Source organism: Sinorhizobium sp. 7-81 (assembly GCF_030124405.1).
Taxonomy (GTDB): domain Bacteria; phylum Pseudomonadota; class Alphaproteobacteria; order Rhizobiales; family Rhizobiaceae; genus Sinorhizobium; species Sinorhizobium psoraleae.
Genome location: NZ_JASKLT010000020.1, coordinates 1 through 57,671 on the forward strand (window position 1 = coordinate 1; position 57,671 = coordinate 57,671).

The 57,671-nt window shown below is 57.7% G+C and carries 39 protein-coding genes and 20 pseudogenes (1 of these 59 running past the window's edge); 29 read left to right on the forward strand and 30 right to left on the reverse strand.

Features of this window, described 5'->3' with window-relative positions; genetic code table 11:
- Positions 1-101 precede the first annotated feature (101 nt).
- The 4 genes and pseudogenes from QN224_RS30180 to traR all read left to right on the forward strand — a co-directional run.
- Positions 102-236: pseudogene (locus tag QN224_RS30180) on the forward strand (S-formylglutathione hydrolase); the annotation flags it as partial.
- Between the two features lie 70 nt (positions 237-306).
- Positions 307-879 carry an S-(hydroxymethyl)glutathione synthase gene (gene gfa, locus QN224_RS30185; RefSeq protein ID WP_283979679.1) on the forward strand — a complete coding sequence of 191 codons (573 nt, stop codon included), beginning with the start codon at positions 307-309 and terminating at the stop codon, positions 877-879.
- Positions 880-1,188: 309 nt separating this feature from the next.
- A pseudogene (locus QN224_RS30190) lies at positions 1,189-1,463 on the forward strand (MFS transporter); the annotation flags it as partial.
- A gap of 477 nt (positions 1,464-1,940) precedes the next feature.
- Positions 1,941-2,645 carry a transcriptional regulator TraR gene (traR, locus tag QN224_RS30195; RefSeq protein ID WP_283979680.1) on the forward strand — a complete coding sequence of 235 codons (705 nt, stop codon included), beginning with the start codon at positions 1,941-1,943 and terminating at the stop codon, positions 2,643-2,645.
- Between the two features lie 3 nt (positions 2,646-2,648).
- On the opposite strand, the gene QN224_RS34150 is transcribed toward traR, so the two are convergent.
- Both QN224_RS34150 and QN224_RS30200 read right to left on the reverse strand, forming a co-directional pair.
- Positions 2,649-2,741 carry a transcriptional repressor TraM gene (locus tag QN224_RS34150; RefSeq protein ID WP_369292623.1) on the reverse strand — a complete coding sequence of 31 codons (93 nt, stop codon included), beginning with the start codon at positions 2,739-2,741 and terminating at the stop codon, positions 2,649-2,651.
- Positions 2,708-3,391, reverse strand: a complete 684-nt coding sequence (locus QN224_RS30200; protein ID WP_283979681.1) for a TraH family protein — start codon at positions 3,389-3,391, stop codon at positions 2,708-2,710. Before QN224_RS30200 ends, QN224_RS34150 begins: the two co-directional genes overlap by 34 nt.
- Before the next feature lie 32 nt (positions 3,392-3,423).
- Here QN224_RS30200 and QN224_RS30205 point away from each other — a divergent pair.
- Both QN224_RS30205 and QN224_RS30210 read left to right on the forward strand, forming a co-directional pair.
- Positions 3,424-3,934 (forward strand): annotated as a pseudogene (locus QN224_RS30205) (type IV secretory system conjugative DNA transfer family protein); the annotation flags it as partial.
- The gene (locus tag QN224_RS30210; protein ID WP_283979718.1) at positions 3,928-4,377 is read left to right on the forward strand and encodes a hypothetical protein; all 450 of its coding nucleotides are present in this window, start codon (positions 3,928-3,930) and stop codon (positions 4,375-4,377) included. The pseudogene QN224_RS30205 and the gene QN224_RS30210, both read left to right, overlap by 7 nt.
- A gap of 298 nt (positions 4,378-4,675) precedes the next feature.
- On the opposite strand, the gene QN224_RS30215 is transcribed toward QN224_RS30210, so the two are convergent.
- The 5 genes and pseudogenes from QN224_RS30215 to QN224_RS30240 form a co-directional block, all read right to left on the reverse strand.
- Positions 4,676-5,218, reverse strand: a complete 543-nt coding sequence (locus QN224_RS30215; protein ID WP_283979682.1) for a hypothetical protein — start codon at positions 5,216-5,218, stop codon at positions 4,676-4,678.
- 303 nt (positions 5,219-5,521) lie between these two features.
- Entirely contained in the window at positions 5,522-6,082 is a 561-nt protein-coding gene (locus tag QN224_RS30220; protein WP_283979683.1) for a hypothetical protein, read from the reverse strand.
- A gap of 108 nt (positions 6,083-6,190) precedes the next feature.
- Positions 6,191-9,153: pseudogene (locus tag QN224_RS30230) on the reverse strand (TrlF family AAA-like ATPase).
- A 55-nt stretch (positions 9,154-9,208) separates the two neighbouring features.
- Positions 9,209-9,562, reverse strand: a complete 354-nt coding sequence (locus QN224_RS30235) for a hypothetical protein (protein WP_283979685.1) — start codon at positions 9,560-9,562, stop codon at positions 9,209-9,211.
- Complete coding sequence (locus QN224_RS30240) at positions 9,552-10,085, reverse strand: Shedu anti-phage system protein SduA domain-containing protein (protein WP_283979686.1); 534 nt, start codon at positions 10,083-10,085, stop codon at positions 9,552-9,554. Before QN224_RS30240 ends, QN224_RS30235 begins: the two co-directional genes overlap by 11 nt.
- Before the next feature lie 331 nt (positions 10,086-10,416).
- Here QN224_RS30240 and QN224_RS30245 point away from each other — a divergent pair, with 331 nt between their 5' ends.
- The 9 genes and pseudogenes from QN224_RS30245 to trbI form a co-directional block, all read left to right on the forward strand.
- Positions 10,417-11,010, forward strand: coding sequence for a DUF6088 family protein (locus QN224_RS30245; protein WP_283979687.1), 594 nt, complete (start codon positions 10,417-10,419; stop codon positions 11,008-11,010).
- Positions 11,003-12,040: a nucleotidyl transferase AbiEii/AbiGii toxin family protein gene (locus QN224_RS30250; RefSeq protein ID WP_283979688.1), complete on the forward strand. Its 1,038-nt coding sequence runs from the start codon at positions 11,003-11,005 to the stop codon at positions 12,038-12,040. Before QN224_RS30245 ends, QN224_RS30250 begins: the two co-directional genes overlap by 8 nt.
- Positions 12,031-12,120 (forward strand): annotated as a pseudogene (locus tag QN224_RS30255) (DUF2749 domain-containing protein); the annotation flags it as partial. The gene QN224_RS30250 and the pseudogene QN224_RS30255, both read left to right, overlap by 10 nt.
- The gene (gene trbK / locus QN224_RS30260) at positions 12,117-12,338 is read left to right on the forward strand and encodes an entry exclusion protein TrbK (RefSeq protein ID WP_283979689.1); all 222 of its coding nucleotides are present in this window, start codon (positions 12,117-12,119) and stop codon (positions 12,336-12,338) included. The pseudogene QN224_RS30255 and the gene trbK, both read left to right, overlap by 4 nt.
- Positions 12,332-13,519 (forward strand): P-type conjugative transfer protein TrbL, encoded by a 1,188-nt coding sequence (trbL, locus tag QN224_RS30265; protein ID WP_283979690.1) that lies wholly within the window; start codon positions 12,332-12,334, stop codon positions 13,517-13,519. Before trbK ends, trbL begins: the two co-directional genes overlap by 7 nt.
- 21 nt (positions 13,520-13,540) lie before the next feature.
- Complete coding sequence (locus QN224_RS30270) at positions 13,541-14,203, forward strand: conjugal transfer protein TrbF (protein ID WP_283979691.1); 663 nt, start codon at positions 13,541-13,543, stop codon at positions 14,201-14,203.
- A gap of 54 nt (positions 14,204-14,257) precedes the next feature.
- Positions 14,258-15,067 (forward strand): annotated as a pseudogene (trbG, locus tag QN224_RS30275) (P-type conjugative transfer protein TrbG); the annotation flags it as partial.
- A gap of 1 nt (position 15,068) precedes the next feature.
- Complete coding sequence (gene trbH / locus QN224_RS30280; RefSeq protein WP_283979692.1) at positions 15,069-15,533, forward strand: conjugal transfer protein TrbH; 465 nt, start codon at positions 15,069-15,071, stop codon at positions 15,531-15,533.
- Positions 15,534-15,545: 12 nt separating this feature from the next.
- Positions 15,546-16,342: pseudogene (trbI, locus tag QN224_RS30285) on the forward strand (IncP-type conjugal transfer protein TrbI); the annotation flags it as partial.
- Positions 16,343-16,359: 17 nt separating this feature from the next.
- On the opposite strand, the pseudogene QN224_RS30290 reads toward trbI, so the two are convergent.
- Positions 16,360-17,356: pseudogene (locus tag QN224_RS30290) on the reverse strand (IS630 family transposase).
- Positions 17,357-17,474: 118 nt separating this feature from the next.
- On the opposite strand from QN224_RS30290, the pseudogene QN224_RS30295 reads away from it, so the two are divergent.
- From QN224_RS30295 to QN224_RS30315, 5 genes and pseudogenes are all read left to right on the forward strand, one after another.
- A pseudogene (locus QN224_RS30295) lies at positions 17,475-18,025 on the forward strand (TrbI/VirB10 family protein); the annotation flags it as partial.
- Between the two features lie 503 nt (positions 18,026-18,528).
- Positions 18,529-19,779: a sugar ABC transporter substrate-binding protein gene (locus QN224_RS30300; protein WP_283979693.1), complete on the forward strand. Its 1,251-nt coding sequence runs from the start codon at positions 18,529-18,531 to the stop codon at positions 19,777-19,779.
- A gap of 142 nt (positions 19,780-19,921) precedes the next feature.
- Positions 19,922-20,866 (forward strand): aminotransferase class IV, encoded by a 945-nt coding sequence (locus QN224_RS30305; protein WP_283979694.1) that lies wholly within the window; start codon positions 19,922-19,924, stop codon positions 20,864-20,866.
- A 368-nt stretch (positions 20,867-21,234) separates the two neighbouring features.
- On the forward strand, positions 21,235-22,572 hold the full coding sequence (locus tag QN224_RS30310) for a sugar ABC transporter substrate-binding protein (protein WP_283979695.1): 1,338 nt from the start codon (positions 21,235-21,237) through the stop codon (positions 22,570-22,572).
- A gap of 234 nt (positions 22,573-22,806) precedes the next feature.
- Entirely contained in the window at positions 22,807-23,841 is a 1,035-nt protein-coding gene (locus QN224_RS30315; RefSeq protein WP_283979696.1) for a histone deacetylase family protein, read from the forward strand.
- A gap of 778 nt (positions 23,842-24,619) precedes the next feature.
- On the opposite strand, the gene QN224_RS30320 is transcribed toward QN224_RS30315, so the two are convergent.
- The 3 genes from QN224_RS30320 to QN224_RS30330 form a co-directional block, all read right to left on the reverse strand.
- Positions 24,620-26,095, reverse strand: a complete 1,476-nt coding sequence (locus QN224_RS30320; protein ID WP_283979697.1) for an amidase — start codon at positions 26,093-26,095, stop codon at positions 24,620-24,622.
- Positions 26,096-26,262: 167 nt separating this feature from the next.
- Positions 26,263-27,516, reverse strand: coding sequence for a sugar ABC transporter substrate-binding protein (locus QN224_RS30325; RefSeq protein ID WP_283979698.1), 1,254 nt, complete (start codon positions 27,514-27,516; stop codon positions 26,263-26,265).
- Positions 27,517-27,708: 192 nt separating this feature from the next.
- On the reverse strand, positions 27,709-28,530 hold the full coding sequence (locus QN224_RS30330; RefSeq protein ID WP_283979699.1) for an SDR family oxidoreductase: 822 nt from the start codon (positions 28,528-28,530) through the stop codon (positions 27,709-27,711).
- A gap of 115 nt (positions 28,531-28,645) precedes the next feature.
- Here QN224_RS30330 and QN224_RS30335 point away from each other — a divergent pair.
- Positions 28,646-28,921: pseudogene (locus QN224_RS30335) on the forward strand (serine recombinase); the annotation flags it as partial.
- Here QN224_RS30335 and QN224_RS30340 read toward each other — a convergent pair.
- From QN224_RS30340 to dndB, 9 genes and pseudogenes are all read right to left on the reverse strand, one after another.
- Positions 28,916-29,401: pseudogene (locus QN224_RS30340) on the reverse strand (IS66 family transposase zinc-finger binding domain-containing protein); the annotation flags it as partial. The pseudogenes QN224_RS30335 and QN224_RS30340 overlap by 6 nt on opposite strands.
- 54 nt (positions 29,402-29,455) lie before the next feature.
- Positions 29,456-29,815 carry an IS66 family insertion sequence element accessory protein TnpB gene (gene tnpB, locus QN224_RS30345; RefSeq protein ID WP_283979716.1) on the reverse strand — a complete coding sequence of 120 codons (360 nt, stop codon included), beginning with the start codon at positions 29,813-29,815 and terminating at the stop codon, positions 29,456-29,458.
- Positions 29,792-30,247, reverse strand: a pseudogene (locus QN224_RS30350) (transposase); the annotation flags it as partial. The pseudogene QN224_RS30350 and the gene tnpB, both read right to left, overlap by 24 nt.
- 85 nt (positions 30,248-30,332) lie before the next feature.
- Positions 30,333-30,468 (reverse strand): annotated as a pseudogene (locus QN224_RS30355) (IS5/IS1182 family transposase); the annotation flags it as partial.
- A gap of 199 nt (positions 30,469-30,667) precedes the next feature.
- A complete protein-coding gene (gene dndA, locus QN224_RS30360) occupies positions 30,668-31,816 on the reverse strand; it encodes a cysteine desulfurase DndA (protein ID WP_283979700.1) in 1,149 nt (382 codons plus the stop codon).
- A gap of 6 nt (positions 31,817-31,822) precedes the next feature.
- Positions 31,823-32,200 (reverse strand): DNA sulfur modification protein DndE, encoded by a 378-nt coding sequence (gene dndE / locus QN224_RS30365; RefSeq protein WP_283979701.1) that lies wholly within the window; start codon positions 32,198-32,200, stop codon positions 31,823-31,825.
- On the reverse strand, positions 32,181-34,184 hold the full coding sequence (dndD, locus tag QN224_RS30370) for a DNA sulfur modification protein DndD (protein ID WP_283979702.1): 2,004 nt from the start codon (positions 34,182-34,184) through the stop codon (positions 32,181-32,183). Before dndD ends, dndE begins: the two co-directional genes overlap by 20 nt.
- On the reverse strand, positions 34,181-35,668 hold the full coding sequence (gene dndC / locus QN224_RS30375; RefSeq protein WP_283979717.1) for a DNA phosphorothioation system sulfurtransferase DndC: 1,488 nt from the start codon (positions 35,666-35,668) through the stop codon (positions 34,181-34,183). Before dndC ends, dndD begins: the two co-directional genes overlap by 4 nt.
- Positions 35,668-36,774 (reverse strand): DNA sulfur modification protein DndB, encoded by a 1,107-nt coding sequence (gene dndB / locus QN224_RS30380; RefSeq protein ID WP_283979703.1) that lies wholly within the window; start codon positions 36,772-36,774, stop codon positions 35,668-35,670. Before dndB ends, dndC begins: the two co-directional genes overlap by 1 nt.
- Before the next feature lie 509 nt (positions 36,775-37,283).
- On the opposite strand from dndB, the gene QN224_RS30385 reads away from it, so the two are divergent.
- Genes QN224_RS30385 through QN224_RS30395 form a run of 3 tightly spaced genes read left to right on the forward strand, consistent with a single transcriptional unit; the run spans position 37,284 to position 40,547 of the window.
- On the forward strand, positions 37,284-37,781 hold the full coding sequence (locus QN224_RS30385) for a hypothetical protein (RefSeq protein ID WP_283979704.1): 498 nt from the start codon (positions 37,284-37,286) through the stop codon (positions 37,779-37,781).
- 1 nt (position 37,782) lies between these two features.
- A complete protein-coding gene (locus QN224_RS30390) occupies positions 37,783-39,069 on the forward strand; it encodes a DNA phosphorothioation-associated DGQHR protein 1 (protein ID WP_283979705.1) in 1,287 nt (428 codons plus the stop codon).
- A complete protein-coding gene (locus QN224_RS30395; RefSeq protein WP_283979706.1) occupies positions 39,066-40,547 on the forward strand; it encodes a transposase in 1,482 nt (493 codons plus the stop codon). The genes QN224_RS30390 and QN224_RS30395 overlap by 4 nt, the downstream gene beginning before the upstream one ends.
- Before the next feature lie 8 nt (positions 40,548-40,555).
- Here QN224_RS30395 and QN224_RS30400 read toward each other — a convergent pair.
- Positions 40,556-41,567: pseudogene (locus QN224_RS30400) on the reverse strand (RHE_PE00001 family protein).
- 324 nt (positions 41,568-41,891) lie between these two features.
- Between QN224_RS30400 and QN224_RS30405 the strand changes: the two are divergent.
- A complete protein-coding gene (locus QN224_RS30405; protein ID WP_283979707.1) occupies positions 41,892-42,146 on the forward strand; it encodes a type II toxin-antitoxin system VapB family antitoxin in 255 nt (84 codons plus the stop codon).
- Positions 42,146-42,457 carry a type II toxin-antitoxin system VapC family toxin gene (locus tag QN224_RS30410; protein ID WP_283979708.1) on the forward strand — a complete coding sequence of 104 codons (312 nt, stop codon included), beginning with the start codon at positions 42,146-42,148 and terminating at the stop codon, positions 42,455-42,457. Before QN224_RS30405 ends, QN224_RS30410 begins: the two co-directional genes overlap by 1 nt.
- 360 nt (positions 42,458-42,817) lie before the next feature.
- Here QN224_RS30410 and QN224_RS30415 read toward each other — a convergent pair.
- The 8 genes and pseudogenes from QN224_RS30415 to repC (QN224_RS30450) all read right to left on the reverse strand — a co-directional run.
- Positions 42,818-43,459: pseudogene (locus QN224_RS30415) on the reverse strand (glutathione S-transferase family protein); the annotation flags it as partial.
- 8 nt (positions 43,460-43,467) lie between these two features.
- A complete protein-coding gene (locus QN224_RS34155) occupies positions 43,468-43,845 on the reverse strand; it encodes a DUF2934 domain-containing protein (RefSeq protein ID WP_283979709.1) in 378 nt (125 codons plus the stop codon).
- A gap of 47 nt (positions 43,846-43,892) precedes the next feature.
- A pseudogene (locus QN224_RS30425) lies at positions 43,893-44,612 on the reverse strand (NYN domain-containing protein).
- A 55-nt stretch (positions 44,613-44,667) separates the two neighbouring features.
- Positions 44,668-45,882 (reverse strand): plasmid replication protein RepC, encoded by a 1,215-nt coding sequence (gene repC / locus QN224_RS30430; RefSeq protein WP_283979710.1) that lies wholly within the window; start codon positions 45,880-45,882, stop codon positions 44,668-44,670.
- Between the two features lie 156 nt (positions 45,883-46,038).
- A complete protein-coding gene (repB, locus tag QN224_RS30435; RefSeq protein WP_283979711.1) occupies positions 46,039-47,058 on the reverse strand; it encodes a plasmid partitioning protein RepB in 1,020 nt (339 codons plus the stop codon).
- Positions 47,055-48,230, reverse strand: coding sequence for a plasmid partitioning protein RepA (repA, locus tag QN224_RS30440; RefSeq protein WP_283979712.1), 1,176 nt, complete (start codon positions 48,228-48,230; stop codon positions 47,055-47,057). Before repA ends, repB begins: the two co-directional genes overlap by 4 nt.
- A gap of 1,523 nt (positions 48,231-49,753) precedes the next feature.
- Complete coding sequence (locus tag QN224_RS30445; RefSeq protein WP_283979713.1) at positions 49,754-49,894, reverse strand: hypothetical protein; 141 nt, start codon at positions 49,892-49,894, stop codon at positions 49,754-49,756.
- 1,063 nt (positions 49,895-50,957) lie between these two features.
- A pseudogene (repC, locus tag QN224_RS30450) lies at positions 50,958-51,323 on the reverse strand (replication initiation protein RepC); the annotation flags it as partial.
- A 55-nt stretch (positions 51,324-51,378) separates the two neighbouring features.
- Here repC (QN224_RS30450) and QN224_RS30455 point away from each other — a divergent pair.
- Together QN224_RS30455 and QN224_RS30460 are read left to right on the forward strand one after the other, a co-directional pair.
- A pseudogene (locus QN224_RS30455) lies at positions 51,379-51,917 on the forward strand (VirB8/TrbF family protein); the annotation flags it as partial.
- Between the two features lie 49 nt (positions 51,918-51,966).
- Positions 51,967-52,548 (forward strand): annotated as a pseudogene (locus tag QN224_RS30460) (TrbG/VirB9 family P-type conjugative transfer protein); the annotation flags it as partial.
- Between the two features lie 3,184 nt (positions 52,549-55,732).
- Here QN224_RS30460 and QN224_RS30465 read toward each other — a convergent pair.
- Positions 55,733-55,903: pseudogene (locus QN224_RS30465) on the reverse strand (DUF736 domain-containing protein); the annotation flags it as partial.
- 203 nt (positions 55,904-56,106) lie between these two features.
- On the opposite strand from QN224_RS30465, the gene QN224_RS30470 reads away from it, so the two are divergent.
- On the forward strand, positions 56,107-57,671 hold the 5' portion of the coding sequence (locus QN224_RS30470) for a DEAD/DEAH box helicase (RefSeq protein WP_283979714.1). The gene runs 802 nt beyond the window's last position; 1,565 of the gene's 2,367 nt are visible here — the first part of the coding sequence; it begins with the start codon at positions 56,107-56,109; its stop codon lies beyond the right edge, outside the window.

Here is a 57,671-nt window from a genome sequence, read left to right on the forward strand (position 1 = left end):
CTTCAACTTCCTCAAGGCCGCCGCAGCCTGACCGACGCGTCCGTCTGAAAGCGATCAGTTGCAAGGGCCGTCAACGTGCGGGGAAATGAGCGCTTACGAACGAGCTGAAGGCGGCGTGCGACACCGCCGGGATTTCGCTTAGCCTCAGGATGCAGGAGGGCTACGGCCACTCCTACAGCTTCATCTCGACTTTCATGGACGATCATCTGCGCTGGCACGCCCAGAGGCTGGCGTAGAAGGCTGAAGAGAGAATAACAGCTCGGTCACGGCATTCGGCCGTGACCCAGGAGGAAGGGAGAAACCTCAATGACGAGCATATCAATACATCCCACCGTCGACTCCGGATACCGGGCGACCGATGCATCCTTTTCCGGAGGCACCCTAGTCTGCAATTGCGCAAGCAACCCGGTGAAGGTTGGTATCAAGGGCGACATCGCGCACAACCATGCCTGCGGCTGCACGAAATACTGGAAGCCGGAAGGTGCGGTATTCTCTGTGGTCGCTGTCGCTCCGACAGAGAATGTCGAAGTTCTGGAGAACAGCGACAAGCTTGCGGTCGTGGATCCGTCTGCGCTGATCCAGCGCCATGCCTGCAAGGAATGCGGCGTCCATATGTACGGACCTGTCGAGCGCGATCATCCCTTCAAGGGACTGTCGTTCGTTCATCCCGAGCGTTTCGAGGGGAAGGGGTGGGCCGCACCCGGCTTCGCAGCGTTCGTGTCGTCGATTATCGAAAGCGGATATGATCCAGCCAATATGGATGCCGTGCGCGCCCGTCTGAAGGAACAGGGCCTGGAGCCTTATGATTGCCTCAACCCGGCGCTGATGGACTACATCGCTACCTGGACAGCCAAGAACAAAGGCGTGCTGGCAGTGTGATGCCTCCAGCGAGATTTTTAGATCGATTGCTGGAGGCAAAGACTCAACGTGAGTGGCTCTTCTCTTTCAAGGCAAGTGGACCTTTCTTCGAACAGCGCTCTCCATCATTAATTGCCTTCCCAGATATTTTGGAAGTTGCACTTCCGGCCTCTTTTACTATCTGCGGAAAGCCTTAGTCGATTCACATACTTCGACCTCCCAAGGCTGGTTGCTGTCGCCGAACTTGTTCGGCGACAGCAACTCGCGTGCACATGTCGCGTCAATGGTGGCTTATGTTCGGTGCCTAACTGGGGCGAAGTTAGAAACAATATGCGGTTCGAAGATCCAGCTCAGTCCACGCGAACGACTTTTGCTCCACTGCAGAATGCGGTATTGCGTGCGATCTGGGGCTCCACTCAAATTGCTAACCTTGCATGGCTCGTGCAAACGGTCGCCATTAGTTGGCTCATGGCGACAATTTCGGCTGCCGATCTGATGGTCGCGCTGGTGCAGGCTTCCACGACCTTGCCGGCCTTCAAACTCTCCATCATCTCCGGAGCCGTCGCGGATGATTTTTTAGCCGCCGGTCCGTAATGATGGCTGGCCTTTCGACCGATCGCCGCAAAGACTGCCTACAGAATAAGCTTGCGATCGAGCGGACGACGGACGCGATCCGGTCCCGGAGCCAATCGTTAGCGCGTGTCTGGCGTCCTTAAGGGTGCTCGAGATGAGTGATTGCGAATTATCAGAATTCTTCCGGCTGGCCTTGACGCTCCCACTTGCGCGCGACCCTCGAAGCCGCGGTGACCGTCGTCGACTCGGTTCGAGGCAGCGACTCTGTGATCCGGCCATATGTGAGGTGAAACGATCAAGGTTTCAGCGTCCATGTCTTTGATGATGCAAAAACGTTGGCAAAGCGAGGAATGAATATCAATTATCTTAAATATGCCGAGCGAATTCGCGTACGAGTTTCCGATCGCGACGACGGGTCGCGGCCCGGTAACGGGGGCAAAATAGCCGCAGCTTAATCCAGCGACGCAGGATCGCGGTCAAGCAGTTCATAAATTGATGGAGTAATTCGAATGCAACATTGGCTGGATAGGCTGACTGATCTCGCTGCCATTCCCGGCGACGAATACATGCTGAAGCAGGCTCTGGAGACCGTTACCGAAACGACCGGTTTTGGCGGCTACGCCTATCTCAACGTCCAGCCGAGCCACTCGAGCGCGCTCTCCAATTACCATCCTGAATGGCAAGCCGAATATTTCAGGCGCAAGTTCAACAGGCTCGACCCGGTTATCAAGCGCGCGCTGACATTGAAGCGGGCCTTCGTCTGGAGCGGTGAGCGGGACAAACCGCGGCTTTCTGCGGACGAGCAGTCATTCTTCTCGCTCGCAGCAGATTTTGGCATCCGGTCGGGCATCACAATTCCCGTTAGAATCGCCCACGGCGCGCTGGCCATGTTCACGCTTACTTCGTCGAAACAGACAATGGACATCGATCGTGAGATTGACCCGGTCTCGGCGGCCGGCGCTATCGCGCAGCTTCATACGCGTATTCAACTTTCTGACGCGACCCCAAGCGCCGAGGAACGGCTGCGCCTCGATCCCAAAGGAGCGACCTATATCAGCTGGATCGCGGATGGCAAGACAATGGAGGAGGTCGCCGATCTCGAGGGCGTCAAGTACAACAGCGTGCGCGTCAAAATCGAGCATGCCCGAAAGCGCTTTAACGTCCACACGATCGCGCATCTGACTGCTCTTGCCATCCGAAAGAAGCTGATCTGACGATCAGTTCACAGTCACTTTCGGGATATAGCCAAGGATGGTGACCAGCGTGCTCAACGCGCTCATCTGCGCATGCATTTCGATGCTGGCTTCGATGTATTTAAGATGCTGGGCGCCGCCTGTCGCTCTGCCTTCCTGGATCGACACGGATGCTGGCCTTGTTCGGATCGGCGTCGGGCAGACGATCTTCCACTGGTTCGCTTTCGATCCAATGGGCTCGGCACGCTTACCTTCTCAGCAATGGTCTTGTCACCCCGAACACCAACAGGTGTGTCAGCCTCAGCCTTGTCAGGGTCCGGTGTCCCGAACACGGCTTTCCCCTCGAAAATCCCGGACTGCCAGGCAATGATCGCATCTTCCAACACCTGGCGCTCGGCCTCCTCGCCAGTCGGGTTGCCGTACCACTTGAGGACGACCCGGTAGACCTTGGCGAACAGTGCCGTGCCCATGCGCAGGTTTGCACATGCATCGACGAGCTCCGGCTTCAATTCTCCCGCCTCGAGCACGCCGAGACCAGCGGGATATTGAGTGATGCCGACGCGCACGACGTTTCGGCCGATATTCTGGCGGATCAGATCCATGGCCGCTTCCGGCGTGGCGGGCTTCGGCACAAGAACGACGCGTTTTCCCGAGCGGACCGTGACGGTCAACGGGTAATCGGATCCGGCCGCTGCGATGAACTTCTCGACGATAGCGGGTTTGAGCCCCGGATCGGCGCAGGCCTTGATCAGAGCAGCATCGACCATGCTCCTTCTCCATTTCTGTCACGTGTTGAATGCGGTAATTCCCCGACGCTGGCGGAATCGTCGTCGGCGAGCGTTCGACCGCGACAGCGTGGCGGCGATGCCATTCCGGGCCGACGATCCACACAGCTGGGGTGCAGGCGGCAGGGCGCCGCTCCTGTGCTTTGACGGCTCGTTCGGCTCGTCGCACGGCATCGTCTTCGCCGGTTCCGGCGGTTTCAAAACCACCTCAGTGACGATCCCGACCGCGCTCAAATGGGGCGGCGGCCTGGTCGTGCTCGACCCGTCGAGCGAGGTTGCGCCGATGGTCGCCGATCACCGGCGCAAGGCCGGCCGCAGGGTGATCGCGCTTGATCCCGCCGATCCGGCAAGCGGTTTCAACGCGCTTGACTGGATCGGGAAGTTCGGTGGCACAAAGGAGGAGGACATCGTCGCGGTCGCGACCTGGATCATGACCGACAATGCGCGCACCACCTCGGCCCGCGACGACTTCTTCCGCGCCTCGGCCATGCAGCTTCTGACGGCGCTGATGCCGATGTTTGCCTGAAGTCGACGACATCCGTTGGCACGTCTTTTCGCAACGATATCCGATCAGGGGCAAGGTTGGCGCCGGAGGTCAAGGTCAGATATTCGAGTTTCTCTGCCTGGTGCGCCGTCTCCGGGAACATGCTTTCGTCAAACGTTGGACCTGTTGGGGAGCTCATATTCCCTCGGACGCGTTCGAAGCCCTCGCAACTGGAGAGAGTTATCCGGCAAGCATGCTGCGGCATCATTCGGAAGATCCTTGGTGGGATGATTTCGCGGACACCTCTTATCGTATCGATAGCGAGTCTGCTGCATTTCGCGCGGACTTGAAGTCTGCCGTTTCGTCGGCTCGAGTTGTGGCCAACAGTTATCGAGATGCACGAAACATAGCTCAGGTCATCGCGCGCTGCTGGAATGGGCTTTTTTGCCTGTCGACCAATAAAGACGAATGCCGGATCAAATAACCCAGCCCCCTCCCGTCGGAGAGGCTATATTTGAACCTAACCCCGACCTAATCGCGAACTTGCATGACGATCTTCATTCCGGGCGTCATGGCGGTGCGAATGCCGAGGTCGTTATCGTCCATCGCCGCGCAATCTGACGCGCGAAGTCCAAGGCGCCTGGTGGCCCTTACAGAAATCGGGAGCCGGTTTCGTGCCGCAACGGCATCCAATCCGACGATACCGTGGAGTTGCTGTAGCCCAATCGTGTGAGCAAAATGCTTTTCGTAGCACGAGCTAGGGGCAGACCTCGCGGCGCGCGCTATGCCGACGCGACAGCCCAGTTTTCAAATGCCGCAGCAACAAGTGCAGGACCGGTGGCTCTCCGCTCGCGTTTCGATCTCTCTATAGCCCTGTCTATGAAGTCCGTAATGCTCGCGCCCGGCGCACGGGCAATATCGTCGACAACGCGCGGCTGGCCCCCAACGATGCTGAACTCCCGATCATCACGCGTTAACGTCTCGATCGGCACTTCGATCAAAGCAGTGTATTGAGCCCCCGCCAGCTCCAGCGTGAGAGGCGCAAGCAGGGTACTTTGCGAATCCACGACGGCATCTTCCTCCCAGCGCGGAATGAAGAGGTTCGCACCTGGAGTTGAGCCTAGTGCCAGGAAGTCCTGGCGTTTTTCGATCCAGTCGTAGAAATCGGACAGGAGAAGTCGGGGCTTTCTCGTTCGGTTGTGCCGATCGATAGCAGATGCCATCCGCCGAAGCATGGGAGCAACCGGAATCCAGTTTTGGAACGGCCCCTCTTCACCTCCTGCCGCCGGCAATTCCAAGCTTGCGGATCCAATCTCGATCTTCAACTTTTTCTTCGAGCGCGCGAGAATCGCACCGACCTCGATCGTCGTGACCGCCTCGTCTAATCCGACAGAGCGGGATCCGTCATAGTCAAAGACGATACAAGCCGCTCGTTCTCGAAATCGAGATTAACCTCAAAGAATCTCTGGAAGAAATCGGTATCGTTGTCGAGGGGTATGCCAAACCGCCGGCGCTCGACGGTCAGATGCTCGATATCGATCTCACGCCGTTTGCCCAGGAACAGGTTGTGAATCTTATCGCGCGCATCATCGCCGGGAACAAAGAACCCGCCGCTGACCGAGCCATCTTCAAAACCGCAGGTCTGTCGTTCGCGGATCTTTGTTTCGATGTAAGTCGAATAACGACCCTGCGATCATCACATTGAGGGCGTCAGATAGTCCCTCGCCGGCGTTCCCCAGTTCAATGGCACGATCAAGGGGTACGGGAACAGTTATCTTGTGAAGCTTGCGATTGCCGCGGGACTCTTCCCGTCTGACCCGGCGCAATGTCCTATGGATAATGACCTCATCCACCGGAACGATGAGGCTACGGGTCGGCAGTCTGCTCCCGCCGCCGAATTCAAGCACGACGATGGCAGCTGGAAGATCGGCATCCACGAGATGCTTTAAGGCCGAAAGCTTGATGCGGGGCGCCTCCCCTGCCCGATCCGTCGACTTGACCTGCACGAGAAACTTCGCAAGGTCGTTTTGTCCGTCGAGCGGCCTGTCCGACGCGCGCACGGGTTCCCGTTCGAGAAGAAAATCCCAACCTAACCTGTCGACAGCGGACTTCTGGGCGCGAAACCCTTCCGGCTGGCACCAGCTGAGAAATTGGTTTTCTCCCATTGTGCCGACATCACGCTCGTCCATACACTCTCCTCTCCCGAACATCATGCGCCGAGCGGCGTTCCTAACAGCCCTCTTCGCTCCCTATGTCTCGCCGCGCTGTTAAGCGTACCTCGACCTTCGCGGCGGAATTCACCGCTCCAGCCTCACCCTCAACCGCCGCGCCCGTTCCTTGAAGGCTTCCTCGCCGCCTTCGAGAATATCGCAGACCTGCTTGCGCATGTCGGCATCTTCGAGGCCACCGGAAACATAGGTGATTGGCGGCAATTGGCCTGGGGTGTGAGTGCCAGCACTTGCAACGATGATCTGGTCCGCGTCCGTGTTTATAACGAGATTGGCATTATGCGTGACCATGATGACCTGGCGCTTCGCCTTGGCGACAATGAACAGGCTGACGAGTTCATCGAAGATGGATTTTGGATCGAGATTTTCCTCCGGCTGATCGATGATCAAGGGCCGAAGATCGCTTCCATCGAGCGCGAGATAAAGCAGCAGCAGGACAATACCGCGCGTGCCAGGTGAGAGCTTGGTAATGTCCGTGCCCTCATAATCGATCCCATACTCGATTTGAATGTGATCGGTGCTGAACAGCCACTTGGCAAACGCATGAGCCAGGCTCGGTATGCCGCCTGGTCATTGGACGCCACGTTGGCGACAGCGAGCAACTCGTCCTGCCAGGCCTCGGTAAAGCGTTGGATCGCTTCGTCAACCGCAGCGACGTCGCCTTCCTCCCAAGCCTTCCGCAGATTCGTGTTTGCCCACTGTTCGAGCGTTCCCTTGCCCTTGAAATCCCCGGCGCGGCGAAGATCGAAGAGCTTTTCGCCGAGTGAAGCCCACTGCTTCACATCGGCATGCCGTTTTGCGGAAAAGGAGAGCTTCTGCAGCGTACCCTTCGCGGCCTGAAGGCGATCAACCAACGGCTTATATAGGTCGCGCAAGATCTGTTCTTCGGCGATGATCGAACCGAACACGCGAAGGTAGGTCTCCCGCCGCTGCTTGCTCAATTCAGCCATGCGTTCCGCGGCCCCTTCGCAATCCGACAGGCTTAGGCGCGTGTTCTCGATCTGCGTATTTTCTTCCGCGATGCGCTTTACGAGGTTGCCAAACTTGGTCGATGTCTCGGTGTCGATGTTGATGAGCGCCTGTAATCGCGCTGCCTCTGCCTCAAGGACTGCGAGTGGCGATTTCTCGAGATCGGCATCCGGCGCGAGATATGATTGGTTGGGGTCGGTCAAGGGCGTTGGCGCGACACCCCGCCAGCCAGCCGCGTTCTTGCGCGCGGTGTCGATCCGGGCCGCAAGTGCTGCGTCGACATCACCATGATATTCGAGAAGGAACGCCTTCCAGTCGGCATCATCCAATCGAGCGGCAACGAAACTCGCCTTGGTCTGACGGAGCGCTTCGGGCGCCTTATTCTGCCGAAAGGCTTTCACTTCATCCTGCAGGGCAAGGAGCGAAGTTTCCTGGTTCGCGAAGAAGTGCAGGTAGGAACGTACCTTCTCGGCAGCGTTAGCGATGATGGTGAGGCGGTCGGCGCGCGCTTCGCTGCCTTTGACAATGAGCTTGTCCCGATCCGCTTCCAAGCCCTTTACGGTTTGTTCCTTTTGGGTGAGCTGCTGTTTGAGCCCCGGAATCTGCCGTCTTTTTTCACGCTCGAGACCGATCTCATCCGACAAGGTACCGATGGCCTCTTCCTCGCGCTGGCGGGCGAGACGATGGCGGGTTGCGCGGAGCTCGAGAAGCTGATCGAACCGGAATGTCCCATCCTTCTCTGGATGCGCCTCAAAGATCACGCGCTCGATCTCTCTGAGCAGGGCATCGGTTATGCCATCGGCCGAGCAAAGTTCTTCGACGAACTTCTGTGAGAGATATCGTGCCCGGGGAAACCGTCCGTCCAGTTCCGGATCGTATTCATAGTCGAGCAGGTCGCGCGACGAAGGATCGCCACTTCCCCAATCCAGCTGAACACCGGCGCCGTTCAAAAGGTCTCCGGCGCGAACGAGAAAGGAAGCGGGACTGAGATGTTCGGAGGCCGCATCGCAGCCGGCAGCGATGGCGTCAGCAAGAGCGGTTTTGCCGGATCCACGGGCGCCGATGATCGCGACCAGGCCGGGATTGAGCTCAATCGTTGGCGTCGCCGCCCAAGCGGCATCCCGAATCGTGACGCGGGAAATTACCTGCGACGGCGTCGCCCGAATGGGAGGCGCGGCGCCGACGAACGCGCGCCCTGCTGGGTCGATCACAGCTTGGCGCAACGAATCGAAATGCGCTCCGCCCTTGACCCAGGAGTAACGATCGCCATCCGGCGCGCCGATTTTCCCTGTCTCGTGGGCGTCGCTGCCGTGCAGACATGGCTTAAGAGCTCCATAGCGGGAGCGGATATCATCGGGACTGGCGCTTGCCTTTCTGCCCAGCCAGAAATCGCGTTGGGTGGCACTGCTGGCGAAGATGACGTGCGCGAACCGCTCGACCTCTTGTCTTTGAGCGCCCTCCGCCTCACCCCGCATTCCGGACGTCCCGTCATGCTCGCTGCCGGCGACAGCGATAAGAATGTTGTTTTTTGCCCAGTCGATGGCGCGATAGAGTTCTGCCAATTGTTCGAAATTGACCTTGAACTGGGTTGCCCCGCGCGCGAGCGCGGCTCGCCCCGACAGGCCAGTGTCGGTCTTCGAACCGAGGCGCGCCAGTTCGTCGGGCGTACAGGCGAACCTGTCTCCGGAATATTCAAAGGTCAGCTGTGAGAGGAACCGCTGTGTCGCGCCGATGTGATCCGGATCCTCGGGATTGACGAGAAGATGGCAGTTAACCCAGTTGCCCTTCACCGTTCCGAAAGCCAGACGCAGCTCGACATTCGGAAATACGAGATCGACGCCGGGGAGACGTCCATCGCGGTATTTCGCATCACGAACGAGCTCATAGGTATCGAGCAGATAGTAGTCGGTCACACCCAGCGCGCGGATCGCAGGCGTGGTCGCCTCGATTTTCGAAAGATATTGTTCCCAGGTGTCTGAGCCTCTGAACTGGTCATTGAGCACCGTCCCCGGAGCATGGATATGAGGCTCCCAGCGGCGCCATCGCGATCCCGAGTTTCCCAAATTACCCCCACCGTATAATCAACTGTCTCGAAATGAAGCTGGACTGGTGTTGTCGTCAGGTGGCCGATGCAGATCCCCGCCGCCGTTCTTCCGAACTCTTCAGCAGCCGAACGACGTTGGGATGCATTCCTGCTTCCTCGGCGCGTTTCCAAGCACCTTTATCCGGCCACTTCTCATTGACGATCAAAGGATAGTTCGCCAACCATGCATCCATGTCGTACCCCTCAGCCCGCAAAGCGGCTTCGACATCCGGATCTACAGAAAGATGCTCTGGCAACAGATAGGTGAACAGGTTGCTGGGTAATCCTTCGACGGAGCGGAGGCGGAAGCCAGCGCCAGTCTTCGTGAGTATCGCGCGCGCCTCGCCGAAGCCGGCACCTACTGCACGCAGGATCGTGTCATAGGTCATGACATGGATTTGTTTGTCGGCGCGCAAGGCGGCCAAGCGCTTTCGCCGGGCTTCGTTGCTGTCTTTCTCGGCTGAACGCCCGATGACCAGGACACATTCGAGCGATACGGCGTTCCGGCGGAACGAGCAGGTGTTCGAGCGAGTCCAGAACCGTTCGGCGATTTTCGTTCCAGAATTCCCGCCAAACGTCGACCTGAGCGATCGCGTCATTCATCTCCGAGGTGAAGCCGACATGCTTGCTGGATTGGGTGAAAAGCTTCTTACCTGCGTCTTCGAGCTCAACTAGAACGAGTTTCCATTCATCTGATGACTTCGTCAGATAGGCATAATCAGCAACTCGCTCCCCGATCGGGAATTTGGAAATGATGCTGTTCAGGTGAAGACGGTGGTTGAGCAAACCGGGCGTCGGCAGAAAGGTCGTATGTTGCTCGAGGAAAGCCTGGATGGCGTTCTCTTGTCGTCCGGGTTTGGAAAGCAACACCTTGAATTCTTCAATGTACTTGTCTTCTATCAGCGATTTCATAAAAGGAATGCCCCCTCTAAAGCCCGATTAAATATTTCGCGTGTACAACTGAAGTTTGCAACAGATTTCATCGCTAACGTGCCAGAGCGACGGTGCGACCAATTCGCAGCCCGGTCCATCGCAATCGAGGGAGCTAGATTTTTAGCAACCGTCTGCCCTTAGCTAACGCGTGGCTCGTAGCTTCGCGTGCAGGCTCATACTGACCAAAGTTTGAATTTTGAATACAAAATTGGTCAGTAACGGACACCTAAACGCTGGCTTGAATGTCAGAAAAAAATAGCTTATTTTCTGACACATGAAAATCGTTACGACATCGGTACCGGATCAAATCATGAGGCGCCTCCGCGCAGGCGGGCGTGGCGGCGTTTTCACGCCCAGTGACTTTCTGGACATCGCCGGGCGCGCGGCCGTCGATCAGGCGCTCTCCAGACTCGTCAAGAACGGTAAGCTCCGGCGCCTGGCGCGAGGTCTGTACGATTTTCCGAAGGTTCATCCGCAACTCGGCCCTCTCTCCCCGGCCCCAGACGATGTCGCAAAGGCATTGGCACGAGAGACAGGATCGCGGGTGCAGATTGCAGGTGCGCGCGCAGCCAATGCCCTCGGTCTTTCCACCCAGGTACCGGCAAAAAGCACCTATCTGACCGATGGCCCCTCCCGCCGTGTTGTATTGGGCAAGCGCGTGGTCGATCTGCGTCACGCATCGCCCAAGCATCTCATAGCTCCGGGGAGCGCTGCCGGCACAGTCGTACAGGCCCTTCGTCACGTTGGGGCGGTACGTGCCCGCGACGTTGCGCAGATCGCGGCGCGTCGCCTGTCGGCTAGCGATAAGAAGACGCTCGCATCCACTGCTGTCCAAGCGCCTGCCTGGATGCGGCCGACGCTCGTCTCGATCGCGAACGCAGCGTCGGGGGAGATCGATGGATAAGGTGGCTCTTCTTCCGGCCGGTGATCGGGCAGCGCTGTTTGGCGAAACGGGCGCCGCCCGAGGAGTCGCAAATACGATCATCGAAAAGGACTTCTGGGTCTGCTGGACCTTGAAGCGGCTATTCGGACTGCACGAGAAGGATGCGCCCACCCTTGTATTCAAGGGTGGCACCTCCCTCTCCAAGGCGTTTGGTGCCATACGCCGGTTTTCCGAAGATATCGACCTTTCCTTCGACCGAGCGGATCTCGGTTACACCGGTGACCGCGATCCCGAGAAAGAAGGCATCAGCAAGAAACAGGCGAACAAACTCATCGAAGCCCTTGTGAGCGACGTCGAGCAGCATATTGCCGAGAAGCTGCTTCCGGCTCTCCGGTCTGCAATCGTCGACCAACTCGGCGAGCCGATGAGAGGGGAATGGTCGCTGGAGATAGATGCCGCTGACGCGCAGACGGTGAACTTTCACTATCCCACGGCACTTGGGGGAGCCGAGTACGAGAGCATGGGGTACATCACCCCACGGGTAAAACTCGAACTCGGCGCCCGCGGAGACCCGTGGCCGACAGAGAAACGAGTGATCCGGCCCTATGCGGCAGACGACTATCCCGGCTTTTTCGAGGACCCCGACACCACCGTCGTCGTTCTCTCCGCCCGCCGCACCTTTTGGGAGAAGGCGACAGCATTGCATGCCGAGGCGCATCGCCCTGCCGAGTCCCCGACGCCGCAATATCTCTCGCGGCACTATTATGATCTCGCCATGCTGCTTGCCACGGACGAAGGCCACGCCGCCGCCACCGATGTCGAGCTTCTCGCGCAGGTCGCCAAGCACAAGGCCACCTTTTTTCGGTCCGGCTGGGCTAGTTACGACACCGCCCGTCCGGGCACGCTGCGGCTCTTGCCGGACGAGAACCGGCTGACGGATCTGCGCGCCGATTACAGGGCAATGGCCCCCATGATGTTCGATGACAGCCCGCCATCGTTCGACGAGATACTTGCGAAGGTCGCGGCTTTCCAGGAAACAACAAACAAATAGCATAGGCCCGGCGCGAAAAGTTCTTCAATGCGCCCGAGCACGATATCCGCGGTGGCCAGACGATGGAGCCACGCTGGTGAGCGCGCGTCTGATCATCGCCCTTGCGCTGGCAGGGATCGTCGGCTTCGGCACCGGAGTGAGCTGGACCAAGTGGCAAACGTCTTCGGCGCAAACGACTGGAGGCAACACCGTGCAGCCGGCATCCGACCATGCGCGGCGCGAGCATCGGGAAAAATTCTTCGGCGGCGATCCGGAGCGCAACATTCGCGGCGGTCAGGAGCTGAAACCGAGATGGTGATTGTCCGTCCATCACACAAACTGGAGCTTGCCTTCATCGCGATCGGCATTCTCCTGCTGGCGAGCGCTCCTGCGCTTGCTCAGCAGGGCCAGGTGCTGACCACGCTGGAGAACTCCGTTTCCACCGCAGTCAAGGGATGGGAAACGACGATCACCAATGCGGCGCGATCATTGTTCTGGATCCTGGCGGGGATTGAGGTTGGCATCGCAGCCGTCTGGCTGGCGATCAATGCCGCTTCGCTTGACGCCTGGTTTGCCGAACTCGCGCGCCGGATCATGTTTATCGGGTTCTTCGCCTTCATCCTCGATCAGGGTCCGACGGTCGGCGGGGCTGTCGTCGACAGCCTCTACCGGATCGGCGCCGGCGGCGGATCCGCTTCGCCGGCCAACATCTTCGACGCCGGCATCCGGGTTGCTTCGAAAATGTCGGAGCAGGCAAAGTTTGGGCTCTGGGAAGATAATTCTTTGGCGATCGCGGCGGTGTTCGCCATAGTGGTGGTGGTCGTCGCGTTCAGCCTTGTCGCGGCGATCTTCGTCGCAGTGATGGTCGAGATGTATATCGGCCTGCTTGCCGGCATGATCATGCTCGGTCTCGGCAACTCATCCTACACCAAGGATTTTGCCATTCGCTATCTCGTCTATGCCTTCTCTGTCGGCATGAAGCTGATGGCGCTGGTGACGATCTCGAAGATCGGGTCTGACATTCTCCTGGGCCTTGCCGAAAGACCTTCCACTGATACCGACCAGTTCATCAACACGCTGGCGATCGCCGGTATCTCCGTCGTCGTGTTCGTCATCGCCATGTACGTGCCGCCGATCATCCAGGGCGTGGTGCAGGGTGCGTCCGTCTCCGGCGGCACGGAGGCGATCCGCCACGGCGGGCAGGCGGCATCGTTTGCGGCGGGCGGGGCGTTTCTCGCCGGCGGTGCGGCCGGCGCGGGGTTTGCGGCCGGTCAGGCCGCGCGGTCCGCCGGATCGTCGTTTGCCGGCGCCGCCATCAGGGGCGTTGGCGACGGTATCTGGTCCGCGGGACAGGCAACCGGTTTGGCAGCCAAAGAGAAGGCGATTGGCTCTCCCGGCGCCTATGCCGGCTCGCTGCTGGGTCTCGCAAACGCCAAGCTCGACGGCAGCCGCAACGGCAATCGTGGGCACACGCCGCCTCCCGAACGCCACGATCAATGATAATCAAAAGAGGACGGGGAGATGGCCGCCAATCGCTCCCCCGATAACCCCTATCTTGCCGCCCGCCAGGAATGGAACGAGCGCTACGGCTCCTATGTGAAGGCCGCCTCGGCATGGCGGCTCGTTGGCATCACCGGCATGGTCATGGCGGTGGTGGGCTTTTCCTATGCGCTTTACCAGAGCACGCAAGTGAAGCTCGTTCCCTATGTCGTCGAGGTGGATAAGCTCGGCACAGCCGTGACGGCCGGTTTCCCGCAACAGATCGAATATGCCGATCCACGCGTGGTGCGCGCCACGCTTGGCGGCTTCGTCTCGACCTTCCGTTCGGTGACCCCCGACGCCGTTGTCCAGAAGCAGTATATCGATCGCACCTACGCGTTGCTGAGGACCTCCGATCCTGCGACCGAGAAAATCAACGCATGGTTCCGCTCGAGTTCGCCGTTCGAGAAGGCGAAAACCGCGACGGTCGCCATCGAGGTGAACAACATTGTGGCGCTGTCGAACCAGTCCTATCAGATCGACTGGACCGAGTTCGAGCGCGACCGGAAGGGCAAGGAGACCGCCGTGCGCCGGTTCCGCGGCATCGCCACGGTGACGCTGACCCCGCCCCAGGACGAGGGCGTCATCCGCCTCAATCCAATCGGGCTCTATCTCCGCGACTTCGACTGGACCGCACAGCTTTAAAGACAGGGCACTTCCATGAACATGAGAACGACGACCAGATGGCCCCAGGCCGGGATGATCCTTGCTTTGGCCAGCGGAGTGCTTGCCGGCCACGGCCTGATCACGGATGCGCGGGCACAGGATGTGTCCTCGAACGAAGCGAAGGGCATCGATATTTCGGGCAAGTGGCGCGGTACCCGCGGCCTGGTGACCCGCGGCGACGACGGCAAGGTCATCTTTCTCTTCGGAGAGGTCCAGCCTTCCGTGGTCTGCTCGCCGCTGCAGGTCTGCGATATCGAACTGCAGCCCGGCGAGGTGGTCCGCGATGTGTTGGTCGGCGACACGGTGCGCTGGAAAGTGGAGCCCGCGACATCGGGGGCAGCCGGCGGCCAGGCGATCCACCTAATCGTCAAACCGTCGGAGGCGGGGCTCGTCACGTCGATGGTGGTCACGACCTCGCGGCGCACCTATCACATCCAGCTCAAATCGCATCCGACACAATACATGGCGCGCGTCGGCTTCGACTATCCGGAGGATGTGTCCTCAAAACTCGCCGACATCAATGCGCGGCTCGAGGCAAGCACCATTCCCGGCGCCAATGTTCCGGCAGAGAAACTGAGCTTCTCCTATTCAGTTTCCGGCCGCGCCGGTTGGCGGTCGACGCGCGTCTATAGCGATGGTGAAAAGACCTACATCCAGTTTCCGCGGCGGATCTCCGGCCAGGATGCGCCGGTGCTGTTCGTCGTCTCCGGTGGACAGAACCGGATCGTCAATTACCGCATGAAGAACGACATGATGATCGTCGACTACAATGTCGACAAGGCCGTTCTTGTCTCGGGCGTCGGCTGGAAGCAGGAGAAGGTGACGATCAGACGGGGGGCCAGAGATGAGAGCGCTTCCCCTTCGACCACCGATTGGGCGGTTTGTCACGGCCGGCCTGATGCTGCTTCTCCTCTCCAGATGCCAGGCGGCCGGAACGGACGCCCTGATCGCCAGCGACGCGCCGCCGGAAATCTCCGGCCCGGCAGCGCGCGCGATCGCCGGCGACACGGTGAGCCGCCTCGCCGAGCAGATCGGTCCTGGCAAGGCGACGATTGCGCTCAAGGCTGATGCGTCGCCCTTTGGCCAGGCGCTGGAGGCGGCGCTCAAGACATGGGGCTACGCCGTCGTCACGGACCAGAAGACCGATGGCGACCAGAAGGTGACCAATCTGGCCTATGTGGTTGTTCCCTTCGAGGGCCAGGTCCTTGCACGCTTGTCGACCGACACTGTCGAGCTCGGTCGCGCCTACACGGTCACGACCGGCGGGGCGACACCGGCAAGTGCGCTCTCCGTGCGCAAGAACGGGTGAGGGGAGGAGATCATGGTGCAATCGCTCAAGCTCGGCGGCGCCGCCAATGAAGACGCGCAATCCGGCATGCGCCGACTGAACAGGTTGCCGATCATCATTGTCATCGTTCTCGTGACCGCCTTTCTCGGCGTGATCTTTTACGGTCTGACCTCGCGCGGGCTGTTCTTTGGCAAGGATAGCGGGCTGGAGACGAGTACCGGAACACCCGCCTCGACCTTCGCCGATGAACTCAAGCGCGGCGTCACTGACGGGATCATCGGCGACAAGGAACAGCAGGTCACATTCCAGCCGACCCCCGTCGAGAAGAAGGAGGATAAGACTTCCAACCCATTAGCCACAAAGCCACAGCATGAAGAGGCGCAGGTAAACCAGCAGCTGGAGTCGGAGGCAACTTGGCGGGCGCGGCTCAAGCGCGAACAACAGGAGCAATATTTGCGTGAGCGGCAGCGCCAGCGGATGGCGCGGTTGCAGGCAAGTGACGCGGCCTATGACGCCCCGCTTGCCATCGATCGCAGCAAGCTCGAAGCACGGGCTGACAATACCAACGCCCAAACCGCAGCGGATACGAATGTCGCATCGTCGATGGCAAATACGACGCTGCCGGACCTCTATGCCGCTGCCCTGCAGAACGGCCTCACCGGGCAAACGTCGACCAGAACGGCCAGAAGTCCAAGGAAGATTTCTTCAACAGCGATCTCAAGGAGCTCGGTTATCTGCCGAACCGGGTGGTGCCGCAGCAATCGCTCTATGAGTTGAAGCGCGGCTCGGTCATTCCGGCGACGCTGATCACCGGCATCAATTCCGATCTTCTACCAACGTGCGCTGATCATGACCTGTGGGCCCATTCGCGCATTCCGATCGACATTATCTTCCACGGCTGACCGATGAGCTTGTTCCAAGCGCGGCAGCAGTGATCGACGATATCGTCGTAGTCCTTAAGACGCGGTTCGACAACCAGTTGTCCCTCATGAACTGCCAGAGGTTCTCGACCGGGTTCAATTCCGGCGACCGCGGCGGCAGAAACATCAAGGTGATGTTGTCCGGCACCTTCAGCTTCGGCGTGACGTGCCAGCCTGCCTGGTCGAGGATGAGCACCGCATGGGCTCCGGGATCGACGGCGTTACTGATTTCGGCAAGGTGTTCCTGCATCGCCTCGGTGTCGCGGTAAGGAAGGACGAGGCCAGCCCCCTTGCCCTTCTTCGGGCAGATCGCGCCGAAGATATAGGCCCACATGGTGCGTTGGTCGTGCGGTGCCGACGGTCGAGTTCCCCGACGTGCCCAGCGGCGCGTGATCTTGTTTTTTTGCCCTATTCTGGCTTCGTCGGCCCACCAGATTTCGAGATCCGTGCCGGGCGGGCATTTCGTCCTGATCTCTGCCGGCGCGGCTGGGTAAAAAGCTCGCCTTCCAGTTCGTTCTGCGCATAGTGGCGTGGACGGGCCGAAAGTTTGGCAAAGCCCAACGCCTTCAATTCCCGCCCGACCGTCGTTTCATCGATAGAGACCCGAAACTCCTGGAAGAGCCACTGCACGAGGTCCTTGCGTCGCCAGCGGACCACCCCGTGCACGGCAGGGATCGGACCGCTCTCGACGATCTTCGCCTGCGCCTGGCGTTGCGCGTCGTTTAGCTTCGCCCGGCCGCCCGGTGCTTTTCCGTTGATCAATCCGTCGGGGCCGCGTTCGTTGAAGCGCAAGACCCAATCGCGGACGATCTGCACCGTCACCCCGCCGATCGCGGATGCATACTGCCGGGAGCCGCCATCATAAATCGAAGCCAGCGCCAACAGCCGCCGGACCTGGGCGGCATCCTTTGCCTTCTTCGCCAGCCTCCTGAGTGCCGTTCCGTCCTAATCTGCCCGCAACGATATCGCCTTCGCCATGCCAAACCTCCGTTTGGCATAATGAGTCAGAATTCCACTGATTTGGGAATCCCATCACGAGTCGGCATCAATGCTCGTTGGTATTCCCGGTCGCATCACCGCGCAGATCAGCCAGAATGTCTATGACAGCGCGACCGGTCACCGGCTTCTGATCCCGCAAGGCGCAAAACTCTTCGGGCGCTACGACAGCAAGGTATCATTCGGCCAAAGTCGCGTTCTGGTCGTCTGGACAGATCTCATCTTTCCCAATGGTTCGACGCTGCAGATCGGCGGCTGGCGGGCACCGATTCGGAAGGTTACGGCGGCTTCCATGATAAGGTGAACAATCACTATTGGCGGACATTTGGCTCGGCGGCTCTCATCGCGCTGATCGGCACAGGGATCGACGCCTCGATACCGGAGAGCTCGACGCTTGCCACGCAGGAGACCGCGTCGGATGCGGCCAGGCGGAATTTCGCGGAAAGCTTCGGCCGGGTCGCCGAGCGGACGATCAGTCGCAACCTCAATGTCCAGCCAACGCTGGAGATCCGGCCAGGCTACAAGTTCAACGTGCTTGTCGATCAGGATATTGTGTTTTCAGGCGCCTACAGAAATCAGATTCTGCTCGGCAAATAATAGCAAAGCATAGCCGATCTCGGATCCGAGCGCGTAGGATCGGTGATCTCGTGCATCATCCGCTCGCATCCAGTGGATTGTCGGACCGCAGCGGCAAGCCGCTCGGCCAGCTGCAGGCGCCGTTCGGCAACCGCAGAAGTCGCCGCCCTCCGAGCAATGCGATCGCCGTCATAAGCGGATGTCACCTGCCTGCTTCCAACGCTAGAAAAGCCAAGGACAACAACATATCGTCGGTCATGGCAGCTAGCGAGATCGGTCGCAGGGTTGGCTCGAACGGCCGAATTCTGCATCAAATTAACCGCTTAAGCTACATCCGCCAACCTCTCCAACTACGCCGCTGGCATGAGACGGAGTGTGAAACTAGTGCCTCGCCCGTTGACATCGACCTAATAAATGGCCCCGTGCACCTGAGCCAAGTGGACCTTGTTTAAATGCTGTTGCTGGCACTCAATGGAACCGCTTTAGAACCGAGAAAAGCTCTTGGGAGAGCTAAGGGAGATAACATGCATATAAAATCAACAATGGGGATCGTTCTTGCAATGACATTGGTCGCAGCACCTATTGCTCGCGGCGCCGAAGTCACTTGGCCCAGCTATGTGTGGCAAGACCCGGAAGATTCACCTTTTTATAAAGCCTTCGAGAAAGGATTTGAGGAGGCAAATCCAGATATCGATATCAAAGAAATTCCCATGCCGTTCGGCAGCTTCTGGGACAAACAGTTTCTGGATCTCTCTTCCGGGAACTCAGCGGATATCGTGACGATGTTTGATACGGAAGTGAGATCATACATCGACAAAGATCTTCTCGAACCACTCAACCCACATCTCGAGAAGGCAGGAATTTCGCTCGACGACTTTTATCCTGGCGCTCGCGCCGCCGTCAAAGACGGCAAAATCTACGGGATTAACTTGATTATCAATCCCCGGACACTGTTCTACCATCGAGGAATGATCGAAAAGGCTGGCCTCAAGCCGCCGACCAACCTGTCCGAGTTCACAACTGCTGTCGAAAAGTTGCGCAACGAGAGCGAAGGTGAATTCGGGTTCGCAACTTGGGCAAAAGCTGGCGATCCGAACACCCTTTATCTCGAAACCGCGCCAATCGTGTTTGGCTTCGGGGGTTCGTTTTTTGAGAAGGGCGAGCCCACTGCAACCAAGCCGGAGACCATCGAGGCGTTGCGTTTCTATAAGAAGCTTTACGATCAAAGCCTGATACCCAAGGGCATGGATGTGAACGGCTATCGGCAGATCTTTGTCCAAGGAAAAATCGCAATGTATGCTGGAGGGCCCTACATGGGCGCCTTGGTAGAGAAAGCCAACGCGGAACGCGGAAAAGAACTTGCTGCCGAGCAATTGCCCTTCCCCGGAAAACGGACGTTTGCGTTGAGCGTATTTATGGGAATCGGCAAATCCGCTAAGAACAAGGATGCAGCAGCAAAGGTCCTCACCTCTATGGTGAGCCGCGAGTGGCAAAATAATCTGCTCGAAATCGCTGGACAACCTCCGGGGCGGCGCGATGTGGATTACAGTGGTTATCTCGCAGAGCATCCGTGGTTCAAGGCGTTCATTGAAGCTGCCAAAGATCCGAACACCGTTTCCTATGCTCCTGATGGCGCCGAGTCTTATGCTCCCGAGGTTATTAAGATCATCGGTGGCAATGTTGAGGCCATGCTCTTCAACAATGTCACGCCTGAAGATGCCGCCGCGAAAATGCAGAAAGAATTGGTAGCCTTGGCGATGTCTCACAAAAAGTAGCTTCACCCAGAAGCTTTGGCTGCGGTCTGCATCGTGAATGCCGTAGCGGCCGGCCCACAAAGAATTTTCTCGCGGTCAAAGGCGACCGCGAGCGGGGACGAATGTCCTTCTTAATCTCGCTCAAAACTTAGTAGGAGAATCCATGAGCAACAGCAAAACCAAGATCTACATGGATGGAAAGATCATTCCATGGGAAAGTGCCACGATCCACGTGGCATCCACCGGCGCGAAATATGGTGCCAATGTCTTCGAGGGTATTTGCTGTTACTATGGCGACCAGCAGTACCTGTTCAGACTACGCGAGCACCTGGACAGGCTGCGCGAATCTATTGACCTAATGAGGCTTCCCCAACAGTACTCTGATGCGGAGTTCGAACATGCGATTTGGGAAACTCTCAAAGCTAACGACATCTCAGGGGACGCCCATATTCGCCTTTCCATCATCGTAACCGGTGAAGGTCTCTACGACGTGAGCGGTCCTCTCGCACTCGTTTGCACCGCAACACCCCGCGAGCCCGGGACATTGTCGGACCGAACAGTAAGTTTGGGATTCAGTAGTTGGCGACGCATCGACGATGCCTCGATGCCTCCGCGCATCAAAGCGGGTCCTAATTATCACAACGGCCGTTTCGCACTCATGGACGCGAAGCGTCATGGTTATGATGAGGCGCTTCTTCTGAACTCCGCTGGCATGGTGTCGGAATCAACCAATTCCTGCTTCATGATGATTCGCCGCGGGGCCCTCGTCACGCCTCCAGTTTCGGCAGGTATCCTCGAAAGCATCACTCGTGATACATTCCTTAAAATTGCTGCTGACGAACTTGGCATCCCCGTCGAGGTAAGAGAGATTGACCGGACAGAAACGGCAATTGCCGAGGAAGCGTTCCTCTGCAATAGCTTCCAAGAGGTGCGTCCAGTTCGCAGCATTGACGGTATCAAGCTGAAGCGAACGGCTCCGGGTCCTGTCACCCTACGTCTTTGGGACTCTTACGAGAACGTGGGACGGGGGCGGATCTCAAAATACAGGGATTGGCTCACGACACGAGTGGATGTTCAGCCGCAGAAATCAGGTGCGGCCGCTGAATAATTTCCACCCAGTGATCCGAAGCTCGGATCCGCCGAACAGCCCATAGCCTCGACGAAGCTAAACTGACTCCGGTGGGCTGCCCACCGGATAACAGCCTTGAGCCGCCGTATTCGACGAAGTCTCAAATTCGGAGGATATAACGCACGGCTATGACCAATCTAAAACTGCGGCGAACATCACAAGTTCCGATCGTCGAACACAGTGCTGAAATATGTGAAGGATCGAAACACCGACTCGGCTCACGATAGTGTTGGTGAGGACGTGAATTCTCCGATCTCTACGTCATCTCGATGAGGCAGACCTTTCAATCTTCAATCGCAGTGAGGGGCGGGAACAATAGGCCGCCATCCGTTAATAGGAGGAAAAAGATGGGGAGCAATCGGACAAATACGCAAGCCAATGGCCCATCGCCAATTCTAATGGACGCTACAACTTTTCAGCTCTCGCGACGGCAGGTTTTGGGCGCCGCCCTGGCTGCTACCGTAGCAGGTTACACCACGGCCAATGCCGCAGAGCCTGTCACCGAGGTAGCGTTCCCTGGTTATGAGTGGTCAAACCCACAGGATATTTTGTTCTGGCGGCCATTCAAAGAGGAGTTCGAGAACAGTAATCCTGACGTCAAAATCCGCGATATCCCAGTGCCGTACGGAGATTTCTGGGATAAGCAGTTTGTTGAGCTGTCCGCCAGTAACGCACCTGACATCGTAACGATGTTCGACACCGAGATAAAATCATACGTCGAACACGGCTTCCTTGAGCCGCTCAATTCGTACATCGAGAAAGCCGGCGTCACACTCGACAGTTTCCAGCCCGGTGCTCGCGCTGCAGTCAAGGATGGCAATATTTATGGATTGCTGTTTCTCGTCAATCCGCGGGCGCTATTTTATCACGGCAGTTTACTTCGAAACGAAGATTTAGAGGCACCAAGAAATCTCGCGGAATTCCACGCAGCTCTGCGAAAGTTGCGAAAAAGGGATATGCAGCAGTGGGGTTTTGCTACCTATTCCAAACCAGGAGACCCAAACAACCTGTTTAGTGAAATCATGCCGATCATCACTGGGTTTGGTGGAGCTTTCTTCGAAAAGGGGACGCCAACAGCGACCAAGCCGGAAACGATCGAAGCGCTGAAATTCTACAAACAGATCTATGACGAAGATTTGATCCCGAGAGGCATGGATATTAACGTTTACCGCCAGCTTTTCGCAGAGGGTAAAATTGCGATGTATGCCGGTGGTCCTTTCATGAGTGGCCTGGTTCGAAAAGCAAGTGCGGCACGGATGGACGAGCTAGGTGCGACGGCTTTGCCATTTCCCGGCAACCGCACATTCGCGCTCTCAGTATTCCTAGGAATTGGCAAGACGGCGCAGCATAAAGATGCAGCAGCGCGCGTCCTTCTAGCCGCGACGAGCCGGCGATGGCAAGGCGAGGTACTTCGCATACAGGGTTCGCCACCAGGCCTGCGGGACATCGACTACTCAACCTTTATCGCTGCAAACCCATGGTTCACCGCCTTCAGAGACGCCGCTAACGATCCACACACGGTCTCGTTTGCACCGGACGGAGCGGAAGCTATTGGCCCAGAAGTCATCAAAATCGTTGGCACCCGCTTCGACCAAATGCTCTTCGGCGACTCCAAACCTGAGGAGGCGGCGAACGCGATGCAGGAAGATTTGGAGGCGCTTCTAGCAGCCCGCGGGAAGAATTAACATGATGGGAATGCTAATTTTGCGCCTTGATTATACCTTCAAGGGTTCGCTTCAGCGGTTAGCGTCGCTTAATGACTGTCTCTGGATACGAACTGAAGACGTTGCCGCAAACATTGCATTCTGTCTCTTTGCTGTTTGGCCGCGCCTCTCACCGACTACTAGGCATGTGGTTGGACGATGCGACGCTGTTACACGCAATCAACGCCCTTTTTTATTCTCAGTAAGGTTACCCCCATGCTTGTCATCCACCACCCTGATCAAGCTCTACATGATCCACAATGGGCTCTACGACGCGGCAAGCTCATGGAGGCACCTGATCGAGCGGAGCGGTACGGTATTCTCCTAGCAGCCGCGCGTGATGACGGGCATGAAGAGGAGATCGCACCAATTGGGCCTATTGATCCTGTTCTCGCGGTGCACGATCGTGAGTACGTCGAGTTCTTAAGGACACTTTATCAACGCTGGAGCACAATGCCCGACTGCGGAGACTACGCAGTACCTGACTCCCATCCAACGCACCGTATGCACCGAAAGCCAAAGGACTTACGTGGAGAACTCGGATGGTATTGCAACTCCACAGGTTGTCCAGTCACAGCTGAAACCTGGACCGCCGTTCATGCGAGTGCTCAGGTGGCCGCCCATGGTGCTCGCAGGGTGCTTGAGGGGGTGAATGCGGTATACGCACTTTGTCGCCCCCCCGGACACCACGTCTACCCGGATCTTATGTCTGGAAGCTGTTTTCTTAACAATGCCTCGATCGCAGCACAGTTGCTCGCAACGCGTTTTGAGAAGGTTGCGCTTGTAGATATTGACGTTCATCACGGCAATGGCTCTCAGCACATTTTTTACAGTCGATCCGATGTATTGTTTTGTTCCGTTCACGTTGACCCATCGGTTGCGCCGCCTTTCTATGTAGGCTACGCAGACGAAGAGGGGGAGGGGCTAGGTAGAGGGTGCAATATCAACCTGCCCTTGCCAAGAGGTACCCGCAATGCTTCATGGCTGCTGGCGCTCGACAGCGCGCTTTCGAAAGTCGAGCAATTTGGTGCGCAGGCCGTCGTTGTATCCCTTGGGCTTGATGCCGGCCAACACGATCCCAATGGTATCTTTAATATCACCGATGACGGTTTCTTTGAGGCTGGCAAACGCTTTGCAGGGCTACGGCGACCAACATTGCTGGTACAGGAGGGGGGGTATCTCAGCGCCTACTTAGGTGGCTACCTCAAAAGTTTTTTACGTGGCTTTGAGAACGATCCACCCGCGGGCTGAGACTGAATCTCCTAGTAGAGCATTATCCCGAACCGCCGGCCATCAAGCTGTTTCATTGCTCAATCCAAACTCGCTGAGGAAACCGACCGATTGTCGCCTGATGGCCAGCGGTCCGCGTCTACGGGCGCCTCATTCCGTTGTCGATCTCTCCGCCGCCTGCGGCATCTCCAGAGATTGGCTTACACCCCGGTGTGAGTACATCGACAATATGCACGTCTGCAAGATCGAATACGCCAGGCTGATCTCGGACCCATCCAGTAAATCGTAACCAACTCAGACAACATCGATTACGGCGAGATGTTCCATGCTATGATCGCACGGAAGGCGTGCCTTAACACCTCAACCGAACGCTCTCGCTAAAATCCGCACCTAGCATGGCAGTGTGTCCGGCATTTCCTCGTCGACGAGCAATGTTGATCCGGAAAAGTTCGAACGCATCATCGCAGACCAGCCGAACCAATACACTCCGCGCGCTCGCCGGATTCCAATTCATTTAGTTGACGAACCGCGGCGAAACCTGAAATGCAAGGATGCTTCACGATATTCCACAAGCGCAACCGTCCGCTCACGTAAATGTGGCGTCATACGTCATGCGCTACCAAGCGTTGACGGAGGACACTGCGTCGGGCCTCCCTCCGCTGTCTTCGCGGGAGCCGAACCAGCGAACGTGTGCGGGCACAATTTCGCTCCCCGCCCAGTCGCCGCTTCGGCTAAACAAATTCGCTTGCGGTTCGGAAGACCTCATCAAAGTCTATTTAAGATGGATGCCGTCCTGCGACTAAGCACCCTGCAGCCCAGCTGGAGGCTCTAAACTTGCTAATCGTGAGGGCCACCCGATTGCTTGCTCCATCTGAGTAGCAACTTGCAGCAACAACCGATCTTCGCCTCGCGCTGCAGCAACCTGAACGCCGACGGGTAGCTGTTCCTCGGTCCATCGGACAGGGAAGACCATCGCCGGTTGACCAGACGCATTGAAAGGCTCAAGAAACACCGATTCGCTAAGGTCAATGGCCGACTGCTGCTCAAAGGAACTCTCAGCTACTTCTTTGAGGCGATACTGCAACTGATGCACAACCGGCGTCACAAGGAGATCGAAACCTTGCTCCCACCACTGTAGCATTCTCGCTGATCGAGCAAGATGCCAATTCCAGGACTCGCGAAGATCTTGAGAAGAGAGCCCCAAATTCTTCTGGTATTCTGCCCAGGTGCGCGGTTCGACGTCCTTCTCTTCCACCGGACGGCCAAGAACCTTCGCAAGGTGTGCGATTGCCGCAGGAAAGCAGTCTCCAAATCTAACTCGGTCAACCCATCCCGGTTTGGTCTCGAGTATCGCTGATGGGTGCGTGAGTTCCACGTTATGGCCGGCCGCCTGCAGAAGCTTTCCGACATCTTCGACCGCGCGGACACATTCCGGATCGACTTTCAATCCGCCGGGAGCGTCCGTCAAGAGACCAATTCGTAGCACACGCGCAGGCGCACCTAGATCGGCAAAATATGGTGCACTGGGCCGTGGAAGCGAGAAAGGGTCGCCCGGAAGCGAACCATTCACTGCGTCAAGAACCACCGCGCTATCGCGTACCGTGCGCGAAATCACGAATGGCACGCTATATATGTCGTCAATCGAACCCACCAGCTTCGGCATCCGCCCGCGCGATGGCTTCAACCCGAAAACCCCGCACCATGCTGCGGGCTGCCTGATCGAGCCACCGCCGTCGCCCGCGTGCGCAACGGGAACAAAACCGGCCGCAACTGCAGCTGCTGATCCTCCCGACGAGCCCCCAACTGAGTGATCCAAGGACCAGGGATTGCGCGTCGGGCCAAACGCGAGCGATTGAGTGTCGCAAAGCTGCCCGAATTCCGGCATGCTGGTCACCCCAAGGGTGACCAAACCCGCTTCTTTGAAGCGTGCACCGAGCGCAGAATCGGCTTCGGCCGTGTAGTTAATCCGCTTGAGCGCAATGTTCCCTAGGGTATGTGGTACCCCAGCCTGTGCGGCGCCGGTAGTATCCTTCAACAGGAACGGCACACCGGCAAGTGGCGCTGTAGACCCTGGCCGGACAAAATCAGCCTCCTCTAGCGCCTGTTCAAACCTTCTGTGTACCACCGCATTGACTACGCCGTTTCCGGCCTCGATGCGGTGGATTGCGGCTTGAACCAGTTCACGGGCCGAAAGTTCACCTTTCCGAACTAGTTCGGCCTGCGCAACGCCGTCTAACCGGGCTAGCTCAATCGCGGTATTCTTTTCTGCGCTCATATATGAAAGTTTCCTTATCTGCACAAATCAACAAACAGGGTATGGCGCCCTAGTTGCCCGATCGATGGTGCGGCGACTGCATGAGGCTTACTTCGTTCCACACCGCGTACGGTGTAGGAAGTGGCCGCAATGCTTTGCGGCCACTATTTTTTACGTTCCTGAAGCAGCTAGTTCTTCTTTTTGGAAGCGACTAAAGCCAGAAGTTCCTTTTGCATCTTCGCCGCCGTGTCCTCTGGCGAGACGCCGGAAAAGAGCATAGCTTCCACATTTGCGCCGACAACCTTTTGCACTTCCGCCGCGAAAGACTCCGCCCCTTCGGGCGCGATTGACTTCGTCTTCGGATCATGCGCCGCGTCGATGTAAGCTTGGAACCAAGGATATTTGGATAGGGTTGCCGTGTAATCTATATCAAGACGTGCCGGCGGCTGACCAATGAGATCGAGGATCTTCTGCTGCTCCTGAAGAGTCGCGATGAAGGCCACCATTTTACCCGCAGCATCCTTGTTTTTGGAATCTTTTCCGATCCCCACGAAGACGCTCAGCGCTTTGGTTGCGTGTCCAGGAAAAGGTAAGGCCATGGCACGGAGTTGAGGTCCCAACTCAGGGCTTATCTTTCCGACAAGCTTTCCCGCAAAAGAAGCTATGGGCTCCATGGCGATCTTGCCCTGATAGAAAAGCTGAGCAGCGCCGTTGATGTCCATGCCTTTTGGCGTCAGGTTTTCATCATAGATTTTTTTGTAGAAACGCAGCGCCTCGATCGTTTCAGGTTTGTCGGCAGTCGGCTTACCTTTCTCAAAAAAGTCTACCCCAAACCCCCTTACATAGGTCTGTACGCTGTTATATTGCAGGTTCGCTGCACCAGGCTTCGCGAAAATATTGGTAGCAAATTGGTGCTTTTCAGGTTGATTGAGTTTCTTGAGCGCCTCGTAATATTCCGAAATATCCTTCGGCGGCTGCACGCCGGCCTGTTCCAGCAACTTTGAATGATAGAGTAGTACCACCGGATTGACGATTATGTTTACGCCATAGATCTTGCCGTCCCTAACCGCAAGACGAGCACTGGGGCCAAAATCGTCAAGCGAAATACCCGCCTTGTCGAGATAGGGATTGAGCGGCTCAAGAAATCCGTTCTCGATGTAGGTTCCCAGTTCGCCATCGAACATTGTCACAATGTCGGCTGGATTCCCCGAAGCAAGGTCGGTGAACTGCTTGTCAAAGAATCCGCTATAAGGTACCGGGACCCGCTTGATTTGGATATCCGGATTCGCTTTCTCAAAATCATCCGCGAAGGCTCCATAAAAGGGAACGTCTTCGGGATCTTGCCACATATACCCGGGCCAGGTTATCTCTTCAGCGTGGACGACTGTTGCCGCCCCCAAAGTCATTGCTAACACCATCCCCATTGTTGATATTATACGCATGCTTTCTCTCTCCCCAGACGAAGCGTTGCTCGCGGTTTCACAGAGCGACGCCAATGTCGGCATTGGCTTGTCGTTATTGAAGGGCCGCATTTCGACGTTGGATAGAGCCACTTCCCGGCCCCCCCTAAATGCGGAACAAATTCAGAAAGGCCCGCGCGTGCTTTCGGTGAGCCGAAACACGCTCTCAACTACTCACCAGACAGTGTAGCCACCGTCGGCCATGACGATCGCACCTGTCATCAGGCTCGATGCATCCGAGGCCAGAAAAAGCACGACTGAGCCAATTTCGTGTGGCTCGCCTTGCCTATTCATGGGCGTGGAACTCATCCACGTGGAAAAAATCGAGTCGTCATCCTTGCCCCATCTCCCCGGCTTGTCGATGTAGGTCGGAGCTACAGCATTGACACGCACGCCACGATCAGCCCATTCGGCCGCTAGACACTTGGTCAGATGGTGCACACCGGCCTTTGCGACGTTGTAATCCGACTGGAATTGCGGGCGGTTGACAATCTCACCAGAGATGGAACCGATGTTGATAATCGCTCCTTTTTTCTTTGTGAGCATTTGCCTACCAAAGGCGCGGCAGCATCTGAAGACGCCATTTAGATTGAGATCTAGCGTTTGCATCCAAGCCTCATCGGCTAGATCTTCCGCCGGAAATCTTCCAAGTCCTGCGCCAGAATTGCAGACGAGAATGTCTGCGCCACCAAACTGATCAGCGACAATTTCCGCGGCCTTTTCGACCTCGTCGGCTTTGGTTACGTCGAATTTCAAGACACTGGCGTCGTATCCGAGATGCGCGAGTTCATCCCTTCCACGTTCAGCCGTGTCGCTGTCTGACCGTCCAGTGATGACAACTTTGGCACCGGCCTCGGCTAGAGCTTGTGCACATGCAAGTCCTATGTTGCGCCCGCCGCCGGTGACAACGGCAGTACGACCTGTTAAGTCAAATTGTCTTCCGTAGAATCCGGCAAGCGGTCGATGCGTGAGAGGATCGTTTGGGTTTGAAATCATCGTGCGTTTCCTAATGCTCAGATCTTCTCAGCTTATTAGCTGCGATGACAACCTGACAGGACCGCTTGGCGTCAGTGTGGGGAGCCAATTCTGCTTGGTGTTCAATTTCGCGGAAGCGAAAGTTTCAGTGCGCAAGCCTCAGAGGGGTGAACACGGTTGCGCCACAACGGAAGATGCTTTGGCAGTGATGCGGAGCATGGTAGGACGCTGGCCCGATGAACATATCGCCGCGTCGCTCAATCGAATGGGTATGCCCACGGGTCAAGGAAAAACCTGGACCGCACACCGGGTCGCTTCCGTAAGGCGGGTCCGTGCCATTCACGCGTACAAATCAGCCGATAAAGAGGGCGAATGGCTTACCATGACAGAGGCGGCGGCGACCTTGGGCATATTTGAACCGCACATTCTGCAGAACCTTCGCCTTCACCTCGATATGAAGCTGCTCGGTAACGGTCTCTCCCATGCGATGCATCTGACCATGACAGCAGGGACAAGCCTTCTGATCGTCGGGAAGGTCGTACTCGACGCGCTCGCGCGGGAGGTTTTCCGGCAGCGGTCTGCGGCCGCACTTCTTTCCCGTCGTGCCTTCGATCGCCGGTAACCCTGTGTTCGGCAGGTCGACGACATCGCCATCTTCGCCGCCGGCGACATCCTCATCGGCAAGCTGTTCGGCTTCATTGAAGATGCGATCAACGTGTTTTTCGCTCCTCGGCGCAAACCGATGCAGCCGCGCCAGCGCCAGCTCTTCCTCGAGTTTGACGACGCGCTGCGAGAGCGCTTCCTTCTCGGCTTTCAGCGCGGCGATTTCGGCAGCATGTGCCGCCAACTGCGCCTTCAACTCTGCAACATCAGGTTCGCCGGTTCGATTCATCGGATTCTTGAATCTGAACCGTACCGCCGCGTCAACCGCGCAATTCAAGAGCCCTCAGCCAGCGACCTGGTATTGCCGCACCGGATGGCGCACCATCGCATCGATATCGATGCCGTCGAGAATCCAGTGCAATTGCTCCGTTGTCAGCCGCATCACCGTTTCCTGACGCCGGGGCCAGCGGAACTTGTCCTCGGCCAGCCGCTTCAGCACCAGCACAAAACCCGACCGATCGAAGAACAACAGTTTCATCCGGTCGCGACGGCGATTGCAGAACGCAAAAACCGCCGGAGCAAATGGATCGAGTGCCATCGTCTCCTGAACCAGGACCGCAAGACTGTTGATGCCGGCCCGAAAGTCGATCGGCTCGCGATGCAGGTAGACCTGAAGGTAGCGCCCAGCTTGAACATCACCCAACGCTCCGATTATCGCCGCCAACGCATGCGCATCACCGCATTCCAGCGTCAGCCTCACGCCGTTCGGTAGTGATGCGCTCACCTTCGCTGGAGAGAACGAAGGGCCCATCCTCTCCGATTTCGCCAGACGCTCTTCCCCACGCGTGGCAGGCATATCCAACGACCTGCTCTGCATCGGCAGGCGGCGATCCGCGGCGACAACCGGAATAAACGCAGATGTTGAAGATGGCGGCAGAGTGCCGGCCTCCTTGGCGTTCTTCATCCATTTCCGAAGGAGGTTAGCGTTGATCCCATGCTCGAGCGCAAGTCTCGATACCGACACGCCGGGCTCAAGGCAGGCCGCAACGAGGCGCTCCTTCGATGCCGCATCGTAACGTCGGCGTCCGTTGCGCAAAACGCGCCTCACCGCCAGTTTCTGTTCATCGTCCTCAATCACTTGGTGTCCACCTCCGTTAAGTGGACACCTCATGCATCAACAGCACTCAATGGCAAAAGGTGCGGAGAAAATCGCGCTTACGGAGGAGCGAGAAGTTGTAGCCTGGCGGCAGCCAGGACGGCGTTGATGGCGTCGCCGTGTTCGCCGGCGAGATAGTTTCGACCGATGCGGTGTTCGGCCTTGAGGTGGCCGATGACCGGCTCGATCGCCGAGCGCCGCTCACCGCCGCTAAACCAAGTGAATCACGCCTCGCCGAGGCAGAAAACCGCAAAATCATATTGCAAGAAAAGCGCCCTCACCGAGCGTCTTTCTTGCAACACTGCGCCGCAGGAAGGCAGAAATTACCGCGCACTATCAGTGACGTACGGATAGTTCACGGACGACGATTTTCCTTCTGACACCTCGTGTCCTTACGGCTCAGGTCGCCTGGAGACGACCGATCTCTTCGATCAGTGCCTCAAGCGCGACATTCATGTCCTCCTTACTGGTAAACCGCCCGGGGGCGATGCGAAAGGCATTCCTTGCACGGTCGGTATCGCCGAACATGGCAAGGAGGACATGCGATGTCTCGACTTTGTTGGTCGAGCAGGCACTCGACGATGAAAAGCTTAACTGCTCGCGTAAGCGACGCATCAAAGCCATGGGATCAACGCCTTCCACGGAAAATGACAGGTTGTTCGCCAGGCGGTCGATTGGGTGACCGTTCAGCATAATTCCCTTGACGCGGGAAAGCAGTTCATCGCGAACACCTTCGCACATAGCGCGCAACAGTCTCGCGTCGCCTGCAGATCTTCTCTTGGCAATCTTCATTGCTTCGCCCAGCCCGACGATCGTCGCCGTCGGCAAGGTACCGGGACGCAGTCCCTTTTCCTGGCCGCCGCCATAAATCAGTGGCTTCAGCTTCACGCGCGGGCTGCGTGAGCGGATGTAAAGAGCCCCGATGCCCTTCGGGCCATAAGCCTTGTGACCGGAGAGGCTCGCAAGGTGGATATTGTCCCTTTGCACGTCGATTTCGCCGTAAGCGCTGTACTGAGCAAGGTCCGTGTGGAACAGGACACCGCGGCTCTGGCAAAGTGCCCCGATCTCACTGATCGGTTGCAGGGTACCGACCTCGTTATTGGCAGCCATGACGGAGACCAAGACCGTGTCCTCGCAAAGCGCATCGGCAATATCCTCAACAGACACCTTTCCGTGCTCGTCGACCGGAAGATAGGTGACACGCCAGCCCTCGCGTTCAAGCGCACGAAGAGGTTCGAGAATGGCAGGATGTTCGATCTGGGTCGTCACGAAATGTCGCTTGTCAGGAAAAGCGCGTGCAACGCCAATGATGGCAAGATTGTCCGCCTCCGTGCAGCTTCCGGTAAAAATGATCTCGCTTGCACGGGCACCGATCGATGCGGCGACGTTTTCACGCGCCTGTTCAACGGCGAGCGAGGCGGCATGGCCGTGACTGTGCTCCACGCTCGAAGCATTGCCATAAATCTCCCGGAGATAGGGATCCATTACATCAAGGACCGCCGGATCGATCGGCGTTGTGGCATTGTGGTCGAGATAGATCTGGCCCATTTGAGATCACGCCGCTCCAGCGACAAGGCGCAGCACATCCGCCGGCGCTTTGGAGCGAACCGACAAAGTACCGACGCCGCGATGGATGTGGCCGCGCAGTCGAACGATGAGCTCATCGTTTTCAAGCGGCTGATCCGGACTCGGCCCCTCTTCCACCCATCGCAATAGAGCTGCGATCAATCCGGCATATTCACCGGTCAAAGTATAGGCGTTGAATTCCGAGCCGGCCTCATCAGGAACAGGAGCCGTTCCAAGCGGCCCTTCCTCCAGCGACAACATAATCGCGATGCGGCACAAAAGGTTTGGCGTCAGCCCCGTGCGGGTTCGCAAGAAACGCAGCTTGCTCGTGGCATCGGCAGAAATCCTAAGCTTGCTGTAGTGCACGGCCGTCTTCCTCAAATGATTGCTCGAAATAGCCAGAACGGACCTTTGTCTGGCCAAGCTGCTGATCGAAGTCGAGGAGATAACTGTGCGATACGCTCTCTCGAAGTCGTTCGTAAAGCCGGTCGTCGATTTCGGTATCAGTTGACAACAGGATGACCTGGTGGGAGGCAACCGGAAAATAGTTTTCCGTAAGCTTTGATCGATGCTCAATGTCCAGTCGCGCAAGCGGCGTATCGATGATCATCGGCAGCGGCCGACCGCTGGTCTTTGCCAGAGCCCACAACATCGCAATCGCGTAGATCTGCTTTTCGCCGGCGGAAAGTGAAGCTTTGGGAATTTCGATGCCAGCGCGATCGATCAAAGTTGCCGCAAAGCTGTGGGGATCGATCCTGACGTCGGCAATAAAGTCTCGCTTGCGAGCAAGGTGGTTGAAGCGCTCCACGAACTCCTTGCGCAGCTGGCTGATCTTGCGTTCTAGGAGACGCTCTTCATAATCGGCAAGAACCTGCGCGGTGCGCGCGGCAAGACTGGCGCGCTCCAGAGCCTTGGCCGAATGGGCAAGCTCTTCTTCAACCCTACGCCGTTCCCGCTCCAGTTGGACGAGCTGAACCTTCAGCCCCTTGAGCTCTTCCTGCCTTGCCGTCAAGGCAAACTCGGTCGCCGCCACTTTTTGCTCGGCGGCAAGAAGATCGTCAAGCAAGGCGCCGGTCGCTGCGTTGTCGGCACGCGCCAGCATTTGATCGAGCTCGCGCGCGCGTACCGTCAGATCGTCCATGGTCTTGAGCAATACGAGTGCGCGCGCGCGTACCACATCTACCTCAGCCATACGCGCGAGAATGAGATCGCCATCACCCGCCTCCTGCAACGCCGGGAAGCGCTCAGTCGTCTCCGCTCCCGCCTGTCGATCGAGGAAACTGAGAAGATCCTTCCAATGGGCTGCCTCCCAGGCAGCGGAACGCGCTGCGGCCCCATTAGCGCGCCATGCGACAATGGCCGATCTTGCAGCGTCAAACGACCCTTGATGCTGAGACTGATTACGCGAGCGTTCGAGAGCCTTCTTAAAGGAAGAGATGAGCCTGGGTGCCATTGCAAAGGGCAACAGCCTGTTTGCCAGGTCCTTCAGCTCATGCTCGGAGGCCGCGATCTCGCGCTTTACCCTTTCGCGCTCAAGCTCGGTCTTGGCCCGTTGAAGCGCGACATCCCCACCTTCGGCCACGAATTGACGACGAGTCTGTTCGGCGGCACGCGCCTGGGAATCTCTCATGGAAATACGTTCTGCAACGTCGTCGGCAAGCTCGGAGGCCTGTCTTTCGATAACCGCGAGGTCGCGGGTGATCGCCTCCAGCCGCGCTGCAGCATTGCTGTCGTCTTCCTTGAGATGACGCGCCAGATAAAGACCGATATCGGCTCTGAGGCGGCCGACAAGTTCAATTCCGAGCAGTGCCCGAACGGCCTCGCCAAGCTGCTCGTTTTCATCTTCGCCTTCAGCGATCTCGCTGATCTTTTCTCCGTCGAAGAAAAACAATTGCGACACGCCGGGAGGAACAAGCTCCTGCAGGAAGTTTTGCCACTCGTCGCGTGGAACGCTTGTGACGGGCGCGCCATCCTTGTCGAGCTGAAGGCTCTCCACAACGCTCTTGCCGCGGACGACCCATTCGCGTCGAATCCGATAGCGATGGACTTGCCCTGCCTCCGAGTAGTCGAACTCAAGCCCGACAGCCGCCGACTGGCTCACGGCCGACCGATTGATCCGCCGTCGCAAATAGGCTTCATAATCAGATTGGCCTATCCGCGAGCCAAGTGCCCGACGACCGTAAAGCGACAAACGGACGGCCTCCAGCAGCGTCGTCTTACCCGCACCATTTCGACCGCCCACAAGAATGATCGGGGACGTTTCGCCCCCGCGACGGCGAGGAACCATATCAAGCTCCGTGGACCCGGCATACAAACCGAAATCCACCATAAGGACGCTTCGCAATATCATGCCGACACTCCCACCCCTTCGTTGAAGGGCAGTTCGGGGTCCTCGTCGATATCCTCAAGATCGTCAAAGGCACTCTCAAGCGGGCGTCCTTTGAAACGCTCGGCCAGAACCTCGTCGATGGAGCGCCACTCCTGCTTGAAAATATCCTCGATCTTCGTGTGGACTGCATGCCTCCTTTTCAGGCCGTGGGCGGCGCGCTCGACATCGAGAAGTCGCACGACAAGGTCCGTCGGTACGTCGCGCGGGGCGCAAACTTCGTCCAGCAACTGCCCATCGTCGGAATTGAAGCTGACCGAATCCTCCGTCACCCAATCGAGCTCGCGCCCGAGCACATCGCGCACGATGGCGGGAACGGAATCGGCCCAGTCGCCTCGCTCCGCGCGCCAGATGCGGCGGATCTCGTGCAGCTCGGCATCGTGGACAAGGAGCGTCTCATCGCCTGCCGGCGCGTCTCGCTGGACGCGCAATTGTGTTTCGAGCAGCCTGTGCAGCAACGTCCTACAGAAATCCAGCGTATAAGGCCCGGGAACGGGCTTATCGGTGTCCTTGATAAATTGCACCTGTCCGTTGCGGCGGCGGTAGTCTCTATAGTGCTTCTTGTTCTCGGGAATTTGCGTCTCCGCCAGCAAGTCGCGGAATTCGAGTAGCGGCTCAAGCCAATCCTCGCCTGAATCGATCATCGCTTCCATGGACTTGTCCCGCACGACGACGGTGCAGACCCAGCAGCCGAAACGCGAGTTTCCGCAGCTTGGTGTTGTCGTGTCGACCACCAGCGGGCACTCGCCCGCCGACGCGGCATTGCGATACATGGCGACCAGATCCCGGTTGTTGTTTCCCCAAGGAGAAGGGTTCTGCAAGAGATAGGTCCAGACGTCGTCGGTCGTCAGAGCCTCGATCGGTCCGTAGACGAAAGCATTCAGCAGCGAAGAATGTTTTGAAAGCGGCGATCCTTTAATCCTGTGCAGCGACATGACTTGCGCACGGGTGGCACTCTCAGCCGAGCGCACACCGAGAACCATGACCACCTCTCCGAATTCGGTGACGCGGCCCCTGATAAAGTCGTTGGCCGGTTCGATTTTCAATCGCTCGGTACACCAGCGAAACCGACGCGACGGCGCTGGATATCCTCTCCCGATGAGATTGACCCAGAAGCTGCGATCAACGGTCGGGGTAACTTTTTCGGTCTTGATCGGCAGTCCTTGCTGCGCAGCAGCCTTTGCGATCCGCTCTAGGGTGATGTCGATGTAGCGGACAATCACCGGCGTCTCCACTAGCGTGTCAGAGCTGATCACATAGACAGGCTTGCGACGTTGCTCAGGCGGGAGCCTCAACAATGCCTGCCACACCATCTGGAGCGTGCAGGTCGAATCCTTGCCTCCGGAAAAGCCGACCACCCACGGCCGGTTGTCCGAAAGATACACATCCTGAATCTCCTGATAACGCGCTTCCAGCCCACCATTGTCCAAAATCGAGAATTTCGTCATTAACTTGCCACCTTGAAAGCGTCGCCGGGCGCATAAAGATCCTCCACACGCTGGCCATCTTTGGAAAGAGCCATGCCAAGAGCGCGAACGACGACATTGGTGACGAGCATCACGTTGTTCTTGGATTTGTTGACTTTGCCGGCGACAAGGGCGCGATTGTCCCAAAGCTCACGGTTCGCACGTGCCCAGTCGATGTCGCGCAGACGCGTCAGTCTTTTCTTCCAATCCGCCGGATGTTCTTTCAGAAGCTGCGCCCCAGCCGCCGCTATTGCAGAAACGGCGATACCATGCGCGTGGATGTAATCCCGACGAAGCTCGAAAGCGGACACTTCGCGCGTTCCAACCCGCTGCCAATCCGGCATCTGAGCAATCACGGCGTTCCAGAAGTCGATCGCCAGCTGCTTGTCACCTGGCTCCACTTTGCCGGTGCGAGACTTACCGATCAGCTCTGCCGTCGCCTGATGAAGGCTGCTCAACGTGAAGAACTTTGTCGAGCGGTTGGATATGCTCGTTGAGTCATAGCTTGTGAAATCGCGAAACAAGGGGATCGACTTGACGACCTCGCGGGAAAGGCCGGCAAGGGCATCCCTGTGGTCATAGAGGAGCTTGATTGACTTCGTTGGCCGCACTGCGTGAATATTAAGATCTGCAAACATCTGCTGCGAGCGCTTCAGACCTCGGTCCGGGAACACCACCACAGAGATGGTTTCGTCGCCAAGGGTCGGCCGCTCGCGGATAGCTTCCTCGATCGCAGCCCGCCGATGTTGACCGTCATTAATCAGGATAGTTGCGCCCATGTCGATGCGAAGCTGGCCAATCTTTCGCAGGGGGCCGTGTGCGGCAACCGGCTCAAACTCGATCTCGCCATCGATCGACGCGCAGAGCGAAGACAGAATATATTCGCTGGAATTGTTGGTGATATAGCTGGCGATCGCTGGGACGCGCGCTTTGTTGAGCACGCGCTGAGCGCGCAGTTCAGCCGGCATTCCCTCATCCTCAAACTTCAGGAACCGTGGCACGATCTTCAAAGGCACCATGATGACGTAATAAGCGCTGCCAGCCTGCACTCCGCGGATCGCTATGAATTCCAGGCTGTTACCGTCCATGGCTACCTCCGATTGCTATAGGATTCTTTTCAGAGTCGCGATTGGAAGTCAATATTCGACGAATGGAAGTTTCCGGATTTAACTTCCATTCCGCCTCGTTCAACGGACGGCGACCTACTCTCGTCCACGCAGGCGCCGATGGCAGAGCCCCCGTTCTTAGCACGGCTCGATCGAAGCATGAGCAGGACAACGGCAGAAAGGGTCGATTTCCACAGCCTGCTGGACAACTGGGTCTGCGCCTTATCAAGCCACTTTCAGTCGACACTCGGATAAGTAGGATCGGCGTTGCGCCTCACAACAATACTGCAGGAGAATATTTACAATCCTGCGATACAGAATTGAGCAGTCGAGACAACGCCATCATGTGAAGACCGTCACAAAATGGTTGGAGCGCTGTTTGCTGAAACGTGTAGAGCGACGAGCGGCCCAAAAGCCGTCCACGGGACAGGAGCATGACTTGGTCAACATGACGTGAGAATAAGAGGAGTGCGATGCGCGGCTCAGGGGGAATGACATATCTGAAACGAGAGCTGAGCCACAGATTCTTAACGCCTATGGGTCACTTCACGTTCTGGGTCTATTTGTTCGTTGGCATCGTCTTTTTCGGCGGCTTCGGCGTATGGTATGAGGTAATTCCCTTTTGGTTCAGCAGGCCCGGTAGCACGAGTGCGGGCATCTATACCGCGCTTCTGACGTTCTTTCCCGCGCTTGCCGGATCCTCGGCCCTGCAATTGCTCTTTGCCGAAGGCCAAAAACCACTCAAGGCTTTCTCGGTGGCTTATGCCGTCGTGTTCATCGCCCTTGCTGTCTGGCTCGGTTTTGCAAAACCTTCCAATCCGATCATCGCTTTCACAGGTGCTACGATTGGGGCATTGCTTGCAATTCTGATGTGGTGGCTAACCAGCGGAAACGATCCCGCATTCAATGATGCGATCGATGATCGCTCGACACTTGGGGCAGACCCAAAATCCACACCCAAGGGCGACCTTAATGGCTTCGAGGTGTAAAGTGGTAGAATTTCCTTTCACGACCAAGGCCATCCTTGTCGAGCAACCGCTATACACGTTTTTCGCTGCGGTTATTCCCGCTGACACACTCCTGACCGTCGCTTTCAGCGACGCGATGCAGGCCAAGATGAAGCCGGACGGGATCGGCTACACGGTCGAAGCAACGCAGCGCGTGGTACAGTCAAAGCGGTTGGAGCAGATTGCCCGATACATTGATCGGGAAGACGCTGCCTTTCCGAACGCGGTCATTCTCGCAGCGAATTTCCGACAAGATGGCATGATTGAGGATGACGAGAACCCTGCTTCTGATGAGGAGCTCAATGGCGCAAAGGAGGCCCCCGACAAAAGCGTCGAGGCTACGTCGGCAAACGCGCCTGTGGCCGCTCCAGTTTCCCGTCGTTGGATCGTCACCGAGGATGGTTGCGGCGGTTATGACTTGACAATCCCCACGGCCGCGCAGCTCGCAGCCGTCATCGATGGCCAGCATAGATTGTTTGCCTTCGCGGAGGCCGACAGGGTCGAACGTTTGCAGATGAACCTACTCTGCTCGATTTTTATCGATCTGCCAAAGCCTTACCAGGCTCAGCTTTTTGCGACGATCAATTCGACCCAAAAGCCTGTCGACAAAAGTCTGACTTACGAGCTGTTCGGCTATAACATTGATGAGGAACAGCCCGAATATTGGTCGCCTGACAAGCTTTCGGTGTTTCTGTCCCGCAAGCTTGGTACTGACCCGGCCTCGCCGCTGCGCGGCCGTATTATCATCGCTCCTAAGAAAGACAAAGCTCTTGAACAGCTGGTAGCGGCACAGGATTGGCGTGTCTCGACGGCGGTCGTGGTGGAAGGGATCATGAAGCTTTTTTCATCCAATCCGAAACGCGATACGCAGCTAATGTTGACGCCGAGCCGCAATACGCGCAGCGTCTTGATCGAAGGCCCGAGAGACAGATCACCGCTAAGAGCGCCTTACATAGAGACCAACGATAATCTAATCTATACGCTCGTGTTCAACTATCTGGTTGCGTGCGAAGAAGTGTTTTGGTCTCGAGCTGGCGAAAAGTCATTTATCATGCGTACTGTGGGCGTCCAGGCGTTGTTCGATCTTCTCAGACGAGTATTTGCACCTGTGGCGCTTGAAAAGCGTGTATTGAAGAAGGAGTTCTTTGCTGAACACCTTTCGCGCGCCGCTCACATTGATTTTTCTGGTGACGCTTTCAAAAACGCCTCCGGGTCGGGACGATCATTTATTCGTCGCACGCTTGAAGAGGCTATCGGACCGATCCTGTGAGCCGCCTTCTCGACTTTCCCGAGGATATGTACAAACTCGTTCATGATGAGATCGCAATCTTCGGACACGATCCGGACATCAAACGTTGCGTCGAACACCTCAAAGCGGCGATGAGTCATGAGGAGTGGTTCAAGAGACGGGATCAAACTGCCAAGCGGTTTTATCGATCCCTGATTGGCGAGCAGCCGGATCCGACCGGCGCCGGCAAGTTTTACGATGAGACAGATCTATTCGCCTGGTACCTTTTCCTTGGTGAAGCATTCAACGACCATCCCCAAAACTATGAGGTTGTCGACGGCTGCCGCGTGATGCCGATCTTCTCAGCGCCGGGTCGAAACCTTGATCATCTGCAACAGATCGAAGGATATGAAGAGCGTCTGAGACGGCTGATATTCAAGGAGCGCGCTCAACCCAACGGAGGCCTCTTCGAGTTTCTGGTCGCAGCAGCTTATGTTCGTGAGGGATATGCGGTTGCGTTCCACCCAGAAGAACCGGGCAGAGCGCGGACACACGATCTGGACGTAGCGCGCGGAAACAAGCGTTTTGCGGTTGAATGCAAGCGAATGGAGGGCGGCCAGTATCACGAAAATGAGCGAAAGCTAATGCGGGGTCTCTGGCAACCGGCGTCGCACGCACTATTGCGAACGGGGGGCTCTTATTGCTTCGATTTGACGTTCACGACGGCGATTGAAGAGCTTCCGGACGATTACCTTTTTCGCCTGGCGACCGATTTCGTTCGAAGGAAAATTGAAAATCAGATCGTTTACGATGATCTAGCGTTGGGAACGCTGAGGATGCTGGATCTTGCTCCACTGAAGGCGGCGCTGGCGGAGTCATCCTGGATGCACCCCGGTCCGAAATACAACAATTTTCTCCTTGGCTCCTATCCTCGCTACGAAAGTCTTCTTCTTGCGCACAAGGTAAGATTCTCGCCTAACCCGCCCTTTATAGACGAGGTCGATCAAGCTGTGGCGCTCCGTTGGGTGAGCGGATGCGACGTTGCGATCGGTAAAAAAGCCCGTGACGTCATCGCAAGCTTGCAGAAGCGAACAAGCAGCTACCAGACGATACGATTGGCATCGTTCACATCGGTTTTGAAGCGCTCGGCGGCGACGCCGTCGAGCAGCGCCGGTTCGAAAAGATCAAGGCCAGCATTTCCAACTTCGATACCGAAGGCAAGCCGCTCGGCTATGTTTTCTGTCACTACTTCTCGCCCGAGGCGTCGGTTGAGGAAGCTTGGGCAATTGGCGAGACAACGCACTACCATAAGAAGCGGCCAGGCCCGCTTCCACTTGACCACCTCTTTCTTATCACCCCGGACGGACTTCAATGCGATCAGGTGTGCATTGGGAAAAGGATGGCGAAGAGTTGTAACCCTCCGACTATCGGCTGTTCGGTCAAAGCCGATCTGTCGTCAGAGACAAAGTAAGCCGGTTCAGCACAGCAGGGTGCACGATCTCGGAACCGCACATCACTGAAGCAAAAGCTAAAGAATCTCCCACGCCCGAAACCTCCCCCTCCCCGTCATCTCCCTGAGGCCGAGTTCCAAAACGATCCGCCGCGCCGCCTGCGGCGCGACGTCGAGGGTACTCGCCACCATTCCGGCCGACACCATCGGTTTTGCCATGACGAGCTCGACGAGTTCCGGCAGTTTTGAAGATGTCCGGCGGCCTTCGAGCTTCCGCTCCATCAGGGTACGTGCCAACCGGTGATGTTCTTTCATCCCGATTTCGGCGGCCGCCAAAAGACCGTGGGCGATGGCAAGCAGCCGGGATTCGCGAACGCGATGCCGGCGCCGATCGACGGGAATGGTTTTCAGGCCGAGATTGACGGCCGCGAGATGCGCGCCGGTGGTCACGCCCGCCTGGCGCAGAATGGATGCGGCAAAAACGCGGCCAAGCCACGGCGCATGCTGCAGCACCGAGATTTCGTTCCAGGCATCGAGGGCGACGATCACCTGCAACACCGCCGGCAAATTTTCGGCCTGCCGTAACACGCCGCGCCATTCTTCGAGCCGCTCGTCCTCATCCCAATCGAGATCATAGACCAGCGGACCGCGTTCGCGCGCGTCGGCATCTTTCCCCTCCTCTTCCGGCTTGACCTCGACAGGGCGCTTGGCGCCATCGCTCGTCTCGGCCTGTTGAGTTCCCACCGACGTCACGGGCGAGGTTTGCCGGAGCATGCGAACACCGTCGTTCGACAATGCCCAGCCGGGTGACTGGGCGGCAATGCGCCGGCGGGTACGCAACACGTCGCGGGCAATTGTCAGCTCATGGGTGGTGTGCGAATATCCCGCGTGTCGTCTGGAGGACGAGTTCGCCGTGGGTCCACAGTGAGGCGCAGGCGTCGGCGAAATGCGATCGCTCGATCCAGCCTGGCGCGACCGGTGAGCGGGCGATTCGCTCGTCCAGGCGCGTGCGTGCGATACCCGCTTCAAAAGCGGGTCCCATCAAGCTCTTCAGTGCCAAGTTTCCAATATTATAACGCATTGAAATCATGGTAAATGATTTGCTAAAACGAACTCTATCTGAAAGTAACCATTCGTCACTTGGTATGACGGTTCAGGTCACGTCTCACTTCCGATAGGTTGCAAGTATCGATAGTGACTGATTTCGAGTCGCAAATCATCTAAATCGCCGACCTACCATCTCCCTCCCCTCACCTCAGTTGGAGACGTGCCCTTGATGTTTCTCGCTGATCATCACCGCAGCTGGCGAGGATTCGCCGAAGCCGCGCGATGTCTCGGGAAGCCTAGACGACCGCTCTTGCGCCCGCGCCGACACTAGGTAGAATATAGACAAACGGGCACCAAGGAGCCCAGAATGGCACTCAGCATAAAAGACGTAGAGACGGAACGTCTTGCAAAGGCGCTGGCCGAGAAGACTGGTGAAACCATCACCATGGCGACCCGCCGCGCACTGGAAGAGCGGCTGCGGCGGCTCGCAAACGCGGGAAATCGAGATGTCCTTCTTGAGGAGCTTGCCGCCAGCCGTAGACGCTGGGCGCAGCTGCCGGTGCTCGATAAACGTTCTCCTGACGAGATTTTAGGGTATGATGAAAACGGGCTCCCCAACTGATGGTGATTGACGCGTCCGCCATCGTGGCGATCGCATTCAATGCACCGGAAGCAGCAATCTTCGAGCAAAAAGTTGTCGACGCCCCACGTCGCTTCATCTCGGCCGCGACAATCCTTGAACTCACCATTGTCATCGAGGCGCGCCTCGGCGAGGCGGGCGCTGCCGAGCTCGATCTATGGCTCCACAACCGGCCGACAAGAACTCCCCTTCCCTCCCCTGTCTCAGCATTCGCCTGGGTCGCCCAGGCGGCGAGCTACTACAACAATGCCGAGCACAAGAACGGGCGCGCTGCGCGATTATTCACTGACTGACTCCACCGACAGGTTCTCGGTGCCTCCTGAGAGATTGCCGCCGAGAATGCGATACTACATGCGTTACTGAACCGCAGAGGAGCCTCTTCGCTCCTGGTGAAGCACCCTGAAGCTACGCCAACGACCGCCCGGCGACGCGCGCCGGCTGGCCAGGCTTGATAGCCGCCGAGGTAACGTCCGGCCTGCGGATCCGCGTCTTCGCACCGGTTGGTTTCGCGGAAGGCGCAGCCGCACCACATCGACGTGACTTCCGCACACCGTCGCCGGCCCAGCTTGCGGTATCCCGATTGGCAGTTCCGACATTTCGAGATCACCATGGATGGACGATCTTTCTGTTCGGTTCATCCGGGCGCCTGCGCTGGGACCCGGGGGCAATTCGGGCGCCTCCACCCCTTTGAAGGGATCGCGCCAGGCATCGATCTCTTGGAGCTGACGATACCAGCGGCCGACAGAAAGGATAATCATCGAGCGGCAAGCTCGCGACATCGTTGAAGGGCAGAAAGGCCGCCATTCGGAAGTTTGCATAGGAAACCGAACTTCCGACCGGCCATCTTCGGTCGGGAAGCTCGGCCCCAAGTATTGCAGCGGCCGTGCAGAATTGGTTTAGCCCCTCCTCAACCCGTTCCTGATCAATCGGGCCAAGCCCATACCGCTGTTTGGTCCCGCGTTCGAAATACACGATATCGCAAGCTCTTGCGAAGTTCGCTTTGCCCAACTGAGTCGTCGGATCATCTCGGGTTCGTCGTCGCCGGTGCGCCAGAAATCCGAACGCGTGTCTCGTGAAAGCCGGCAAGCTATGGCATCGGCCTCTCAGAGGCTTTTTCCCGAGTCTAGAAGTATGGGCAATGAAAGATCTGGATTTAGCGGGCGAAATCGCTCGGCCTGCCCCGGAGCGAAAGGTGAGGCGAATTCAAACTCGACTTTCGCATCAACATAGCGTGCCACCGCGACCGTGAGGCAACAAAGCGAACGCAGACCAGGCCGGACGGCGTGCCTGATCATCCAACTGGCTAACGGCCCTCAGTCCGTTTGCCCTTCTTGTCACCGGTTGTTTTGGAAACGGTGCTCCTTTTCAGCCGCTTCGCGCTGTCTGGCTGCTTCGTCACCGTGGATTTCGGTGTTCTCGCCTTGGTAACGACTGTGGATTCAATAGTTCCGCCAGGAACCGCAGCATCCTTCAACACCTCAACGCCGTTTATTTTGGCTGACTGAACTTCCTTGGCAGCCTGGAACCAGTGCTCAAGACCATCCCCTTCTGGTCGCCCTGCTCTCTCCCACAACTCATAGGCCGCGTCCTGATCAGTTCTTCTTCGTCGGTCTTCATAGCAAACGGTCCTTGTCGATTGAGGTGGGAAATGATGGTGGGCGGCCGTGAAGCCTGATTGCATGTCTGACGAGGAACTTAGGTCGATCGGCGCGTGCTTCGCAACCGCCGCTAGTTTTTTCCGCGTTGCTTCAGCCGAATGCTGATGGGACCTCCCTCGGCCTGCTGCACCTCGAATTGATTTGTCTTCCGGATAAGATCGCTGAGCTTGCGGAAGCCCAAGGTAAGGTACGCGGATCAAAGTCCGGCACCAAGTTGAGCAATTGCTTGCCCACCGTGCCGATGGTTCACCCAAACCATCCTCGGTTTCCTCCTGCGAGAGCACCCTTTTTGATCAGCGGCACGGCCGCACCGGGTGCAGTTGTTTTTCAGCCGAGGGGGTACTCTGATTGTCCTTGATCGCTCCAGCCAGCAGGTTTTCGGTGACGAACCTGCGGCAGGCCTGCCGAAAGTCTTTTGTTCGCCGAAGCCAAAGACATCGATGCCCTGCTAGCGAATTCGTGCGGCCAATCGCGTGAAATCGCTGTCGGACGAAACGAGGCAGAAGCCGTCGAACCGCCGCTGTGCAACAGATCCATGGCATCGATCACCAAGTTAATGTCGGAAGCGTTCTTCCCGTCGTATAGGCGAACTACTGTTGCGGGATGATCGCGCGTTTGGCCAGCACGCCCAGGCTTTCGATCGTGTGCCCAAAAAATCTCCATAAATGAGCCGCACGCTCGCCTCGCCGATCTTGGCAACCACTTCGAACAGCCCGTCGACGATCTTGGCGAGGTGTTGTCGGCATCGATCAGGACACGCGAGGCGTGGTGATCGTGACTCTGACGGCATAATACGTTCCTCTCCTCGAGTCTCGGCACAGCTTAGCAGTCGCTTCGCGATCGTACTATCCGGCTTTCCTGCCGGCACCCTGGTTCGCCCGCATCAACGCCATCAGCATTGGTCCAAGCGAGAATATTCCCCGCCGCGCCCTGCCCGTTAGATCGCGTAGGTAACCACCGGCCGAGTTGATATGCTCTGCCCGCTCGAGGATGCAGGCGACCAGGGTGGCGGCGTTTTCAGGGCCAAGGACCTGGCATGCGTCCTGGTAGGCAGACGGGTCGACACGAAGCATCGTTCGCACGGTGGCGGCTGCGATCATCAGGTCGGGCCAACTCCTGATCGTCCCGCCGGGGCCGTAGATGACGATTTCGGGGCACGCTTTCAGCACCATCGCCAATGGGAAAGATCTGTTCGTCTTGCTTGCTGGCTGAACGGCCTGATTCGACTTTTCAACCGGCCGATCTCCAGAGCGAGGTTCAGATTCATGAAGGGATTCGGGTTTTGAACTCTGTATGTGCCGCTCAGTTTGATCGGGATTGCCGCTCACATGCGGCCGTTTTATTCGCGTTTTCAGCTCGTTAGCGATCAGTCCGCGCAGTCTCTCGATCTTTTCGACAACCGGCCCCAATTCCCCAACACTAGGCACCCTCGGAAGGCTGGCCATGTGGCTGCGGAACTTTTCCTCGACCGCTGCCCAATCGCCCGGCACGCTCTCGTCAATCGCGACCTCGATGAGTTTCGCGATGTCCCTGCGGCAGAGCGTCAAACGCTCGCGCAGCCGGCGCAGTTCGAGCCGTTCGGCTTCGACCTCGGCGGCCAGCCGCTCGATCTCATCCGCCCGGGCGAGCAGAGGTGCCAGCGAGAAGCCGAAGGCCTCGTCGATCGCTCCGCTGCGGGACTTGCGCGCATAGCGCTTGCCATTCGGGCTGTCTTTGCGGGTAATGAGCCCGGCCTCGACGAGTAACGCAAGATGCCGTCTAAGGGTCGCTTCGGCCATGCCATGGGCTCTCCGCGACAGCTGTGCATTCGACGGAAACACTACCAGACCGGCTTCCCCGCTGAGCACATTCTCCGGATAGAAGCTCAAGAGCGCATTCAGGACGGCAAGCGCTCGCTCAGTGATGCCAAGCCGAGGCTTTGCCTCGCAGAGCGCGCGGAACAGCTTCCATTTGTCTGCCGACCTTCCGGGCGCGACCTCGCCCGAAATGAACTGACCTGCCAAGAGGGCAAGCGTCATCGACCGCCGCCCGAAGGGCGTCGTTACATTTCTACTCTCCATTTCCCTTCACCTTCGATAAGGCAAAAGAAACCGGCTCACCAAAAACGGTGCCAAAGACTCTTGACGGCGATTCGTGGAAATGCGATTCTCGATCTTGCTACAAATCAGAGGAAGGCTTCCACGGCTTTGTCGTTGGGGGCCTTTTTCTTTTGCGGATTAACCTCCTGATTTCGTCGTCTGGCTGCCACGGCTGGCACGCTGGATAAACTGGTCGTGCAGGTCCTCAATCTGGCCCGCAATAAATTCGACAAATCCAGCCGGCACAGACTTGTTGAATGTCAGCTTCGAACCGGACTTGCCGTGCTGAACCTGGCCGAGCACGAGACCATGGGCGATCAGCTCGCTTGTGCTCGACGATGTTACGGGCGACTTTTCAGCCGTGCTCAGCGCGTCAAGGACTGCAGCAAAGCGCGATTCACTCGGGGAATTGCGAACAACGTCCTTGATGAGGACTGCCTCGGCGACCCGAGCCGGCTCCTTGTGTGATGACCAGCGAGCTTCAAAATCCAACCACCTGCGTCGCCCAATATCTGGAGCAGGACCGATCTGAAGGACGATGTCTCGCGGCAACGCCGTCGCAATCCTTATCATTTCTGACAGATGGGATTTGCCGGTGTTCAGAGAGTTGCAGATCACGTCGCGCCGATAACCGGCGAGCTCCTGGGACTGCGCGAAAAGGCAGCGCTCGATGAATGATAAATCGTGGCGATTGCTGTTCTCTTCGCCCTGAAGGACGATAGCCTCTTCATCGGTCAGTTCCCTGGCTATGGCCTTGAACTTAATGCCCAGGACTTTCGCAGCGGCCAGACGCCGACGTCCGAAGACGATTTGGAACCGCTTGACATCTCCCCGAACCGAACGGACGAGCCCGGGAGTGCTCTGCCCATGCTCCCGAATGGATTCAATGAGTTCGGCGATACTGGATTCATCGTATGCGGATGCGAAGCGATCAGGAATTGCAGATTCCATGATCTCGCTTGGTTCGATCTCGATGATCTGACCGCCGTCCTTCAGAAGGCGTTCAGCAAGCTCACTGCGTTCCTGCATTTGACGAACACCGGCGGCTACCTTGAGAAGGTGCGGCGACGTCGAACGGTGGAGCCCCGCGGTCTCGTTGGAATTTTCCAGCTGACCGAGGACGTTGGCAAAGAGCCCTTTCGAATCCTTACGGCTCATTCTCTCCCCCACGCCTTCCAAAAGAGTGCTTCGAGTTCCGCGTTCGCGGCATTGATGGACTCGATTGCGCGATCATAGGTCTTTGGCGCGGAAAAACGTGATCTCTGCACCTCATAGAGACTCTGCTTCCACGTCAGTGCATCTGCTACTGCCGTGGACTTGATGACAGAGTTCAAAAGCAAATTCTCACCAAAGACCTGCCGCATCAGCGCCGACATGTTGGCCTGCGGATGGTCGTTAGGCTCGAACTTTGTGATCAGGAACTTGGCAAAATCCCACTGAGCCGAGGTGCCGACCTCATTAAGGATCTGCATGTAGGAAGCAGCCAGCTCCAGGAATTTTGCCGTTGAATCGACATCGAGCATGTGGGCCGGAACCGGAATGATCACACCCGTGGCGGCAGTTAGTGACGAGAGGGTCAGGAAGTTGAGCGACGGTGCGGAGTCCATGAGGATGAAATCGTAGTCATCCACCACTTGCTCCAGGGCCTGCGAAACACGAAGCAGGAAGCCCGTGCCGCCTGAGCGGCGCATCTCCAGCGCGACGGAAGTCTCGAACTCCGTCAGTTCTAGGCCGGCGCAAATGACGTCGAAACCGACGATATGGGTCTTGTGAATGATCGTTTTCGTCGGGATCGGGTCATCGAAGCGGATGGCAGAGTAGAGCGTGTCGCCTCCGCGATAGTCGAATTCGGGAAGGCTACCGTGGAGAGCCGTCAGGGAGGCCTGTGGATCAAGGTCCACTGCCAGAACGCGATATCCCCTCAGTGCCAGATAGTGGCCTAGGTGGATTGTCGTGGACGTCTTGCTCGATCCGCCTTTGAAATTCGTGACGGCAACGATCTGGCACTGCTCATCGCCGGTGCGACGCGGATTCATCCATTTTTTGCGACCATTGGCGCCAAGGGCCATTCTGAGCTCGAGCACCTGCTCGAGCGAATAGAAGCGCCTGCCATTGGCTATTTCCGGCGCTGGGCCTTGTTCTTTTGCGGCAACCTGTCGGATGTAAGCCTCGGTAACGCCGAGTAGGCCGGCAACTTCCGTGGATGTGAATTTGCGCATCGTGCGGCGCGCATCTGGAGGAAATTGGGCCATGCTCAGATTGTTCAAAGCCAATTCGAGCTTGGTCGAAAAGTTCTCCATGAAGGCGAGGCTGCTTAGGTGTCGCGTCATCAAAAGAATCCCTGGTGATTTTTACCATCACTTAATCAGTGGAATGGTTAATCGCCTGTTAACAACCCTGTAACTACTCGAATAGCCGCAAATTCGAAAAATTTGCGCAACTAAGGCGTACTCCGATTCGGCCTGATGCATCAATTCCACGGTGTGCACCAACACCGATGAGCTGAGGGGGCGTCGGGCGAAATGAAAAACTAGCCCCGCGCATTGCCTGATGTTGTTACCAATAGGGTCGCCGCCGCCCCGACGGGATGATTCCATTGATATCATTCTGGTTCGCTGGATGGCGAGGCGGCTTAGCATGGCGATGCGGTTGGAATTGGTTGAAGCGATTGTCGAGCGGTATCGATCGAGCTGCCGGGCAGACAAGTAATGGATCTTGGACGAGTTCGTCGCGGTTACCGGCTATCATCGCAAAGCACGCGATCCGGGTACTGCGACCTCGAGCTGTCGGTTCGTCACCCACCAGACAATATCCCGTGCTTTATGGCGCCGAAGTTCGGGAAGCACTCGTAGTCTTGTGGGAGGCGTCTGAACGGCTCTGCTGGAAACGTCTCAAGCCGCTAGTTCCCATCCTGCGCCGGCCCTCGAGCGACATAGCCGACTAGATCTTGATGGCGAGCTTCGCGACAAGCTGCTGACGATCAGCGCGGTGACAATGGATCGCCTGCTCTCGGAAGTGCGTGCTGTGGCTCGCGGCGGGCAAACGCCGGCGCGCCCTGCGGCGACTGGAACGATCCGCCGCCCGCATCTGTCGAGGCAGATTTCGTGGCCCATTCCGGCACCTAGTCGTCCGGCAGTTTGTGCAGATAATGGTGCTGACCGATATCGCCACAGGACTGGAACGAGTGCGTGCCCGTGCAGACGCGCGAAAGCGGTGTTGTGATTGCTGCCATCAAGCGGGCGAGATAGCTGTTCCCTTTCCGCTTCTAGGCGTTGACTTCAACAATGACAGCGCCTTCATGCCCGATCGCCCTCATCACAGTGAGGCGGGTCGACTGGCTAACCGCCGAGAAGTTCCCCGCGGGGAACTTTAGGAACGCAGCACCCTCCCGAAACGGAAAGTATTTGAGGTGTAATGAGGTCTCCCGGCGCTGGCCGAGCCTCAAAGCAAAGTCAGCAAGGGAGCGTTGAGCGGACGACTAGGTCCTCGGCTTTACGCGTTCTGGTCCACCAACGGCTAAGAACGTGACGGCTGATGTTACCGTCCGAGAGAGCCCATCGATCGAATGCGGCGCTCAAGCGGTCGCCGGAGAACTCCTGAGTGAACAAGTATATCTGAGCTTAGATAGCGGTCAGTCATGAACCGGCTCGATCTCGCAGCAAACCTAGCACACGCAAGCACAGGGGACTGAGCCCTGTCCAAAGTTCCCCGCGGGGAACTTCTAAGGGAATGGAATGCTTGGGCCCGTGTCTATCTGACCCACGTCCGCGCCTCAGATTACGCCAACGGCTAAGGCGCCCGGACAAGATGGCGTCCGTTTCAGAAATTCCCCGCGGGAACTTTTGAGCCGCCTTTAAATCGCTGCAAGCATTGGCATCGTCAGAAACGGCTGCCAGCGCCCTTCCTTGCCTTTAGCTACCTGACGCAGCGCCGCCAATGCCTGCCGGCGGAAAAGCTCCCAGCGGGAAACTTCACGATCCGAGAGACCGATCATGCGGAATCGCCGTTTCCATCGACCGGCTCTCTATATTTGAGTTGGACGTACGCCGGGGCACTCACGGTCGCTGGCTAACGCAGCTGAAAAGGTTCCCCGCGGGGAACGTTTAGCGGAACAGGGAAGGCGATCGCGATCGGTGACTAACTGCCGCGCGCTGATCCTCGGCCCCCGCAAGGACATTGGCACTTGAAATACAAAAATTCCCGGGAACTTTCAGCGACAGAAGAGGTTCTCGTCAGGCCGCGACGTGAGGGGTGACGGGCGGCCGCACAGCAGCGCGAAGAAGCCCGCGAAACCATGAAGCGCCGAAGCAACACGTCCAGAAAGAATCAGGGGCAGGCGGTCGCATAAGCACGCGCCTGAGGCTCCTCAAGACAGGGATGTTCAAAGCTCTCGTCCCGAGACCAGGAGTTGCCTTTCGTTTATCGATTCGTAAGAGGAGAGGGCACCTGTCCGAACGGAGGCTCTGGCTAGCGGGGGGCATTCCTCGTGTTTCGGAGAACAGAGCATCCGCAGAACGCGACTAAGCGCGAAAAAGTGACCCCGCCACTCGCAACGGCGCCGGCGCGATGCCAGCAACTCATCGCGGATAACTCAGGCCCCTCCTGTGACAAGTAATGGCGGGCGCCAAGGGAGGGCTTTACGGCCTCGGCGCCGCCCGGAGGCGCCACATTCTGCAGTTAACTTGGCGGTCACCAGATGTTGGGAGAGGGCGCCACACCGCCGTTGCCTTAGCGCAAGAAATGTCAGAGACTGCTCGCGCAGTCGGGGATTCGCCGCCGCGCCACGGGGGTTGAACACCTCTGTTGATGCTGTTTCGCGGCTCCGGTAAGTGCTTGTAAGTCCAGAGCTTTCGATGCGATCCAGAAGCGAACTGGGCGATAATTTCCGTCACCTCGGGGTTTCTTGATCGCGGCTTCCCATCCGTACTCTCTCCAGGACTCAGAAAAGTTCCCCGCGGGGAACTTTTCTGAAGAGCCGTTGGCCCCCACATTCGTTTTATCGCGAACATCGCACGCCTTGGATGTTGCCTTTGGTGCCGGCGAGCCGATCTGTCGACCTACATCGGCCCCTTCGCGTACGACCATCTACGCGTCTTCTCTGCGCGTCCTCTCAATAAGGCCATGAGCACCGGACCGAGCGAGAACTCGCCTCGCCGGGCCCTCCGTGTCAGATCCCGCAGATAGTCGCCGGGCGAATCGATGTGGCCGACCCTTTCAAGAGTAAACGCAACCAGCGTCGCGGCGCTTTCAGCGCCTAGCAGGCAGGCATCCTGATAAGCCGAGGGATCAACGCAAAGCATCATTCGTACAGTGACGGCGGCGATCATCAAGTCGTGCCAACTGCCGATCGTTCCGCCGTTATCGATGCTTTCCGGGCAGGTTTTCAGCACTGTCGCCAACGGAAAGGTCCTGTGCGCCTCCCTAGCCTGCTCCACGACCCGGCTCAATTTTTTCGACCGGCCGATCTCCCCAGGGAACCTGGCCGTTATCGGCTTTGCCTATGGGCTCTTTCAGAGCGCACAGGTGAAGCTCGTCCCCTACATAGTCGAGGCCGAGAGGTTCGGAACGGCGCTCAGCGCAGGTTTTCCGGAGCAGATCGAATGTGCCGACCCCCGAGTGATGCGCGCGACTTTAGGGAGCTTTATCGTTAGCTTCCGCTCGGTCACCCCGGACGCCGTCGTCCAGAAAGGCTGTATCGATCGCACCTGCGCTCTTCTGCGAACCGCCCACCCTTCGACCGAGAAGGTAAACGCCTCGTTTCGCAGCAATTCTCTGTTCGACAAGGCAAACACAGCCACGGTAGCAGTTGAAGTGAACAACATCGTCGCCCTTTCCGACTGATCCTATCAAATCGACTGGACAGAGTTGGGCGTGACCGGAAGGGCGAGGAAACCGGGGTGTGTCGCTACAGAGGGATCGCGACGGTTACGCTCACGACGCCGCAGGACCAGTCTGTGGGCCGACTTAACCCGATAGGTCTTTACCTGACGGACTTCGACTGGACGGCACAGCTTTGATGCCGACTTCAAGGAGAGAACGATGAGACTGGCTGCTGCCCTGGCAGCCATGGGCGTTTGGAGCGGTGGGAATGCCCGCTTCTGCCCAAACTATGAACGCGGGCGAGGCGAAGGGGACCCAGATCTCCCGCGAATGGCGGGCTGGTACCGGAGTCGTCACGAAGGAGCCGACGGCAAGGTCGTCTTTCTCTTCGGTGAAACTCAACCATTGGTCATCTGCTCGCCCTTGCAAGTCTGCCACATCGAGCTCGACAGTGGCGAGCAGTTCGCGACGTGCGGGTAGGGGATACCGTTCAGTGAAGATCGAGCCGGCCACGTCAGGCCCGGCAGAAGTTCAGACGATCCACCTCATCGTCAAGCCTTCGGAACCGGAACTCGTTACCTCGATGGTCGTCACCACATCGAGGCGCACCTATCACATCCAATTCAAATCTCATTTAACCCAGTACATGGCTCGAGGTGGTTTCGAATACCCCTGCAAGACATTGGGAGCAAGCTCATCGATATCAACGCTCGGCTTGGCCCCACAAGCACGGGGATAGCGGCCGAACGGCTTGACTTCCGGTATTCCGTTGGGAGTACGGCGCCCTGGCGCGCGACCCGCGTCTATTCCGACGGGCAGAGGACCTACAATCCAGTTCCCGCGATCGATTGGCGCTCTGCGGGGTTTCCGTTTTTATCTTCCCGCGCCAAGGGTTTAGCGCAAAGTCGGCAACTCCTTGGCCACGTATTGTTCCGGCGTAAAGCCAAACCGAGGCTAGCACTCGGCGACTGACCGAGCGGTTACTCACTCAGTTGGTACCGACTCACATCGCAACACTTGGCAGAGCCCAAGGGAATAGACGGCATCGCTCGCTGGCCCGAGTTCCTCACGGCGATCCGAAGCGGACAGAAAGAAGTTCAGGCTATCACGGCGAAATCTTGAGTTCTCTCGAAGGTTCCTGAACATTCAGGTCGTACGCTGACTCTAGGGCGTAGCTTTTGTCAATGCTGCCGTGGCGGACGAAAGAGGAAGTTCACCCATTTTGAGCTGCCGATGTTTGTTCCGGATGGAAATCGGAATGAACGTGAAGATCAGTTGATCTTAGACTACCCGGCTTGCGCTGAGGAGCCCCTTGTCCGGCCCTTCGTAATGAGACAGGGATCAGGTAGGTCCGCCGGTGGTCAACATCAGGCGATCGCCAACTATTGTTGCGCAAGGATGAAGCAAGTTGGTGCATTTGCTATGTCGCCCCACGAGCACGGCAGCCACGTCCGGCCGAGGATGAATGGGCTCATTATCCCATGCTACTTAACTGCACCGCGGAAAGCGTTTCCACGATTTTGTGTCGATTCGCTGACGTCATAGCCGAACCCGACGGGTCTCCTGGCAGCGCCTGCGGCGCTAAAGCGCCCCTCAATATAACGCGAAAAGCATCGGTTGATCAGATGCCGGACGAAGCAGTAGTATCGATTACGAGATCCGCCCGTTCGATGATCGGGGGGGAGCACGCAAGCGTCCCCCTTCCCACCGCGAGCGGTCGGCATTCCGATGAAGTGCGAAAATGCTTTCCACCGACGTCCAAGGATACTTCGCATCGATATGCTGTTTTACCGCAGTGCCCCATGCTGTTGCGCCTAACCGCCAGCGGATCGACCCAGGCGCGACAACGTCGTGGTCAACGACAACGAGTTGCTTGCAGTCATTGCGAGCGAGTTCGATCGCGACGGGAGCACCAATGGCACTCAATCCGAAGACGGCCCCGTCTTGTTCTTCAAGACACCGACAGAAGGTCGGAACGACAACCAGCGACGGGTTCGTGACCCTTTGATCCGACCTCGCTGCGCGGAACGAATTCGCGGGTCCGTAGAGCTGTGGGAAGAGGTATGCCTCTCCCTTTGACGCCGGCGCTCTGTTCGGTCGACTGTATCGTCACCGCGATCGAGATGGATGTCGAGGAATTGTCGATAGCGCGTCGGTTGAAGGCGAGATTGTTCCGGACCCCTTATCATGCCATTTCTCGCGCGAGGGAGGAGGGAAGCGGTCTTGGCGTCGCCAGGGAAACGTTGCGGTCTTGCTGCTGGCTTGCAGTTCCGGGGGGAGGGGAAAGCCCTTCGTCGCGAGGACGTTTCCGTCTTCGTCGCGCCGCGGAAGGCGCTCCCTCCCACTTTTTGTCGAATATGCGAGACGTACGGCTCCAGTTGCTGCGTCTCCGAACTGCCAGCCGGAGTCGACCAGCACGTAGCTGCCCTCGACGAATCCCTCGCAGTTGGGCGCCAGATAGGTTCCACCAGACCTCCATGGGCTCGCCTTGCGGATCCTCGGTACCCGTTCCGTTCACAGCGGTTTCAAGCTGCCGCTCTAGCAAGGTCGCTAAGTTCCATTCCGCCGACCAGAGGCCCGTATCCCGTCCGAGTAGACAGAGGGTCCCGCCGGCAGGTGAGCAATGCTCTTTCCCCGCGCAGCACCACCTGGGGACGGACGAACGGATAGGTGTCGGGAAACGCCGCTTCAAGGGGCAATACGCGACCGTCGGAGAGGGGCCAGTCAAATGCAAGCCGTAGCACCCCTTCTGCAAGCTGAACTTCATCGAGACGGAGGGTGTCCCCGACGAAGGCGGCAAGGTCCTTCAATTCGAACTCGAATCTAACCCTTCCAGGCTGGTTCCCAATGGGAAACCAGACCAGGCTTCAGATCTCGGAGCCTTATCATGATGTCAGCCCACGGGACAATCCGGAGGCTTTTGGGGGATCCTTGGGACCGGGAGGGACGCCATCCGGACGCCCCGGCCTCCCGGGCGGTGGTTAGGGAGGCGTGTGCGTTGGAATTCCGTGATTCGGCGCTTTTGCCATCTCGGTCTCCATTGTTCGCGTTGATTCGGAAGTAACGATAATTCTGCAAAAAGAGCCTTTGGAGCGCTAATCGTTTACTGACGTGTTGACTCGCGGATTTCAGCAAGTACTCCCGTTGCCATAGATTGCCAGTTCAGTTCCTTTCCACCGTACTTGGTAGATGAAGCATATGCGGGACCATTGGCGAATTCCTGCAACTTCGTGTTTGATCCGCCGCAAACCTGCTTTGTCGTTGGGAAATATGCCGTTTCCTGCCGGCATCGAGCCGTCGTTTCGGTATGTGGCGTTCTTCTAAAGGCGCAATGTGAGCCGAAACCTGGGATCATTTCGAACGGGGAGAGGAAGCGGTTCAGTTGTTCCTCGATCGTCTCCGACAGAAACGAAAACGGTTATCGGTCGGCGCTTCGATGCCGACTTTGCGAAAGCCACAAAGCTAGCCGGGATGGTGCGGCTCGTCGGCGCCTGTTCCAGTTGTGTTCGAGGGACACCTCGATCTCGACGAAGAACGGGATAGTGATTGCGACCTTCAAGCCAAGCTTTCTCTTGCGGAAGAAGGGGCAGATCACCTTGCCCAGGGTGTGGAGTCGGCGGCCGGTGGGCCGAAACGAAGTAAGGGACCTGCCGGCGACTGAATTTTGGTCCGCGAGGAGCCGCAGCGCGGCGGGGAAATTCTGGCAGCGGCAGGTTGCGTCATGACGAACGGGCTGCAACACCTCCGATGGAGCTGACAGCCGGTTCGAAAGGAGAAGCGGAACTGGTCGCCGTCGCCGCGGCAGTAGGGTTGTTCGCCTCGACATGGCGATCAGGTTCGTTCTGCCGGTACTTGGCGCCCTGTGCGATGCTCTCCATTCGTAGGTGGTACCAAGACCCGGCGCATGCGAGAGAACATCGGTCTCAGACCGCGTATGCCGTGCAGTTACCGGCTTCCGGCTTTGTCTGTACGACCGTTTGGCCCCGCCTCGCGGCGGGGCCTTGTCCGGATCTCAGTCCCGGTTGGGGCGCGACCAGATCAGCTGGTAGCCGTCCTCGCCTTCGACCTCGGAGAGGGTTGCGTAGATCGGGGCGGGGAAGCTCGGATCGTCCAGCTTGACCGAAAGATAGTCTCGATCCGTCTCGGCGGAACGCTTCTGCCAGGCCGCGCCGAACTCGACGTTTTGCGGTGCACCGCAAAACGTCGATTATACTGAGAGTGGGATTATGCGGAGCCTCGATCGCTGAAGGCTGGATTTGCCGTAGTTGCGGCGGATTCTGCTCCGCATAATTTCATCGAATTTTGCGCGCCAAGCGTTAGTGTCTTCAGCCTGAGGCCGCCTTGGCCTATGGTCGATCGAGACTTGAACGGTGAGAAGCTAAGACTTTGGCCGATGCGGGTGAAACTTCCGACGAAATCACGCGCATTAGACGGCGGTTAGCCGCTCTGGATGCGCAGCGGATGGCGCTTGCGCTCGAACTGGAAACACTTGAGCGAAAGTTGATATCCGATCGCCAGGCTGGCGAGCGGACCTCCTTCGCCGATGCCCCAGTTACGAACGGCTCGCCTTCGTCCGAGAAAATCGCCCTGTTCCGAAGCCTTGTCGCCGGGCGTCCGGATGTCTTCCCGATGCGATGGGAGAACAGGAAGACTGGAGCCTCCGGATACTCGCCGGCGTGTTCGAACGAATGGGCAAAAGGGATTTGCGGCAAACCGAAGGTGAAATGCGGCGAATGTCCGCATCAGGCCTTCATTCCAACTTCCGGGGACATCATTGAAAAGCACCTTCGTGGCGGCGATCCGCGGTCTGGCGACTTTGCAGCTGGCGTATATCCATTGCTGCAGGACGAAACATGCTGGTTCCTCGCAGCCGACTTCGACAAGGAAAGCTGGGCGGAAGACACCAGAGCATTGCTGGCCACCTGTCGCGCCAAAGGAATTGCCGCAGCCCTTGAAAGGTCGCGGTCGGGCAACGGCGGCCATGTCTGGATATTCTTCGCCGAACCTGTTCCGGCGAAAATCGCCCGACAACTGGGCGCGGCTCTGATCACAGAGACGATGGAGAACCGACCCGAGATCGGCTTCACGTCCTATGACCGTTTCTTTCCCAATCAGGATACGATGCCGATTGGCGGCTTCGGCAATCGGATCGCGCTTCCCCTTCAACGAAAGGCCCGCGAAAACGGCAACAGCGTCTTCGTCGATGACGACCTACGGCCTTACGATGACCAGTGGGCCTATCTGTCGTCTTTGCCCAGGCTATCGGCAGGCTCGGTCTTCAAGGTTGCTGACGAGGCTGAATTGTCGGGGCGGGTCTTGGGCGTTCGGATGCCGGTCGATGACGAACATGCCGACGAGCCGTGGAAGATGTTGCCATCACGTCGTAGCGAGCCGCGGCGAATAGAAGCCGTCATCCCACGGTGCATCAAGGTTGTGGTCGCCGATCAGGTTTATATCGACAGGACGGAGCTTCCACCGGCGCTGATAGCGCAGTTTGTGCGTCTGGCAGCGTTCCAGAACCCAGAATTCTATCGCGCGCAAGCGATGCGATTACCGACATTCGGGAAGCCTCGGATCATCTCGTGTGCCGAACTTCATCCACGCCATGTCGCTCTGCCACGAGGCTGTTTCGACGAAACCATTGAACTCATCAGAGGCCATGGCGCGACTGTCGCTTTGGAGGATCACCGCGAAGATGGAGAGGCGTTACCTGTCGAGGTTTCGTTCCAAGGGAAACTGCGCCGGCCACAATCGCGGGCCTTTGACGCTCTCGCCGCGCATGACAATGGTGTGCTCGCTGCGACGACGGCCTTCGGCAAGACAGTGGTCGCCGCCGCTCTCATCGCACGCCGCGCCCGCAACACACTGGTTCTCGTTCATCGACGCGAACTGCTAACGCAATGGGTGGAGCGACTGAGTTCCTTTTTGACTATAGATCCAAAGCAGATCGG

What these genes read in the sequence shown, in the direction of transcription:
- QN224_RS30305 (WP_283979694.1), top strand. Translation starts at nt 19,922, where the DNA reads ATGAGCAACAGCAAAACCAAGATCTACATGGATGGAAAGATCATTCCA.
- QN224_RS30330 (WP_283979699.1), bottom strand. Translation starts at nt 28,530, where the DNA reads ATGATTTCAAACCCAAACGATCCTCTCACGCATCGACCGCTTGCCGGA.
- repC (WP_283979710.1), bottom strand. Translation starts at nt 45,882, where the DNA reads ATGGAGAGTAGAAATGTAACGACGCCCTTCGGGCGGCGGTCGATGACG.
- trbL (WP_283979690.1), top strand. Translation starts at nt 12,332, where the DNA reads ATGGTGATTGTCCGTCCATCACACAAACTGGAGCTTGCCTTCATCGCG.
- traR (WP_283979680.1), top strand. Translation starts at nt 1,941, where the DNA reads ATGCAACATTGGCTGGATAGGCTGACTGATCTCGCTGCCATTCCCGGC.
- QN224_RS30300 (WP_283979693.1), top strand. Translation starts at nt 18,529, where the DNA reads ATGCATATAAAATCAACAATGGGGATCGTTCTTGCAATGACATTGGTC.
- QN224_RS34155 (WP_283979709.1), bottom strand. Translation starts at nt 43,845, where the DNA reads ATGCAATCAGGCTTCACGGCCGCCCACCATCATTTCCCACCTCAATCG.
- QN224_RS30445 (WP_283979713.1), bottom strand. Translation starts at nt 49,894, where the DNA reads ATGATCGGTCTCTCGGATCGTGAAGTTTCCCGCTGGGAGCTTTTCCGC.
- QN224_RS30315 (WP_283979696.1), top strand. Translation starts at nt 22,807, where the DNA reads ATGCTTGTCATCCACCACCCTGATCAAGCTCTACATGATCCACAATGG.
- QN224_RS30235 (WP_283979685.1), bottom strand. Translation starts at nt 9,562, where the DNA reads ATGACCTATGACACGATCCTGCGTGCAGTAGGTGCCGGCTTCGGCGAG.
- QN224_RS30405 (WP_283979707.1), top strand. Translation starts at nt 41,892, where the DNA reads ATGGCACTCAGCATAAAAGACGTAGAGACGGAACGTCTTGCAAAGGCG.
- QN224_RS30270 (WP_283979691.1), top strand. Translation starts at nt 13,541, where the DNA reads ATGGCCGCCAATCGCTCCCCCGATAACCCCTATCTTGCCGCCCGCCAG.
- dndC (WP_283979717.1), bottom strand. Translation starts at nt 35,668, where the DNA reads ATGACGAAATTCTCGATTTTGGACAATGGTGGGCTGGAAGCGCGTTAT.
- QN224_RS30200 (WP_283979681.1), bottom strand. Translation starts at nt 3,391, where the DNA reads ATGGTCGATGCTGCTCTGATCAAGGCCTGCGCCGATCCGGGGCTCAAA.
- dndA (WP_283979700.1), bottom strand. Translation starts at nt 31,816, where the DNA reads ATGGGCCAGATCTATCTCGACCACAATGCCACAACGCCGATCGATCCG.
- QN224_RS30320 (WP_283979697.1), bottom strand. Translation starts at nt 26,095, where the DNA reads ATGAGCGCAGAAAAGAATACCGCGATTGAGCTAGCCCGGTTAGACGGC.
- QN224_RS30325 (WP_283979698.1), bottom strand. Translation starts at nt 27,516, where the DNA reads ATGCGTATAATATCAACAATGGGGATGGTGTTAGCAATGACTTTGGGG.
- QN224_RS30250 (WP_283979688.1), top strand. Translation starts at nt 11,003, where the DNA reads ATGGATAAGGTGGCTCTTCTTCCGGCCGGTGATCGGGCAGCGCTGTTT.
- gfa (WP_283979679.1), top strand. Translation starts at nt 307, where the DNA reads ATGACGAGCATATCAATACATCCCACCGTCGACTCCGGATACCGGGCG.
- QN224_RS30220 (WP_283979683.1), bottom strand. Translation starts at nt 6,082, where the DNA reads ATGGACGAGCGTGATGTCGGCACAATGGGAGAAAACCAATTTCTCAGC.
- QN224_RS30410 (WP_283979708.1), top strand. Translation starts at nt 42,146, where the DNA reads ATGGTGATTGACGCGTCCGCCATCGTGGCGATCGCATTCAATGCACCG.
- QN224_RS30310 (WP_283979695.1), top strand. Translation starts at nt 21,235, where the DNA reads ATGGGGAGCAATCGGACAAATACGCAAGCCAATGGCCCATCGCCAATT.
- QN224_RS30240 (WP_283979686.1), bottom strand. Translation starts at nt 10,085, where the DNA reads ATGAAATCGCTGATAGAAGACAAGTACATTGAAGAATTCAAGGTGTTG.
- repA (WP_283979712.1), bottom strand. Translation starts at nt 48,230, where the DNA reads ATGACGCGACACCTAAGCAGCCTCGCCTTCATGGAGAACTTTTCGACC.
- trbH (WP_283979692.1), top strand. Translation starts at nt 15,069, where the DNA reads ATGAGAGCGCTTCCCCTTCGACCACCGATTGGGCGGTTTGTCACGGCC.
- repB (WP_283979711.1), bottom strand. Translation starts at nt 47,058, where the DNA reads ATGAGCCGTAAGGATTCGAAAGGGCTCTTTGCCAACGTCCTCGGTCAG.
- dndB (WP_283979703.1), bottom strand. Translation starts at nt 36,774, where the DNA reads ATGGACGGTAACAGCCTGGAATTCATAGCGATCCGCGGAGTGCAGGCT.
- dndD (WP_283979702.1), bottom strand. Translation starts at nt 34,184, where the DNA reads ATGATATTGCGAAGCGTCCTTATGGTGGATTTCGGTTTGTATGCCGGG.
- QN224_RS30385 (WP_283979704.1), top strand. Translation starts at nt 37,284, where the DNA reads ATGACATATCTGAAACGAGAGCTGAGCCACAGATTCTTAACGCCTATG.
- QN224_RS30245 (WP_283979687.1), top strand. Translation starts at nt 10,417, where the DNA reads ATGAGGCGCCTCCGCGCAGGCGGGCGTGGCGGCGTTTTCACGCCCAGT.